The sequence below is a fragment of the Variovorax sp. CF313 genome (assembly GCF_000282635.1).
Classification (GTDB): Bacteria; Pseudomonadota; Gammaproteobacteria; order Burkholderiales; family Burkholderiaceae_C; genus Variovorax.
In genome coordinates this window covers 1-56,825 of the sequence record NZ_AKIW01000007.1, presented here as the reverse complement: position 1 = coordinate 56,825, position 56,825 = coordinate 1, and the positions used below count along the sequence as shown (strand labels likewise).

General features: G+C 67.6%; 48 protein-coding genes (1 of these 48 running past the window's edge). 13 read left to right on the top strand and 35 right to left on the bottom strand.

Going from position 1 to position 56,825, the window contains the following annotated elements; all coding sequences use genetic code 11:
* The 19 genes from PMI12_RS02240 to PMI12_RS02150 form a co-directional block, all read right to left on the bottom strand.
* Window positions 1–602, bottom strand: the 5' portion of a protein-coding gene (locus PMI12_RS02240; protein ID WP_007828625.1) for a glycine zipper 2TM domain-containing protein. Its footprint begins 130 nt before the window's first position; 602 of the gene's 732 nt are visible here — the first part of the coding sequence; it begins with the start codon at window positions 600–602; its stop codon lies beyond the left edge, outside the window.
* 90 nt (window positions 603–692) lie between these two features.
* On the bottom strand, window positions 693–1,997 hold the full coding sequence (locus PMI12_RS02235; RefSeq protein WP_007828623.1) for a type II toxin-antitoxin system HipA family toxin: 1,305 nt from the start codon (window positions 1,995–1,997) through the stop codon (window positions 693–695).
* A 16-nt stretch (window positions 1,998–2,013) separates the two neighbouring features.
* The gene (locus PMI12_RS02230) at window positions 2,014–2,487 is read right to left on the bottom strand and encodes a helix-turn-helix domain-containing protein (RefSeq protein ID WP_007828622.1); all 474 of its coding nucleotides are present in this window, start codon (window positions 2,485–2,487) and stop codon (window positions 2,014–2,016) included.
* A 124-nt stretch (window positions 2,488–2,611) separates the two neighbouring features.
* Window positions 2,612–3,610, bottom strand: a complete 999-nt coding sequence (locus tag PMI12_RS02225; protein ID WP_007828620.1) for a tripartite tricarboxylate transporter substrate-binding protein — start codon at window positions 3,608–3,610, stop codon at window positions 2,612–2,614.
* 22 nt (window positions 3,611–3,632) lie between these two features.
* Complete coding sequence (locus PMI12_RS02220; RefSeq protein ID WP_007828617.1) at window positions 3,633–4,838, bottom strand: M20 aminoacylase family protein; 1,206 nt, start codon at window positions 4,836–4,838, stop codon at window positions 3,633–3,635.
* A gap of 71 nt (window positions 4,839–4,909) precedes the next feature.
* Window positions 4,910–6,181, bottom strand: coding sequence for an aspartate aminotransferase family protein (locus tag PMI12_RS02215; protein ID WP_007828615.1), 1,272 nt, complete (start codon window positions 6,179–6,181; stop codon window positions 4,910–4,912).
* Window positions 6,174–7,253, bottom strand: coding sequence for a phosphotransferase (locus PMI12_RS02210; protein ID WP_007828614.1), 1,080 nt, complete (start codon window positions 7,251–7,253; stop codon window positions 6,174–6,176). The genes PMI12_RS02215 and PMI12_RS02210 overlap by 8 nt, the downstream gene beginning before the upstream one ends.
* Window positions 7,250–8,278, bottom strand: a complete 1,029-nt coding sequence (locus PMI12_RS02205; RefSeq protein WP_007828612.1) for a histone deacetylase family protein — start codon at window positions 8,276–8,278, stop codon at window positions 7,250–7,252. The genes PMI12_RS02210 and PMI12_RS02205 overlap by 4 nt, the downstream gene beginning before the upstream one ends.
* Entirely contained in the window at window positions 8,275–9,009 is a 735-nt protein-coding gene (locus PMI12_RS02200) for a GntR family transcriptional regulator (RefSeq protein WP_007828610.1), read from the bottom strand. The genes PMI12_RS02205 and PMI12_RS02200 overlap by 4 nt, the downstream gene beginning before the upstream one ends.
* A gap of 13 nt (window positions 9,010–9,022) precedes the next feature.
* Entirely contained in the window at window positions 9,023–9,940 is a 918-nt protein-coding gene (locus tag PMI12_RS02195) for a DMT family transporter (RefSeq protein WP_007828600.1), read from the bottom strand.
* Window positions 9,937–11,331 carry an aspartate aminotransferase family protein gene (locus tag PMI12_RS02190; protein ID WP_007828597.1) on the bottom strand — a complete coding sequence of 465 codons (1,395 nt, stop codon included), beginning with the start codon at window positions 11,329–11,331 and terminating at the stop codon, window positions 9,937–9,939. Before PMI12_RS02190 ends, PMI12_RS02195 begins: the two co-directional genes overlap by 4 nt.
* Window positions 11,332–11,367: 36 nt before the next feature.
* Window positions 11,368–12,306 (bottom strand): 2-hydroxyacid dehydrogenase, encoded by a 939-nt coding sequence (locus tag PMI12_RS27970; protein ID WP_007828596.1) that lies wholly within the window; start codon window positions 12,304–12,306, stop codon window positions 11,368–11,370.
* On the bottom strand, window positions 12,306–13,958 hold the full coding sequence (locus PMI12_RS02180; RefSeq protein WP_007828594.1) for an ABC transporter ATP-binding protein: 1,653 nt from the start codon (window positions 13,956–13,958) through the stop codon (window positions 12,306–12,308). Before PMI12_RS02180 ends, PMI12_RS27970 begins: the two co-directional genes overlap by 1 nt.
* Window positions 13,955–14,809 (bottom strand): ABC transporter permease, encoded by an 855-nt coding sequence (locus PMI12_RS02175; RefSeq protein WP_007828592.1) that lies wholly within the window; start codon window positions 14,807–14,809, stop codon window positions 13,955–13,957. Before PMI12_RS02175 ends, PMI12_RS02180 begins: the two co-directional genes overlap by 4 nt.
* Entirely contained in the window at window positions 14,806–15,780 is a 975-nt protein-coding gene (locus PMI12_RS02170) for an ABC transporter permease (protein ID WP_007828590.1), read from the bottom strand. The genes PMI12_RS02175 and PMI12_RS02170 overlap by 4 nt, the downstream gene beginning before the upstream one ends.
* Before the next feature lie 19 nt (window positions 15,781–15,799).
* Entirely contained in the window at window positions 15,800–17,368 is a 1,569-nt protein-coding gene (locus PMI12_RS02165) for an ABC transporter substrate-binding protein (RefSeq protein WP_007828588.1), read from the bottom strand.
* Between the two features lie 70 nt (window positions 17,369–17,438).
* On the bottom strand, window positions 17,439–18,230 hold the full coding sequence (locus PMI12_RS02160; RefSeq protein WP_007828586.1) for a class II aldolase/adducin family protein: 792 nt from the start codon (window positions 18,228–18,230) through the stop codon (window positions 17,439–17,441).
* Window positions 18,231–18,505: 275 nt separating this feature from the next.
* Window positions 18,506–19,360 (bottom strand): pirin family protein, encoded by an 855-nt coding sequence (locus tag PMI12_RS02155; protein ID WP_007828584.1) that lies wholly within the window; start codon window positions 19,358–19,360, stop codon window positions 18,506–18,508.
* A gap of 54 nt (window positions 19,361–19,414) precedes the next feature.
* The gene (locus tag PMI12_RS02150; RefSeq protein WP_007828582.1) at window positions 19,415–19,813 is read right to left on the bottom strand and encodes a DoxX family protein; all 399 of its coding nucleotides are present in this window, start codon (window positions 19,811–19,813) and stop codon (window positions 19,415–19,417) included.
* Window positions 19,814–19,900: 87 nt separating this feature from the next.
* On the opposite strand from PMI12_RS02150, the gene PMI12_RS02145 reads away from it, so the two are divergent.
* The gene (locus tag PMI12_RS02145; RefSeq protein WP_007828580.1) at window positions 19,901–20,827 is read left to right on the top strand and encodes a LysR family transcriptional regulator; all 927 of its coding nucleotides are present in this window, start codon (window positions 19,901–19,903) and stop codon (window positions 20,825–20,827) included.
* Window positions 20,828–20,867: 40 nt separating this feature from the next.
* Window positions 20,868–21,344: an FKBP-type peptidyl-prolyl cis-trans isomerase gene (locus PMI12_RS02140; protein WP_007828578.1), complete on the top strand. Its 477-nt coding sequence runs from the start codon at window positions 20,868–20,870 to the stop codon at window positions 21,342–21,344.
* A gap of 21 nt (window positions 21,345–21,365) precedes the next feature.
* On the opposite strand, the gene PMI12_RS02135 is transcribed toward PMI12_RS02140, so the two are convergent.
* Window positions 21,366–22,910 (bottom strand): CYTH and CHAD domain-containing protein, encoded by a 1,545-nt coding sequence (locus PMI12_RS02135; RefSeq protein ID WP_007828573.1) that lies wholly within the window; start codon window positions 22,908–22,910, stop codon window positions 21,366–21,368.
* Between the two features lie 175 nt (window positions 22,911–23,085).
* On the opposite strand from PMI12_RS02135, the gene PMI12_RS02130 reads away from it, so the two are divergent.
* Entirely contained in the window at window positions 23,086–23,508 is a 423-nt protein-coding gene (locus PMI12_RS02130; protein ID WP_007828571.1) for a VOC family protein, read from the top strand.
* Between the two features lie 128 nt (window positions 23,509–23,636).
* The gene (locus tag PMI12_RS02125; protein WP_007828569.1) at window positions 23,637–24,707 is read left to right on the top strand and encodes a pirin family protein; all 1,071 of its coding nucleotides are present in this window, start codon (window positions 23,637–23,639) and stop codon (window positions 24,705–24,707) included.
* Between the two features lie 14 nt (window positions 24,708–24,721).
* On the opposite strand, the gene PMI12_RS02120 is transcribed toward PMI12_RS02125, so the two are convergent.
* The 3 genes from PMI12_RS02120 to PMI12_RS02110 form a co-directional block, all read right to left on the bottom strand.
* On the bottom strand, window positions 24,722–25,012 hold the full coding sequence (locus PMI12_RS02120; RefSeq protein ID WP_007828567.1) for a YciI family protein: 291 nt from the start codon (window positions 25,010–25,012) through the stop codon (window positions 24,722–24,724).
* Window positions 25,013–25,131: 119 nt separating this feature from the next.
* Window positions 25,132–26,139, bottom strand: coding sequence for a Bug family tripartite tricarboxylate transporter substrate binding protein (locus tag PMI12_RS02115; protein WP_007828565.1), 1,008 nt, complete (start codon window positions 26,137–26,139; stop codon window positions 25,132–25,134).
* A 68-nt stretch (window positions 26,140–26,207) separates the two neighbouring features.
* Window positions 26,208–27,299: a tartrate dehydrogenase gene (locus PMI12_RS02110; RefSeq protein ID WP_007828563.1), complete on the bottom strand. Its 1,092-nt coding sequence runs from the start codon at window positions 27,297–27,299 to the stop codon at window positions 26,208–26,210.
* A gap of 260 nt (window positions 27,300–27,559) precedes the next feature.
* On the opposite strand from PMI12_RS02110, the gene PMI12_RS02105 reads away from it, so the two are divergent.
* A complete protein-coding gene (locus tag PMI12_RS02105) occupies window positions 27,560–27,868 on the top strand; it encodes a putative quinol monooxygenase (RefSeq protein ID WP_007828561.1) in 309 nt (102 codons plus the stop codon).
* A gap of 294 nt (window positions 27,869–28,162) precedes the next feature.
* Here the strand turns inward: PMI12_RS02105 and gap are convergent, their stop codons facing one another.
* Entirely contained in the window at window positions 28,163–29,164 is a 1,002-nt protein-coding gene (gene gap, locus PMI12_RS02100) for a type I glyceraldehyde-3-phosphate dehydrogenase (protein ID WP_007828559.1), read from the bottom strand.
* Window positions 29,165–29,223: 59 nt separating this feature from the next.
* The gene (locus tag PMI12_RS02095) at window positions 29,224–31,329 is read right to left on the bottom strand and encodes a transketolase family protein (protein ID WP_007828558.1); all 2,106 of its coding nucleotides are present in this window, start codon (window positions 31,327–31,329) and stop codon (window positions 29,224–29,226) included.
* A gap of 146 nt (window positions 31,330–31,475) precedes the next feature.
* Here PMI12_RS02095 and speD point away from each other — a divergent pair, with 146 nt between their 5' ends.
* The 3 genes from speD to PMI12_RS02080 all read left to right on the top strand — a co-directional run bounded on the left by speD (window position 31,476) and on the right by PMI12_RS02080 (window position 34,103).
* The gene (gene speD / locus PMI12_RS02090) at window positions 31,476–31,850 is read left to right on the top strand and encodes an adenosylmethionine decarboxylase (protein WP_007828556.1); all 375 of its coding nucleotides are present in this window, start codon (window positions 31,476–31,478) and stop codon (window positions 31,848–31,850) included.
* Window positions 31,851–31,995: 145 nt separating this feature from the next.
* Window positions 31,996–32,709: a nucleotidyltransferase family protein gene (locus PMI12_RS02085; RefSeq protein ID WP_007828554.1), complete on the top strand. Its 714-nt coding sequence runs from the start codon at window positions 31,996–31,998 to the stop codon at window positions 32,707–32,709.
* On the top strand, window positions 32,706–34,103 hold the full coding sequence (locus tag PMI12_RS02080; RefSeq protein WP_007828552.1) for an aminopeptidase P N-terminal domain-containing protein: 1,398 nt from the start codon (window positions 32,706–32,708) through the stop codon (window positions 34,101–34,103). Before PMI12_RS02085 ends, PMI12_RS02080 begins: the two co-directional genes overlap by 4 nt.
* Here the strand turns inward: PMI12_RS02080 and PMI12_RS02075 are convergent.
* A complete protein-coding gene (locus PMI12_RS02075; protein ID WP_042672657.1) occupies window positions 34,045–35,010 on the bottom strand; it encodes a LysR substrate-binding domain-containing protein in 966 nt (321 codons plus the stop codon). The two genes, PMI12_RS02080 and PMI12_RS02075, sit on opposite strands and share 59 nt — an antisense overlap.
* Window positions 35,011–35,144: 134 nt before the next feature.
* On the opposite strand from PMI12_RS02075, the gene PMI12_RS02070 reads away from it, so the two are divergent.
* Window positions 35,145–35,552, top strand: coding sequence for a tautomerase family protein (locus PMI12_RS02070; RefSeq protein WP_007828549.1), 408 nt, complete (start codon window positions 35,145–35,147; stop codon window positions 35,550–35,552).
* A 42-nt stretch (window positions 35,553–35,594) separates the two neighbouring features.
* Here PMI12_RS02070 and PMI12_RS02065 read toward each other — a convergent pair whose 3' ends face one another.
* From PMI12_RS02065 to PMI12_RS02030, 8 genes are all read right to left on the bottom strand, one after another.
* Window positions 35,595–36,947: an esterase-like activity of phytase family protein gene (locus PMI12_RS02065; RefSeq protein ID WP_007828548.1), complete on the bottom strand. Its 1,353-nt coding sequence runs from the start codon at window positions 36,945–36,947 to the stop codon at window positions 35,595–35,597.
* Window positions 36,948–37,017: 70 nt separating this feature from the next.
* The gene (gene pbpC / locus PMI12_RS02060; RefSeq protein WP_007828547.1) at window positions 37,018–39,306 is read right to left on the bottom strand and encodes a penicillin-binding protein 1C; all 2,289 of its coding nucleotides are present in this window, start codon (window positions 39,304–39,306) and stop codon (window positions 37,018–37,020) included.
* A gap of 140 nt (window positions 39,307–39,446) precedes the next feature.
* Window positions 39,447–45,449 (bottom strand): alpha-2-macroglobulin family protein, encoded by a 6,003-nt coding sequence (locus PMI12_RS02055; RefSeq protein ID WP_007828546.1) that lies wholly within the window; start codon window positions 45,447–45,449, stop codon window positions 39,447–39,449.
* A 268-nt stretch (window positions 45,450–45,717) separates the two neighbouring features.
* Window positions 45,718–47,352 (bottom strand): FAD-dependent oxidoreductase, encoded by a 1,635-nt coding sequence (locus tag PMI12_RS02050; RefSeq protein WP_042672656.1) that lies wholly within the window; start codon window positions 47,350–47,352, stop codon window positions 45,718–45,720.
* A gap of 7 nt (window positions 47,353–47,359) precedes the next feature.
* The gene (locus PMI12_RS02045; RefSeq protein WP_007828542.1) at window positions 47,360–48,916 is read right to left on the bottom strand and encodes a polyamine aminopropyltransferase; all 1,557 of its coding nucleotides are present in this window, start codon (window positions 48,914–48,916) and stop codon (window positions 47,360–47,362) included.
* Complete coding sequence (locus PMI12_RS02040) at window positions 48,913–49,131, bottom strand: DUF350 domain-containing protein (protein ID WP_007828540.1); 219 nt, start codon at window positions 49,129–49,131, stop codon at window positions 48,913–48,915. Before PMI12_RS02040 ends, PMI12_RS02045 begins: the two co-directional genes overlap by 4 nt.
* Before the next feature lie 178 nt (window positions 49,132–49,309).
* Entirely contained in the window at window positions 49,310–50,797 is a 1,488-nt protein-coding gene (locus PMI12_RS02035; protein WP_007828538.1) for a DUF4178 domain-containing protein, read from the bottom strand.
* Window positions 50,798–50,950: 153 nt separating this feature from the next.
* Complete coding sequence (locus tag PMI12_RS02030; RefSeq protein ID WP_007828536.1) at window positions 50,951–52,000, bottom strand: SPFH domain-containing protein; 1,050 nt, start codon at window positions 51,998–52,000, stop codon at window positions 50,951–50,953.
* Window positions 52,001–52,172: 172 nt separating this feature from the next.
* Here PMI12_RS02030 and PMI12_RS02025 point away from each other — a divergent pair, with 172 nt between their 5' ends.
* The 4 genes from PMI12_RS02025 (at window position 52,173) to PMI12_RS29310 (ending at window position 55,816) form a co-directional block, all read left to right on the top strand.
* A complete protein-coding gene (locus PMI12_RS02025; RefSeq protein ID WP_007828534.1) occupies window positions 52,173–54,521 on the top strand; it encodes an NADP-dependent malic enzyme in 2,349 nt (782 codons plus the stop codon).
* Between the two features lie 181 nt (window positions 54,522–54,702).
* Window positions 54,703–55,116, top strand: a complete 414-nt coding sequence (locus tag PMI12_RS02020) for a ribonuclease domain-containing protein (protein WP_007828532.1) — start codon at window positions 54,703–54,705, stop codon at window positions 55,114–55,116.
* 50 nt (window positions 55,117–55,166) lie between these two features.
* On the top strand, window positions 55,167–55,592 hold the full coding sequence (locus PMI12_RS02015; RefSeq protein ID WP_086012087.1) for a barstar family protein: 426 nt from the start codon (window positions 55,167–55,169) through the stop codon (window positions 55,590–55,592).
* Window positions 55,593–55,669: 77 nt separating this feature from the next.
* Window positions 55,670–55,816, top strand: a complete 147-nt coding sequence (locus tag PMI12_RS29310; protein WP_162130814.1) for a hypothetical protein — start codon at window positions 55,670–55,672, stop codon at window positions 55,814–55,816.
* A gap of 133 nt (window positions 55,817–55,949) precedes the next feature.
* Here PMI12_RS29310 and rsmA read toward each other — a convergent pair whose 3' ends face one another.
* Window positions 55,950–56,714 (bottom strand): 16S rRNA (adenine(1518)-N(6)/adenine(1519)-N(6))-dimethyltransferase RsmA, encoded by a 765-nt coding sequence (gene rsmA / locus PMI12_RS02010; protein WP_007828527.1) that lies wholly within the window; start codon window positions 56,712–56,714, stop codon window positions 55,950–55,952.
* Window positions 56,715–56,825: the final 111 nt, after the last annotated feature.

The window sequence follows — 56,825 nt, the reverse complement described above, 5'->3', positions numbered from 1 at the left end:
GTGACCGTGCGCACGTGCTTCTCGATCTCGTTGCCCGCGAAGCCGCCGCCCACCGCACCCAGCACGGTGGTCGCGACACGCCCATTGCCATGACCGAACTGGTTGCCCACGAGGCCACCCACCACGCCGCCAGCCACGGCCCCCACGCCCGAGGTGTTCTGGATGCGCTTCTGAACCGGGCGAACCGATTCGACATGGCCGCAGACCGCGCAGGGCGGCGGGGCGGGAGGAGCGGCAGCGACGGGTGGCGCGTTCATCACGCCTGGCGCCGGTCCGGGCTGGATCGCCTGAGCTGGCATGGGAGCGGGCATCGGCGCAGCCGCCATTGCTTGCGGCGCAGGGCCCGTCGCCGTGGGCGGCACGGCGAGCGCCGGTGGCATGGCTTCAGGCTTGAAATCGTCCGGTGCGGCGGGTGATGCTGCGGCAACGACTGGCGGCGGAGCACTCGCACTCGCACTCGCGACCGGCTCCTGCCGGTGAAGCAACACGCCGCCAAGCGCCACCACGGCCACGCTCAATGCGCCGATCACGGCCCACAGCGCCTTGGGCGACTTGCCCGCCGGCTGGCCCGGAGGCGGGTTGAATGGCGACGTCGGATCCATGAAAAGCCCCTTTTACGGTCCGAAGCGGAATGCCCCGAAACCCATCAGGAAGCATGAACGCGGGCGGCGCGTTGTCAATTGACCGGCGTCCTACACAGCGATGTCGGTCACACCTGAGAGGAACCGCTCGGCCTCGCTTCGCATGCCCCGCGAGATGGACTCCCAGGTCCATGCAGGGAAATCCGACGGCAACAGGGCCTCGACCTCGCTCAGTGCGTCATCCACCGACGCCGCCATGTCCAGCATGGCGTTCCAGACGTCGATGCCACCGTTCTTCATGGCCAACCCATGCCAATGGCGAGCCTGGATGGTGTGAAAGACATAGTGCGCATTCTTGGATCGGATGGCCATGGCCAGACCTGCCTTGCGCGGCTGGAACTGATTGGGCCCGTTGCCGAAGTACGGCCACATCGAAATGATGTCGTAGAGCGGCGTCATCTCGTAGGCGTCGCCGCGCAGGAGGTGAATCGAAAAGTTCTTGGCATGGCCGTCGGTGGCGGCGAGCAGAAAGAAGGCCAATTGCGCGAGCAGGAACCGGGCGCCATCCTCCGCACTCCCGCTGCCTTGCAGAAGCTGCAGGCACTTGCTCATGCCGGGGCCGCCGTGCTGCTCGTACTTCCTGTCGGACGGCAGGCCCATGGCCTGGCAACAGTCCTCCTGCGGCAGGCGCGCGATCCAGGCGCCACCATCCATCCACTCGCGGTCGAACCGCTCCACGACCAGGACCGTCTGCCCGCCGAAGGTGGCCATGGATGTCGGCGCCACTTGCAGGCCGAGTGCCTCGACGATCTGTGCGCACAGCCATTCGTTCTGCACCGAGTCCGAGGCGTCCACGCGCTTGGAGCCGCCGATCAATCCCAGCGGCAGCTTGATGATGTGCGTGGTGGGCGTGGCGCCATGCGGCCGGCACCATTCGCCGTTCCAGAAAGTCAGGGCGGTCTTCTCCTGCGCACCGGCAAGGGAAATGCGAAACAGGTCTTCGTCGCGCATGCCTTCCGGGGTGTCTTCGGACGGAACGGCTTGCAGCAGCGCGGCGATCTGCTCTTCGTCCAGGGGCTCGCAGTTCACGGCATTCCAGCCCTGCGGCGCGGCGCCTTCGGGCAGCAATTGCACGGCCCCGACACAGTCGCGGCCGATGGCTTCGAGCAGGTCGAAAGTCTTGGCGTCCTTGAGCTTGAAGCGATTGCGCAGACGCGCGCGAACCCTGTCGTTGTCGGGCAGCAGATTGTCGAAGTAGTTGCGGACCACCTCGCCGCGGACTTCGAGCGTGCCGGTGAGCGGAATCGACAACGACAGCGAGCGCCGCCGGGGCGATTCGAGCCATCGGGGGTCGTACCGGAAGGTGTGGACACCGTGGTCGACGGACCAGGTGCCAACGGGCCCCCGTTCATCCACGCGCCGAGCGCCTGCGTCACCAGGACTCCTTCTTCGGCCGGACGACGAAGCTCCGGCGAGACGTCGGCTTGATGTCCTTGCCGGGATTCAGCGCCTGAAGCGCACGAAGCGATGCGCCTGGAGCGCTCGATTGCCCGGAAGGCAGGCGGACCAGCACCGATTGATCGCTCATCCTCCTGGCGATCCATCCCTCCGGGAGGTTCACGGCATCGTCCGGCAGCGAGTCGCGCTCCCCGGGATGCTGCTGCGCGGCGTCCGCGATGGGACTTGGGGACGTCCCGTCCTGCAGGGAAAAGGATGCCCCCAACGCCGCCATCAACTTCATCAGTTGCTCGAAGCTGACCGCCCCGGGATTCGCTTCGATCTCCGCGATCCGGGCCTGGCTGACACCGACCAACGCACCTGCCTGCGCCTGCGTCAGGCCGCGCTTCTTCCGCAGTGCCTTGAGGTGCGGCCGCAGCTGGTCGACGAAACGAAGGGGATAGTCCATCGCCGACCAGAATATCGGCTGTAGCTTATTTTGTCAAAATATCAGCTTTGGGATATTTTCGTAAATTACAAGCCCTGTCTTGTTTTTCCCCGAAACAAGGCCTGGCCGTTATTCGATCACCGCCTCAGTCGATCTTCGCCCCGGAAGCCTTCACCACAACCCCCATCGCATCCCAATCCGAACGCAGCAGCTTCTGGAATTCCTCCGCACTCTGGCTGCGCGGCTCCACACCCAGCCGCTTGAAGCGCTCCTGGATCGCCGGGTCGGCCAGCACCTTGTTGGCCGCGACGTTGATGCGCTCGACTTCCGCCTTGGGCGTGCCGGCCGGCGCGAGCAAGCCGATCCACGAATCGAAGGCGTAGCCCGGCAGGCCGCTCTCGGCCACCGTCGGCAGCTTCGGCAGGAAGGGGCTGCGCGACTGGCCGGTGGACGCGAGCAGCTTGATGCGCGCATCGTCCTGGAAGCCGATCACGCCGATGCTCGACGAGATCACCGCCTGCACGCGACCCGCGAGCACCTCATTGACGGCCTCGCCGGTCGACTTGGTCGGGATGTGCGTCATCTGCAGCCCCGCCTTCGCGAGAAACGACGCCATCGCGAGGTGCGTCGCGCTGCCGTTGCCGGCCGAGGCGTAGTTGTACTTGCCGGGGTTGGCCCTGACCTCCTTGATGAAGTCGGCCGTGCTCGACACATTCATGCCGCTGGCCACCGCCAGAACATAGCCCGCATTGCCGACGTTGGCCACGCCGACGAAATCCTTCAGCGGGTCGTAGCTCAGCTTGTTGTAGAGAAAGCCCGCGATGTTGTGGCTCGCCGCCGCGAGGACCAGCGTGTTGCCGTCGGCCGGCGCGCGCGCCACCAGGGCCGCGCCCACGGTGCCACCCGCGCCCGCGCGGTTCTCGACGATGGCGCTGGCATTCAGCGCCGCGCCCAACTCATTGTTGAAGGCGCGCGCCACCGTGTCCTGCACCGCGCCGGTGGCGAAGGGCACGACGATGTGGATCACGCGCTGCTGTGCATGGGCCGGTGCGATGGCACCAAGCACCGCCGCAGCAGCAAGCGCGGTCAACGAACGTCGGGTGAGCGGGGTGGAGGTCATCTGTGCGGCCACTTTCTTGGTCATCGTCAACAGGAAGGGAACAACTTCAACCGCCCGGCGACAGCCAGCGCTGCACCAGCTTCACGAAGTAGCTGGCACCGATCGGGATGATCTCGTCGTTGAAGTCGAACGAGGTGTTGTGAATGATGCAGGGGCCGGGCCCGTGGCCGTCGAGCCGGTGGTCGCCGTCGCCGTTGCCCAGGAAGGCGTAGCAGCCGGGCCGCGCGAGCAGCATGTGGGCGAAGTCCTCGGCGCCCATCACGGCGGGGAAGTTGTCGGTGACCATGTCGTCGCCAACCACCTCGCGCATCACGCCGGCGGCAAAGCGCGCCTCGGCCGGATGGTTCACGGTCGGCGGCGAGGAGCGGTTGAAGTACACCTCGGCCGTGCAGCCATGCGCCGCCGCCACGCCGGCCGCCACTTCGCGCAGCCGCGCCTCGAGCTTGTCGATGGCTTCGATGGAAAAGGTGCGGATCGTGCCGCCCACCGTCGCCACATCGGGAATCACGTTCGGCGCATCCGAGCCCTGCAGCTGCGTGACTGCAAGCAGTGCGCGCTCGGTGCTGGGAATGGTGCGCGCCACGATGGTCTGCAGTTGCTGCGCCAGCGTGACCACCGCGGCCACCGGGTCGATGCCGGTGTGCGGCATCGAGGCATGCGTGCCGCGTCCACGCAGCGTGATTTTGTACGTGTTGCTCGACGCCATCAGCGCGCCTTCGTTGAGCGCAAAGCGGCCCACGTCGCCGACGGGGAAGTTGTGCAGCCCGAAGACCGCGTCGCACGGAAAGCGCTCGAACAGGCCTTCGTCGATCATCTTCTTCGCGCCGGCCTTGCCCATCTCCTCGGCGGGCTGGAAGATGAAATGCACCGTGCCGTCGAAGTCGCCGGGGCCCTGCTGCGACAGGTGCCACGCGGCGGCCAGCAGCATGGTGGTGTGGCCGTCGTGGCCGCAGGCGTGCATGCGGCCGGGGTTGGTCGACTTGTGGGCGAACTCGTTGGCTTCGTGCAATGGCAGCGCGTCCATGTCGGCGCGCAGGCCGATGGTGCGCGAGCCCGTGCCCTTGCGCAGCACGCCGACGAGTCCCGTGCCGGCGATGCCTCGGTGCACCTCGATGCCCCATCCGGTCAGCAGGCTCGCGACCTTCTCGGAAGTGCGGTGCTCCTCGAAACCGAGTTCGGGATGGGCGTGGATGTCGCGCCGGATCTCGACGAAACGGGCGGCGTTGGCAAGGAAGGAATCGGCGATGTTCATGGCGGCGAGGGCACTGTCGTGGGAGGCGGACGATTCTGGCGCAAGGCGGCGTTTGCCGCCATGACAGCGGGTCAAAGCCTGGCCAGCACTTCGTCCAGCGTGCCGATCAGCAGATCGGCATTGGCTTCGGAGAACACCAGCGGCGGACGGATCTTCAGCGTGTTGGCGTGTTCGCCGGTGGCGCTCAGCAGCACCTGCCGCTCGCGCAGGCCGTTGACGACGCGCACGGTCTCGGCCGTGGCAGGCGTGCGCGCGCGACGGTCTGTCACGAGCTCCAGGCCCACGAACAGACCCGCGCCGCGCACGTCGCCGATCAACTCGTGGCGCTCGGCAAGCTTCGAGAGTCCGGCGCGCAGATGGCGGCCCACGCGCTGCGCATTGGCCATCAATCCTTCGCGCTCGATCACGTCGAGCACCGCCATGCCGGCCGCCATCGACACCGGGTTGCCGCCGAAGGTGTTGAAGTAGCGGCACTCGCGGCCGAACGCGGCCAGCACCTCCGGCTGCACCGCCAGCCCAGCCAATGGATGGCCGTTGCCCAGCGGCTTGCCCATGGTCACGATGTCGGGCACCAGACTCTCGTGGCGCATGAAGCCCCAGAAGGCATCGCCGGTGCGGCCCAGGCCGGGCTGCACTTCGTCGGCGATGAAGATCCCGCCGGCCTCGCGGATCGCGGCAACCGCTTCGTTCAGGAAGCCCGCCGGGTCGGTGAAGATGCCGTCGCTCGAGAACACGGTGTCGACCATCAGCGCGGCCGGCCGCATGCCATGCGCCTGCAGGTCGGCGATGGCGGCGCGCACGCCGGCGGCGAAAGCCCTTCCCTGGTCTTCGGGCGGCACGCGGTAGCTGTCGGGCGGCGGCACGGTGCGCACCGTCTTGCCGAGCTGCACGAAGCGCCCGAGCGAAGGCGAGGCCTGCGCGATCGACTCCGTCACGCCGTGGTACGCGAAGCGCGTGACGATCAGCCCTTCGGCCTTCGTGTGGGCCTTGGCGATGCGCATCGCAAGGTCGTTGGCCTCGCTGCCGGTGCAGGTGAACATCGCATGGCCGAGCGCGGGCGGCATGGTGGCCAGCAGACGCTCGGCGTAGTCGAGCACGCCTTCGTGCAGGTAGCGCGTGTGGGTGTTGAGCACGCTGGCCTGCCGCGCGATGGCCTCCACCACGTGTGGATGGCAATGCCCCACCGACGCGACGTTGTTGTACGCATCGAGATAGCGCTTGCCGTCGGCGTCGTCGAGCCACACGCCTTCGCCGCGCACCGGGTGCAGCGGTGCTTCGTAGAACAGGCGGTAGGCCGGGCCGAGCAGCCGCGCGCGGCGCTCCAGGAGCGATTCTTCAGGCATTTGCGTGACTCTGGTTCATGCCGCAGGCGCGCCGGAAGGCGGTGCTTGCGGCTTCGTTGCCGATGCGGTCGCAGGCCTGCAGGCGGGCCCACGACAGCGCGTTGTTGCGCAGCAGGTAGGCCGCGTTGTCGGGGTGGCGCGCAGCGCGCCAGCCGCTGATGGCCACCACCATCACGAGCCGCGCGGTGATCAGCGTGAACAGCACGTCGACCTCCTCGCGCGTCAGCGGAAGCACGGCGTGGTACGCGGCAATGAAGGGCACGATGCCGGCCAGCGCATCGCCCGCCGGATCGAGCTGGTAGGCCGCGGCCACTGCGAGGTCGTCGATCAGCGGCGCGCGCACCATGTCGCCGAAATCGAGGATGCCGGCAATGCGGTCGGTGTCGGCGGGATCGACCAGCACGTTGTAGATGTTGAAGTCGTTGTGAATGGGCTGCGTGCGCAGGCCCGCCAGCACCGGCTTCGCATCGCGCTCGAAGCGGTCGAGCGAGCGCCCGGCCAGCGCGCGCCGCTGCGGATCGCCGATGTGCGCGAGCAGGCCGCGCACGCTGTCGGCGCGCTGGATGTCCCAGGGCAGCGCGAGCGCGCCGGCCGGATGGTCGAAGTCGCGCAGCGCGAGGTCGAGCCGGGCCAGCGTGCGCGCCAGGTTCAGTTGCTGCGCGGCTGTGCGCGGCGCTTCGGGCAAGGGCAGGCCCGGCAGGTAGCTGAAGAGCCGAGCCACGCGCGGCAGGCCGTCGCCCGGATCGCACAGCAGCGAAGGCTGGCCCTCGCGCGTGGGCACGATGCGCTGCACCGGCAGCCCCGCGTCGGCAGCCGCGATGTGCAGCAGCGCCTGGGTCTGGAAGTCCGCCACCAGCGGTGTTTCGCTCGGGTGGGAGATCTTCAGCATGAAGTGCTCGCCGGTCAGCGCCGATTCGAGGCGGTAGTTGCGGTCGCGCTCGCCGGTCAGCGGCCGCATCTCGCCTTCGATGCCGTAGTGGCGCAGCGCGAACGCGCGCACCCAGTCGGGGTCGAGTTCGGGCGAGCCTTCGCTCAAGACTTCCGCATCGTCGAACCCGTCCGCTGCCGTCATGCGGCGCCCGCGAAGCCGCGCAGCGCGCTGGCGAGGTTGGGGCCCAGGTCGTCGGAGAGATAGCCGCCCTCCTGCACCAGCACGGTCGGCAAGCCGAGGCGCGCGATCTCGGCGAGCAGCTGCGCGAAGCCGGGCGTCGTGATCTTCATGCCCTTGTAGGGATCGCGCTCATGCGTGTCGAGGCCCAGCGCCACCACCAGCGCGCCGGGCGCGAAGGCGCGGATGCTCTCGCAGGCATCGCGCAACGCAGGCAGGTAGCCGTCGATGTCGGTGCCCAGCGCGAGCGGCTTGTTGATGTTGTAGCCCAGGCCCGCGCCCTCGCCGCGCTCGTGCGCATAGCCGGTGAAGAAGGGCGTGAAGTTGCGCGGATCGCCGTGCAGCGAGATCGTCAGCACGTCGGCGCGGCGGTAGAAGATGCCCTGCGTGCCGTTGCCGTGGTGCACGTCGATGTCGAGGATCGCCACGCGGTCGTGCGCCGCGCGCAAGTGCTGCGCCGCGATGGCCGTGTTGTTCAGGTAGCAGAAGCCGTTGGCCCGGTCGGCATAGGCGTGGTGGCCCGGCGGACGGCACAGCGCATAGGCCGCGCGCTCGCCCTGCAGCACGAGCTGCGCCGCGTGGGTGGCCACGTGGGCCGAGCCCACGGCCGCGGCCCAGGTGTGCGGGCCGATGGAACACGCGTTGTCGCCCATGTGGAAGCCGGCCTGCCCGACCACGCTCTCCGGATACGTGCAGGGCTCGCCCGGAAAGGGATGGATGTTGGGCATGACCTCGTCGGACGGGTCGTCCAGCAGCCGCCAGCGCGCGTAGGCCGTCTCCAGGAAGCGCAGGTACTCCGGCGTGTGGATCGCGGCGCGCGGGCCGGCGCCGAAGTCTTCGCCCGCGACAACCTCGTGGCCATCGTGCTCGACCGCCGACAGCAGGCGGAAGGCCCGCTCGGGCTGCTCGTTGCTGCGCTTCAGGCGGCCGCGCACCATGAAGAGCTGCGGGTCGTGGTCCTTGTGGGCGTCGCTGTAGACGATCTTCATCTCGCGGGTCCTTGCGTGGAAGTGGTGAGGGCGACGTCGCCGTGCTGCTTCACGAACAGTGCGCGCACCTGCTGCCAGGCGTCGTCGAGATGTTCGCGCATGGCCAGGCGTGACGCCTCGACGTCGCGGCTCATCAGCGCATCGACGATGGGGTAGTGCGTGTTGGCCATGGTCTCGGGGTCGTGGTAGACCGCGTCGATCAGCGCGATGATCATCTGCATCTCGGTCTGGGTGTTCGAGAAGATGCGGTGCAGGTGCGCGTTGCCCGAGAGCTCGCTGATCAGCGTGTGGAAGGCCAGGTCGGTCGCGATGCGCACGTGCTGCGGCTGCGTGGGCGCCTCGCGCACCATGTCGTCCACCAGCGTGCGCAGGCGCTGCAGCCCCGCGTCGTCGGCCTTGCGGCAGGCCAGCTCGACCGAGGTCATCTCCAGGCTCAGGCGCACTTCGAACAGGTCGTCGATTTCCTGGACGCTGATGGTGCGCACCGCGAAGCCGTGGCGCGGGCGCGCCACCAGCACGCCCTGGCGCTCGAGCCGGCGCGCGGCCTCGCGCACGGGGGCGCGGCTCACGCCCATGCGGCGCGCGATCTCGGCCTCGACGATACGGCTGCCGGGCGCGAGGCGCCCTTCGACGATGGCGCGCGTCAGCTGCGCTTCGACCAGCCCGACCAGGTCGGGCGCCTCGACGGACTCGAAGCCGGTGCTGTCGGCGATGGAAGAAGAAAAAGCCATGGTGTTTGTCTCGTCATGTGAGGGGTAGCGGGGCCTTATTCTTGATTGGCCGCCGTGCCAGGTAGACCCCCGCGGCCATGATCAGCGCAATGCCCGCCATCGCCAGCCCATCGGGCGGCCTGTGGAACCAGAAAGTGCTGAAGACCACCGCGAGCAGCAGCTGGAAGTAGTTGAGCGGTGCCAGCGTCGCGGCCTCGACGCGCTCGAAGGCGGCCAGCAGCAGCCACTGCGCCAGCCCGCTGCAGGCACCGCCCGCGAGCAGCAACAGCACCGCACCGGCAGCGGGCCGCTCGGCCGGCAGGAAGAAGGGCGCGGGCAGGGCGGTGACGACCAGGCACACCAGCGCCGTGTACGCATACTGCACCGGGCTCGCGACCAACCCCGCAAGGCGGCGCGTGAGCAGCTGGAAAATCGCATAGCAGACGGCCGACACCGCCATCAGCATCGTGCCCACCCATGGCAGGTTGCCGCCGGGCCGCACGATCAGCAGCATGCCCGCGAAGCCCACGCTCACCGCCACCCAGCGGCTGCGCTGCACCGCCTCGCCCACCAGCCAGGGCGACAGCGCCACCATGAGCAGCGGTGCGGTGAAGTAGATGGCGGTGGCTTCGGCCAGCGGCATCCAGATCAGCGCCGTCATGAAGCAGGTAGCCACGGTCGCGAGCATCACGCCGCGCAACAGCAGCAGCCTCTTCTGCGGCGCGCGCCAGATGCGCAAGTCGCCGTGGCGCAGCAGCATCGCGAAGGCAATGCAGATCACCGACAGGTAGCGCATCAGGTTGACGAAAGGCGCGGGGTAGAACTGCAGCATGTGCTTGCAGAAGGCGTCGTAGCTCGCGAAGGCCACCAGCGCGCAGAAGAACAGCGCAACGCCGGTGCTCCTGGAGCCCGGCGGGCGCAGCAGCACTGCGGCGCTCGCGGTGGTGTTCACGCCAGCGAAGCCTCGAAGCGCACCATCGCGCGATCGAAGCGTTCGAACATCTCGTCGATCTGCGCGGGCGTGATGATGAGCGGCGGACAGAAGGCCACGGCATCGCCCATGGCGCGCACGATCAGGCCCTCCTGCAGCGCGAGTTCGGCCAGCCGTGCGCCGGCCTTCATCGCCGCATCGAAGGGCATGCGCTTCGCCGGGTCGGCCGCAAGTTCGAGCGCGCCGATCAACCCCACGCCGCGCACCTCGCCCACATGCGAATGGCCGGCGTAGCGGCGCAGGCCGGCCTGGAACTGCGGCGCCACCGCCTGCACATGCGCGAGCACCTGCTCGTCCTCGTAGATGCGCAGCGTTTCGAGCGCGACCGCGGCAGTCACCGGATGGCCCGAGTAGGTGAAGCCGTGGCCGAAGGTGCCGATCTTTCCGCTGTTGGCGGCCACGGCCGCATGCACCTGCTCGGACACCATGACGGCCGAAATCGGCACATAGCCCGACGACAGGGCCTTGGCCGCGGTAAGGATGTCGGGCCGCAGGCCGAAGGTGGTGGAGCCGAACATCTCGCCGGTACGGCAGAAGCCGCAGATCACCTCGTCGGCGATCAACAGCACCTCGTACTTGCGCAGCACCGCCTGCACCTTTTCGAAATAGGTGGCCGGCGGCACCAGCACGCCGCCCGCGCCCATCACCGGTTCCGCGATGAAGGCACCCACGGTGTCGGGCCCTTCGGCAAGGATGCGCTGCTCGAGCGCATCGGCCAGCCGCGTGGCGAAGGCCTCTTCGGTTTCGCCGGGCTCGGCGTAGCGGTAGTGATGCGGGCAATCGACGTGCAGCACGCGGTCGATCGGCAGGTCGAAATCGCGGTGGTTGGGCACCAGCCCGCTCAAGCTGGCCGCCGCCACGGTGACGCCGTGGTACGCGTTGCGGCGCGCGATGATCTTCTTCTTGCCGGGCTTGCCGATGGCGTTGTGGTAGTACCAGACCAGCTTGACGGCGGTGTCGTTGGCCTCCGAACCCGAGTTGGCGAAGAACACCTTGGACATCGGCACCGGCGCCATCGACAACAGCTTCTCGGCCAGCGCAATGGCCGCCGCATTCGAGCGGTGGTTGAAGGTGTGATAGCAGGGTAGCGTGTGCAGCGCGTCGCTGCCGGCCTTGGCAAGGCGCGCATTGCTGAAGCCCAGCGAAACACACCACAGACCCGACATGGCCTCCAGATAGCGCCGGCCCTGGTCGTCCTCCACGTAGATGCCGTCGCCGCGCTCGATCACGAGCGGGTCGACCTGCGGATGCGCCGCGAGGTTGGTGAAGGGGTGCAGGTGGGCCGCGATGTCGTTTGCGGCGCGCTCTGCATGTGCTGCTTGCAACGCGGCGGTAGGGATGGATGCGTTCATGTGGCCTGCTCCGTTGTCTTGAAATGCGAGGGCGGCTCAGTAGCCCCGGTCGAGGTCGACAGCCGTGCCCGGCCGCTCGCCGCGCCGTACGAGCGCGAGGTTGTGCAGTGTCTGCTGCGCGATCACCGACGTGTCGGTCCGGGTGGCGATGTGCGGCGTGACCAGGATGCGCGGGTCGCTCCAGAAAGGGTGGTCGGCCGGCAGCGGCTCCTGCGTGAAGGCATCGAGCGTGGCGGCGGACAACTGGCCGTTGTCGAGCGCGCGCAGCAGGTCGGCCTCGACAAGGTGTGCACCGCGTCCGACATTGACCAGGTGCGCGCCGCGCGGCAGCCGCGCGAACAGGTCTGCGCTCAGAAAGCCCTGCGTCTGCGGCGTGAGCGGCAGCAGGCACACCAGCGTGTCGCAGCCCGCGAGGAATTCATCGAGCTGCGCATCGCCATGGAAGCCCGCGACACCGGCCGGCAGGCCGGCCTTCGCACTGCGGCTCCAGCCGCGCACCGCATAGCCGATTGCGGCCAATGCCTCGGCACAGGCCAGCCCCAGGGTGCCGAGCCCCGCGATGCCGACGCGGTGGCGCCCCGGCGGGCTCATCGGCTGCTCCTGCCATGCCCCCATGGCCGCGCTCGCAAGGTACGCAGGCATCTGCCGCTGATGCTGGATCACGGCCCAGCACACGTAGGCCTTCATGCCCGTGGCCATCTCCGGATCGACGATGCGGCAAAGCGGCAGCGCGCGCGGCAGTTGCCGGTCGGCCGTGATGTGGTCGACGCCCGCGGCCAGCGACTGCACCAGCTGCAGCCGCGGCAAGCTCGCCAGCAGGCCGTGCGGCGGATACCAGCAGACGGCCGCATCGATCTGTTCGAGCGGGCCGAGGTCGGCGCCCAGCCGCAGGTCGATATCGGGGCAGTGCTGGCGAAAGGCGGGCGCAAGGTAGTGCATGTCGAGCACATCGCTCAAGAGCGCAATGCAAGGCATCAGGCCACCTTCGCAGACACATCGGCCTGCCCCGCGAGGCGTGGCACCGCGTCGATCAGCTTGCGCGTGTAGGCGTGCTGCGGATCGTTGAGCACCTTGTGCGTCTCGCCGTATTCCACCACCTCGCCGCGCTGCATCACCGCGATGCGGTCGCACATCTGGCCGGCCACGCGCAGGTCGTGCGTGATGAAGACCATCGCGAGCTGGAACTGCGCACGCACCTGCGCGAAGAGCTCCAGCACCTGCGCCTGCACCGAGACGTCGAGCGCCGACACCGGCTCGTCGGCCACCAGCAGCTCGGGCTGCATCGCGAGTGCGCGGGCGATGCCGATGCGCTGGCGCTGCCCGCCCGAGAACTCGTGCGGATAGCGCTGCGCCGCATCGGCGCCCAGGCCCACGAGCAGCAGCAGTTCCATGGCACGCGCCATCGCCTCGGCCTTGCCCACGCCTTGTGCGATCGGCCCGCCCGCGATGGCCGCGCCGACGCGGTGGCGCGGGTTGAGCGAGGCATACGGGTCCTGGAACACCATCTGGATCTTGCCGGCCGCCGCGCTGCGGAAGTTGCGGCCCTGCGCGAGATTACGGCCCTTGAAGATGATGCGGCCGCTGTCGAAAGGCGCGAGCCCCACCAGGCAGCGCCCCACGCTCGACTTGCCCGAACCCGATTCACCTACCAGCCCCAGCGTCTCGCCGCGGTGCAGCTCGAAGCTGATGTCCTTCGCCGCCTGCACCGCGCGGCCGCGCTTGAACAGGCCTCCGCTCGAACGATAGGTCTTGCACAGGTCCTGCACCTGCAGCACGCGCGTCAGGTCGTCGTGCGGCACGGTCTGCGCCTGGCCGTCAGGAATGGCGGCGATGAGCTTGCGCGTGTAGGGATGCTGCGGCGCACTGAGCACCTGCGCGGCCGGCCCGGACTCGACCACATGGCCGGTCTGCATGACCACCACGTGGTCGGCGATTTCGGAAACGACGCCGAAGTCGTGCGTGATGAAGAGCACGGCCGTGCCCCTGCGCTGCTGCAGCTCGCGGATGAGCTTGAGGATCTGCGCCTGCGTGGTGACGTCGAGCGCGGTGGTGGGCTCGTCGGCGATCAGCAGCACGGGCTCCAGCACCAGCGCGCAGGCGATCATCACGCGCTGGCGCTGGCCGCCCGAGAGGCGGAAGGGGTAGGCGTCGATCAGCAGCTCGGGGTCGGGCAGGCCCACGTCGGCCAGCGCCGCGAGGATGCGGCGTCTCTTCTCGGCCGCGGGCACGCTGCCGTGCGCGTCGAACACCTCGCCGATCTGCTCGCCGATGCGCATCACAGGGTTCAGCGCGGTCATCGGCTCCTGGAACACCATGCCGATGCGCCGGCCGCGCAGCTCGCGCATCTGCGGCTCGGTGAGCTGCAGCAGGTCGTGGCCCTCGAACATGATGCGGCCCGCCACCGGCGCCACGTGCGGGCGCGGCAGAAGGCCCATGACGGCGTTGGCGATCATCGACTTGCCCGAGCCCGACTCGCCGACCGCGCACAGCGTCTGGCCCGGCATTACCGAGAGCGTGGCGCCTTCGACGGCCAGCGCGCGGTCGGCGCCCGGGGGCAGCGAGATGCTGAGGTCTGCGATGTCGAGAACGGGGTGCAAGGGCTTCATAGGCGTCACGGTGGCGTTCATTTGCCTCTCCCGTCGAGCCGCGTGTTGAGCCCGTCGCTCAGGCCTTCGCCCACGAGGTTGAGCGCGAGCACCGTCAGTACGATGGCCAAGCCGGGGAACAGCGCCATCCACCAGGCCTGGCGCAGCACGGTGCGCGCCGCGCCGACCATGTAGCCCCAGCTCATCTGGTTCGGGTCGCCGAGGCCCAGGAAGCTGAGGCTGCTTTCGAGCAGGATCGCCGTGGCCACCATCAGCGAGGCCATCACGATGATGGGCGACATGGCGTTGGGCAGGATCTGCGTGAGGATGATGCGCGGCGTCGACTGCCCCGCGAGCAGCGCGGCCTGCACGAAGTCGCGCTGGCGCAGCGTGAGGAACTCGCTGCGCACCAGCCGCGCCACCGGCGGCCACGAGACGATCGCAATGGCCACGACGATCGACTTGATCGAGGGCTCGAAGATCGCGACCAGCACGATGGCCAGCGCAAAGCTCGGCACCGCCTGGAACAGCTCGGTGAAGCGCATCAGCGCCGCATCGATCCAGCCGCAGAAGTAGCCGGCCACAGCACCGAAGGTGACGCCGATCAGCAGCGCCACGAAGGTGGACACCACGCCTATCAGCAAGGAGATGCGCGCGCCGTAGACCAGGCCCGCGAGGATGTCGCGCCCGAGCGTGTCGGTGCCCAGCAGGAAGCCGGGCTCGGTCCAGGGGCGCACGAAGGGCTGCTCGACCATGGCCCACGGGTCGTTGGTGGCGAGCCACGGCCCGAGCAGTGCAACGGCTGCCACGATCAGCAGCACCACCATGCCGGCCACGGCGCCTTTGTTGCGGCGAAAGCGCCTCCAGAAATCGCTTTGCATCGTCGTCGTCATGTCAGCTCGATCCGCGGATCGACCAGGGTGTAGACCAGGTCGGTGATGAGGTTGAAGAGCACGGCCATCGCGGCCGTCACCAGGAAGGCGCCGAGCAGCAGGCTGTAGTCGCGCTGTAGCAGCGCGTCGAACATCAGGCGGCCGATGCCGGGCCAGGCGAACACGGTCTCGGTGAGCACGGCGCCGCCGATCATTCCGCCGGCCTGGATGCCCGCCAGCGTGACCACCGGCAGCAGCGCGTTGCGCAGTACATGCGCGCGCAGGATGCGGCCGGGCTTCACACCCTTGGCGCGCGCGGTCTTCACGAAGTCCATCTGCGCCACCTCGAGCATCGCAGCGCGCGTCATGCGTGCGTAGACGGCCATGTAGAACAGTGCGAGCGTGAGCGCCGGCAGCACCAGGTGCTTGGCGACGTCGAGCGCCAGCGCGAAGCCGGTGTGACCCGAACCCACGGTCATGAGGCCGAAGCCCGGCAGCCATTCGAGCTGCACCGTGAACACGAGCACGGCCATCAACGCGAGCCAGTACAGCGGCGTGGCATAGAACAGCAGCGCCACCACGGTGATGGCGCTGTCGACCCACGTGCCCGCGCGCCGCGCCGAGAGCGCCCCCAGCGTGATGCCGAAGAGCAGCGAGAGCGCGAAGGCACTGCCGGTGAGCAGCAGCGTTGCGGGCAGCCGGTCCATGATGAGCTTCAGCACCGGCTGCTGCTGGCGGTACGAGTAGCCGAGGTCGAGCCGCACCACCTTGCCGACATAAGTGGCGAGCTGCGTCGACAGCGGCTGGTCGAGCCCGAACTGCGCGCGCAGCTGCGCGACGAACTGCGGATCGGACGCGCCGGCCTCGCCCGCCAGCACCGACACCGGATCGCCCGGCGCGGCGCGCACCAGCATGAAGTTGACCGTGGCGATCAGCAGGATCGCCACCAGGCCCTGCAGCACGCGGGTCAACATGAACTGCGTACGTTTCATTCGGTCGTCACTCCGCGCGTCAGCCGACGCTTGCGTTGCCGAGGCTGTCGTTGAGGCCGATGCCCGAGCTCACGATGTTGCTGAGCTTGGTGCGGTAGAGCGTGGGGAAGTTGAGCTCCAGCAGCCAGGCCACGGGCACCTCGTCGAGCAGGATTTTTTGCGCCTGCAGGTAGATGGCCTTGCGCTTTTCGGGGTCGGTCTCGCGCGCGCCGGCATCGAACAGCTCATCGATCTTCGGGTTGGAGTAGCCCTCGACATTGTTGAACGGCGAGCCCTTGGCGATGTTGGCGGTGGTGTAGTTGCGCGCCACGCCCAGTGCCGGGTCGCCGTACTGGTAGACGTAGGTGAAGGCGAGGTCGTAGTCCCAGTCGTTCAGGCGCTGGTTCCAGCCGGCCACGTCGGTGGCGGTCATCTCGACCTTGATGCCGGCCTGGGCCAGGTTCTGCTTCAGGATCTCGGCCTGCCGCGACCAGGTCTCGCCGTAGGGCAGCGGCAGCAGCCGCAGCGTCTCGCCCTTGTAGCCCGATTCGGCCAGCAGCTTCTTGGCCGTTTCCACGTTGCGCGGGTACTTGGCGACGTCGGTGCTGTAGAACTTGATGTTGCTGTTGAACGGCCCGGTCGCCGGCTTGGCAAAGCCCTGCCATGCGATCTTGGCCATGGCCTCGCGGTCGATGGCGAACATCACGGCCTGGCGGAACTTGACGTTGTCCATCGGCGCCTTGCGGTTGTTCAGCCACAGCCACGAATGCGGCGCGAAGAACTCCCAGCCCTTGGTGGTGACCGCGACGCCCGGCAGCTTGGACAGGCGCTGCACGTCGAAGTACTCGACCGCGCCGCCGGGCACCAGGTCGACCTTGCCCGATTCGAAGGCCGCGGCGCGCGAGGCCGCGTCGGGAATGACGTGGAAGTAGACGCTGTCGACCAGCGGCACGTCTTTCACGTGGTACTTGTCGTTGGCCACGAGCTGGATGTACGAGCCCTTGACCCACTCCTTGAACTTGAACGGCCCGGTGCCGATGGGCGTGGCGTTGGCGGGGTTGGTCGCGAAGTCGGTGCCTTCGTAGATGTGCTTCGGGATCATCGGCATGCTGCCGACCTCGAAGATGCCGATGAACGGGCCGAAGGGGTACTTGAGCTTGAACTCGACGGTGAGCGGATCGACCGCGCGGATGCTTTCCACCGCCGCCAGGTTGGCGCGCAGGCGCGCATGCGTCTTGCGCAGGAACACGTCGGCCGAGAACACCACGTCGGCCGAGGTGAAGGGCTTGCCGTCGTGCCAGGTGACGCCGGGCTTGAGCTTGAAGGTGTAGAGCGTGCCTTCCTTGTTGACGGTCCACGAAGTGGCCAGCGAGGGCAGCGGGGTGATCTTCTCGTCGTAGCGCAGCAGGCCTTCGTAGATGTTGCCGGAAATCATCTGCGTGGGGCCGTTCTGCGTGATGCCCAGCATCAGCCCCGGCGGCTCGGGCTGGACGACGGCGTTGATCACGCCGCCCTTCCTGCCCGCGGCCAGAAGATGCAGGGGAACGCCGGCCAGCGTCAGGCCGGCGGTGGCAGCGGCACCCATCTGGATGAGGTTGCGACGTTTCATGGGGCGAACTCCTTCTGGCTCTTTCGAGGTGGTGGACAGGGTCAGGGAACGGGAGGGGAAAGCGGGGCGATCAGTCGCGGAACGAGGTGGCCGGCGCGGGCTCGATGCGCTGCAGCAGCGCGCGCCATTCGCGCGCGTTCGGGTCGGCCTGGCCGGGCAGATGGCTGCCGCCGCCAGCTTCGTATTGCTGCGCGGTCTTTTCGCAGACCTCGGCCGGCACCGGGTAGACCGGCAGGCCGCTCGACTGGATGGCCACCTGCACGCGGCAGGCGCGCTCCAGGTTCAGCATCAGGATGAAGGCTTCCGACACCGTGCGGCCCAGCGTCACCAGGCCGTGGTTGCGCAGGATGAGCGCGCGCGCCGTCGGGCCGAGGTCGGCCACGAGGCGCTCGCGCTCCTCGGGGTCGAGCGCGATGCCCTCGAAGTCGTGATAGACCACGCGCTGGTAGAACTGCAGCGCCCACTGGTTGCAGGGCTGCAGCCCGCCGGCCAGCGACGACACCGCCACGCCGGCCACCGTGTGCGTGTGCAGCACGCAGGCCGCGTCGTGGCGCGCCGCGTGCACCGCGCTGTGGATGGTGAAGCCGGCCGGGTTCACGTCGTAGGGCGAGTCGTCGAGGATGCGGCCCGCAAGGTCGATCTTGACCAGCGACGAGGCCGTGATGTCGCGAAACAGCATCCCGAAGGGGTTGATCAGGAACTGGTCTTCGGTGCCCGGCACACGCGCGGAGATGTGCGTGTAGATGCTGTCGTCCATGCCGTAGTGCGCCACCAGCCGGTAGGCCGCGGCCAGGTCCTGTCGGACCTGGCGCTCGGCGTCGGAGACCGGCGGGGCCTTGCGGTCCACTGCGTGCAGTTGCATATCGCGTTCCTTTTCACCGGCCTGGCTGGCAGGCCAAGCCCTTGTTTGGGGTCTATCGGGGTGACTGCAAACTGTCGACAGTCAACCGACGACAGTCTTAAGCAATATGCGGGCCCGAGTTATGGGGTAAGCCCTCGGTCGTCGTCCTTGGAGGCGGGAAAAGCGGCGCCACGAGGGAAGCGGAGCGCCAAAACGCCGGCCGCGCGCACCCGAAGATGCGCGCGGCCGGCGTGGCTGGATATGTCAGTGGTGCGCCCAGGCGCACCGATGAAGTGCTAGGGCAGGCGGCCTTCTGCGCGCAGCCGCGCGCCGATGCGCCGGATCTCGGCCTCGCCCTGGTCGAGCGCCGCCTTGCTGGTATGCACCGAGTAGTGGCCCATCACCAGCTCGTGCGGATGCTTCACGGCCGAGCCCAGCACGAAGGCCGTATCGCCACGGGCCACGAAGTCGATGGCCTCGCCGGACTCTTCGAGGACCGCGAGTTCGCCAGCGCCGATCGGGCCGCCCGTGTCGTCGCCCGCTTCGAGCCCGCCGGCGTTGACCGCGACCCAGCCCACCGTATGGCCCGCGGGCGGCGTGTAGCGCCAACGCTCGCCGTCCTTCAGCTCCACGGCCAGGTAGTTCATCGACGCCGGCGCGGCAATCGCGCTCTGCGCCGCGCCGTAGCGCCCGAGCAGCACGCGCGCCGGGCCTTCCTTCGGCACCTGCGAGGGCGCGAGGTACATGCTCTGCGCCGGTGCGTTCTCTTCCGAGGCCGGCAGCGCCACCCACAGCTGGAAGCCGCGCACGCGCTCCACGCCCGGCGCGGGTGCGCCGGTGTGCCATACGCCGTTGCCGGCGCGCATCCACTCGACGCCGCCGCCGAGCAGCGTGCCTCGCTCGCCGGTCGTGTCTTCATACAGCGTGTCGCCCTCCATCAGCCAGGTCAGCGTGGCGATGCCCGAGTGCGGGTGCAGGCCGAAGCCCTTGTGGCCGCCCGTGACGTCGAAGCCGAAGAGATCGAGGAACACGAAGGGCTTGAGGAATTCGCCCAGGTCGCCGGGGCTCATCAGCCGCGTGATGCCGCCATGGCGCGAGCCGCGCGTGCGGTAGACGATGGCGCGGGCCGGGGTGTCGATGGCGGCGCTCATTGGAAATGCCTCTGTGTGCATGGGGTGCTCCAAAACCATATGGAAGAAAGGGGGTCAGGCGACCGCGGCAGCCGGCCGGGACACGGGCCACGTGCGCCAGGCGACGAAGCCCGACAGCAGCCCCAACACCACCGCCGGCGCGGGGTTGCCGCCGATCAGCCCCAGGTGCGTGGCCACGGCGCAGACTATGGTCGCGGCCAACAGCAGGCCGCCGAGAAAGCCGGTCGCGGGTACGAGCAGCAGCAATGCCCCGCCGACCTCGACCAGTCCGGTCAGGTAGCGGAACCACTGGCCGAAGCCGATCGCCTCGAACACCTGGACCATCTGCGGCACTCCGGCCAGCTTGGCGGCGCCCGCGGCGCCGAAAGCCAGCGCTAGAAGGATGCGGACGCCCCAGACGATGCGGCGCTGCACCGGGGTGGAGGAGGGAGAAGGAAGTGATGTGGAAGTCATGGGCACAAGGTTAGGCACCCACCCATTGATCGACTAGACGGTAGAGTCGGATTGCACTCATCCACAGATCGAAGGAATCAGCCCATCATGCTCGACCTCAACGACATCGCCTTGTTCGTGCAGGTGGTGCGCCACGGCAGCTTCGCCGAAGCGGCCCGGCGGCAGGGCCTGCCGCCGAACACCGTGAGCCGGCGCATCCAGCAGCTCGAATCGCAGCTCGGCACGCGGCTGATGCAGCGCTCGACCCGCAAGCTGACGCTGACCAGCGCCGGGCGGGAGTTTCATGACCAGTGCGCGGGGTCGATCGACGGGCTGGTGGCGGCCGGGCAGGCGCTGGTTGCCGGAGGGCAGGAGCCCAGCGGCCTCGTGCGCGTGGCCGCGCCGGCGGATTTCTTCGATTTCTTCCCGATGGAATGGGTCTCGGACTTTCTGGCGGCGCATCCGCTGGTCAAGCTCGACTTCGTGCTCAGCGATGCGAGCGCAGACCTCATCGCAGAGCAGATCGACGTGGCCTTCCGGGGCGGCGTGCTGCGCGATTCGGGCTACATCGGCCGGCGGCTGGCAACGCGCAGCGGCGGCCTGCTGGCAAGTCCCGACTACATCGCGCGGCGCGGCGAGCCCCGGAACCTGCAGGACCTCGCGAACCACGACTGCGTGACACCGCCGCACGCTGCCGGCACCACCACCTGGCGCCTGGCAGGACCCGATGGGGTCGAGGAAGAAGTGCAGGTCACCGGGCGATTCACCGGCAATACGGCGCAGGCGCTGCGCAAGGCGGCGCTGGCCGGGCTGGGCATCGCGCAGCTGCCGCCGGCGATGGCGACGCGCGACGAACAGGAGGGACGGCTGGTGCGCGTGCTGCCGCAGTACCGGTACACCGGGCGAGGGCTCAGTGTGGTGTATCCGAGCCGCAAGCACCTGCCGCTGGCGGTGTCGGCGTTCATCGACCTGGTGATCGGCAAGCTCGACCAGATCGACGTGCTGCAGGAGCCACTGCCTCCACGGAAGGCCTGAGCGCTGGCGCCTTTTTCGTTTCCACTGAAAATGCCACCCCATGAAAATCGAAAAAGACACCGTCGTCACCATCAAGTACAAGGTCTCCGACGCCCAGGGCAAGCTCATCGAAGCCAGCCCCGAGCCCATGGCCTACCTGCATGGCGGGTACGAGAACACGCTGCCGAAGATCGAGGAAGCGCTCGATGGCAAGGAAAAGGGCTACCAGACCGTGCTGAACCTCGCGCCCGAAGACGCCTTCGGCCAGCGCGACGAAACGCTGGTGCGCAGCATTCCCAAGACCGACTTTCCGCCGGGCGTGAAGGTGGGCGGGCAGCTGCAGGGCCGGCTCGACGATGGGCGCGAGCATGTCTTCACGGTCACCAAGATCAAGGGCCCGGTCGTGCTGCTCGACGGCAACCATCCGTGGGCCGGCAAGGCACTGAAGTTCAGCCTGCAGGTGACGGACGTGCGCACGGCGCTGCCGGTGGAAATCGAGCACCGGCATGTGCATGGGGCGCACGGGCACCATCACTGAACCCGAGAGGCGCCCGGCCGTTCAGCTCTTCTTCCAGAACCGCGGCGCATCCCCGATCTTCTCCAGCGCCTTGCGGCAAGCGCTCGCGCCGGCCGCGCGCCTTGAACTGAACCAGCCCACCGCAAACCACGCACGCGCATCGCGCGCGGCGGCTTCGCGGTACAGCGCGAGCGCCACGGCCTCGTCGTTGAACTCGCCCAGCGCGTCCTGCGCGGGGCGCAGTGCTTTCAGGTAGCGCCCGGCGGCGTTGCCGTCTCCCTTCTCGAACAGCGGCGCCACGAACTCGGCGAGGTAGCGCAGGCGCTTGAGCCGCTTGCGCACGCGGTGCTGGCTTTCGGCGTCGAGCGACTCGAAGCGCTTGCCGTCGCGCCGCACCTGTTTGTGCAGATGCCGCAGGTGTTCACGCAGCAGGCGGTGGGCTGCATCGGCGTCGATCGGCGCGGATTCCGATGAGGCTTCCGCGGGCTTCGCGGCAGTAAAGCCGATCAGCGAAACGAGCACGTTCTGGAATGCCGGGGCGCGCACGACGTCGCCGGGCGAGGGGGTGTGGGCTGCCGTGTCGTCGCCGGCCAGCGGGTCGAAATCCGGCGCGCCCGCCTTGCTCAACCGGGGCTGCGCGAGCTTCACGACCTGTTCTCGGTCGCGCAATGCCCCGAGCGCGCGGAAGGCCTCGACCAGCGGCGGCTCCCAATTGGCCGCGTCGAACAGGCCCGATGCCGTGTCGAGCTCCGCCAGTTCGCGCAGCGCCGTGCGCAGCCGGCGAATGCCGATGCGCAACTGGTGGATCTGCTCTTCGTCCGTGCTGCCCGCCGCGATCTCGCTGGCATTGGGCAGCATCTGCGCCAGGCACGACGCCACCACGGCCTGCTGAACGCTCCGCCCGTCGGGGTGCTGCGCGCCGAAGCGCGGCGCTTCGGCCTTCACCGCCTCCACGGTCTCCTGCGCCGCCAGCAAGCGCGCCCCGCGCTCCGCCTTGGACACGGTGCTGAACCACAGCCCATGCTGCTGCGACCAACGCCGTGCGAGCGACACGAGGCCCTGCACGTCGCCGCGCTTCAGCTCGAGCTCCAATTCGCACACCGGCGATTCGCGTTGCCCGGCCGTGCCCGCATGCGCGGCGACCTTGCCGACGTCGAGTGCCATTTCCACCACCGCGCCATCGGGCCCCGCAACGCGCACGTCGCGCGTGAGCCGCACGATGTCGGTCGATTGCCGTTCGACCAGCGGCGCGCCGCTGCCGTCGGCCAGCAGCTTCGCGAGCCGATCGCCCACGGGCGTGCCCTGGTGGCGCTGCGGATCGATCTGCGGCGCCGCGCCCGCCGTGCCCAGGTCGACGTTGTGCTCCAAGCGGTGCAGGGCGTTGTCGCCGGTGGCCTTCACCGTCTGCACCCAGCGCGGTCCCTCCTTGCGCAGCCGCAGCACCATGCCATGGGCGGCCAGCCGCTGGTCGGCGGTGTCGAAATAGCGGGCCTGCAGGCGGGTGCGCACGACAGCGCCGCGCTTCAGGGCGGCTTCGACGGCTTTCAGGCGGCCGGCGGGAATGCAGAACTTGAACTCGATTTCCATGCGGCCATGATGCTCCGTCTTTTTCGCTCCCCGCAACGGCTCCGTTGTGCGCCCGATCCGCTCGATCGAAAGAAGATGTGGACGCCGTCCATTTTCTTTGATATCTTTTGTGGACGGCGTACACAAACATGCCGGCAAGCAGTTGATCCACCCCTTCATAGACACAGGAAACACCATGGCCAACAAGCAGATCTTCGTGAACCTCCCCGTCAAGAACCTGGAGAAGTCCAAGGCTTTCTTCGCCGCGCTGGGCTACACCTTCAACGAACAGTTCACCGATGCGAATGCGGCGTGCATGGTGATCCAGAAAGACAGCATCCACGCCATGCTGCTGGTCGAGGACTTCTTCAAGACCTTCACGACCAAGAGCCTCACCGACACCAGCAAGAGCACCGAAGTGCTGCTGTGCCTGTCGTGCGAGAGCCGCGCCGAAGTCGATGCCATGGTCGCCAAGGCGGTGGCCGCCGGCGGCACGGTGCCGCGCGAGCCGCAGGACTATGGCTTCATGTACGGCCACGGCTTCCAAGACATCGACGGCCACCTCTGGGAGTTGATGTACATGGACCCCAACGCCGCGGTGACGCATCAGAACCCCTGATGCCGATCGTTCCATACGCGCTCTTCACTGTTGCAGGGAAGGCGTCTACCGGAAGGCGGCGGCGGCCCGATATTTCAGGCACCGGCAAGGCATCATCGGCCGAGCCTCACCTGGAAAGGAACAACCGCATGTCCGACAACAACAACAACGAGCGCAACAGCCCCATCGTGAAGATCGCACCCCTCGGTTTCCCGTGGCAGACGATCGACCCGTTCCTGTTCTGCGTGTACCACGACGACGCCTACCCGAAGGCCAACGGCCGCATGGGCCCCGAGGCGTCGCTGGCCGGCCGCCAGATCGGCCAGGACTTCAGCCGCAAGGATGGCTGGAGCATGTACCACGGCGATACGGTGCCGGGCTTTCCCTCGCATCCGCACCGCGGCTTCGAGACCGTGACCATCGTGCGCAAGGGGCTGGTCGACCATTCCGATTCGCTGGGCGCCACCGCGCGCTTCGGCGGCGGCGACGTGCAATGGCTCACGGCCGGCAAGGGCATCGTGCATTCGGAGATGTTCCCGCTGCTCGACAACGGCGCGGCCAATCCGCTCGAGCTGTTCCAGATCTGGCTCAACCTGCCCGCGAAGAACAAGATGGCCGAGCCGCACTTCACGATGTTCTGGTCGGAGGCCATTCCGCGCTTCGCATCCGATGACGCGAAGGGCGGGCGCACCGAGGTCGCGGTGATCGCCGGCCGCCTCGGCGATGCAGCGGCCGGCCAGGAGCCGATCCACCCGCTCTCGCCGCCACCCGATTCATGGGCCGCGCAGGCCGGTGCCGACGTGGCGATCTGGACGCTGAAGATGACGCCCGGCGCGCAATGGACGCTGCCGGCCGCCACGGGCGAGGGCACGCGACGGATGCTCTATTTCTTCAAGGGTGCGATGGCGTACCTCGCCGGCCAGCGCATCGAAGGCCCGGCCGCCGTCGAGCTGCGCGCGGATGCCGCGGTCGAGCTGGTCAACGGCGACGACGAAGCCAGCGAATTCCTCGTGCTGCAGGGCCGCCCGATCGCCGAGCCGGTGGCGCAGTACGGCCCCTTCGTGATGAACACGCAGGCCGAGATCAGCCAGACCATGGCCGACTACCGCCGCACGCAGTTCGGCGGCTGGCCGTGGAACGACCCGGCGCCGGTGCACGGCCGCGAGGCTGCGCGCTTCGCGCTCCATCCGGACGGCCGCAAGGAAACCCCCGAAGGCTGACCGGGGGCGGGCAATCAGAATTTTTTCAGGGCTTCCATGCCGGGAGCGGTCATGCTCGGCACGAACTCGGTCACGTCCACCCGCGCGACACCACCCTGCACGAACGGGTCGCGCGCCAACACCGATTCGAGCCCTTCACGGTCGCCCGAGCGCGCGAGGATCACGCCGCCCGTGCGCGGCACCTGCCGCCCCGACGCCACGAACAACCCGCTTTCGTAGTGCTTCTTGAGCCAGGTCATGTGCGCGTCCATCAGCGCATCGACCTCTTCGAGGGGGCGGGTGTAGGTGAGGGTGACGATGAACATGGGCAGGACGGCAACGATGAATTCGAAGGCCCCGATCCTATGGCCTCCGCACGGTGCCGGCGCCCCCGAGGTGTGTCTTCCGCGTAACGAACTGCTCCGTACGGCGCCGGCCCATCGGCCTACTCGATCGCCACGCCGCCTTCCTTCACGAGCTTCCCGAATTTGGCGGTTTCTTCGCGGATCTGCCGCGCCATCTCTTCCTGCGTGCCGCCCAGCGGCTCGGCGCCGATGGCCTGCATGCGCTGCGCGAAGTCGGGCGATCTGATGATCTTCACCATCTCGGTGTTGAGCCGCGCAACGATCTCCTTCGGCGTGGCCGCCGGCGCGAGCACGCCGAACCAGGTGCCGATGTCGAAACCCTTGAGACCCGCCTCTTCCAGCGTCGGCACGTCGGGCAGCACCGACGAGCGGCGCGCGGTGGTCACGGCCAGCGCGCGCAGCTTGCCGCCCTTGATGTGCTGCAGCACCGGCGTGATGGTGTCGAAGGACATGGCCACCTGCCCGCCGAGCAGGTCGGTGGTGAGCGGGCCGCTGCCCTTGTACGGCACGTGCAGCAGCGTGGTGCCGGTGCTGGCCTGGAACTGCGTGCCGATCAGGTGCTGCGCCGTGCCGTTGCCGTTGGAGCCATAGGCCAGCTTGCCGGGTGCGGCCTTGGCGAGCGCAACCAGCTCGGCCACGTTCTTCGCGGGCGTGCTGGCCGCGTTGATGACCAGCACGTTGGGCACCATGGCCACGACGGTGATCGGCGCCAGGTCTTTCTGGAAATCGTAGGGCAGCTTCTTGTAGACGCTGGTGGCGATGGTGTGGTGCACCGCGCCCATCAGCAGCGTGTAGCCATCGGGCTTGGCCTTGGCGACGTAATCGGCGCCGAGCGTGGCGCCCGCGCCGGGCCTGCTCTCGACCACGACAGGCTGGCCGAGGGACTGCGACAGCTTTTCGGCCAGCGCACGGGCCAACACGTCGGTGGTGCCGCCGGCCGGGAAGGGCACGACGAGGCTGAGGGGCCGCGTGGGCCAGGCAGCCGGCTGCGCGAAGGCCAGTGCGGCAGTGCCCAGGCCCAGCGCCAGGGCGCCGGCCCGCAGCACGGTGCGCCTGCCCTGGATGAAAGGGAAAGAAGAAGCGGTCATGGTCTTGTCTCTGGCTCGTTGTTGTCGTGCCCGGCTGCATCGAGGCGCGCCGCGGCCGGGGCCTGGGTTCAGGCCGGGAGGCCTTGCCGCGCACTGGCAATGTGCTCGCACACGGCACGCGTCACCTGCGCAGTGGTGGCGTTGCCGCCGAGGTCGCGCGTGTGCAGCGACCGGTTCGCGGTGACGTGCTCCACGGCCTCCATCACGCGGCGCGCGGCCTGGACTTCGCCCAGGTGCTCGAGCAGCATCACGACCGACCAGAAGGTGCCGACCGGATTGGCCAGCCCCTTGCCCATGATGTCGAAGGCCGAGCCGTGGATCGGCTCGAACATCGAGGGATAGCGCCGCTCGGGATCAATGTTGCCGGTGGGCGCAATGCCCAGGCTGCCCGCCAGCGCGGCAGCGAGGTCGCTGAGGATGTCGGCATGCAGGTTGGTCGCGACGATGGTGTCCAGCGATGCCGGCCGGTTGATCATGCGCGCGGTCGAGGCGTCGACCAGCTCCTTGTCCCAGGTGACGTCCGGGAACTCCCTGGAGATCTGCAGCGCGATCTCGTCCCACATCACCATCGCATGGCGCTGGGCGTTGCTCTTGGTGATGACGGTCAGCAGTTTGCGGGGGCGTGACTGGGCCAGCTTGAAGGCGAAGCGCATGATCCGCTCGACGCCGGCGCGGGTCATCATGCTCACGTCGGTGGCGGCTTCGATCGGGTGGCCCTGGTGCACGCGGCCGCCGACGCCGGCGTACTCGCCTTCGGAGTTCTCGCGCACGATGACCCAGTTCAGGTCGTCCGGGCCGCAGCGCTTGAGCGGGCCGTCGATGCCCGGCAGGATGCGCGTCGGGCGCACGTTGGCGTACTGGTCGAAGCCCTGGCAGATCTTCAGGCGCAGGCCCCAGAGGGTGATGTGGTCGGGAATGTGCGGGTCGCCGGCGGAGCCGAAGAGGATGGCGTCCTTCTTGCGCAGCGCGTCGAGGCCATCAGCCGGCATCATCACGCCGTGCTCGCGGAAGTAATCGCCGCCCCAGCCGAAATCCTCGAAGGTGAAATTCAGCGCGCCGTTGGAGGCTGCGGCCAGCGCCTCCATCACTTCGCGTCCGGCCGGGATCACTTCCTTGCCGATGCCGTCGCCGGGAATGGTGGCAATGCTGTAGCTGCTCATCGATGTCCTTCATGGAATGCTGCTGGGGAGCTGCCACTTTAGGAGCGGGTGCACCCAACGATTCGCGCTCGAAGTCAATCCATCGTTAACCTGCATTCAACAATCGGACAGACACATGGCGAGACCGCGCGGCCAGCGGGAAGAACATGCAGGCGATGCCAGGAACGAGGCCGTGGTGTTGTCGCGGACCGGACCTGCACGGCGGCACCGTTTCTCTTAGATTCGACCGTCGCATCTTTTACCCACTGGAGACTCTTTCAATGATTCACGTCGTCGCCGTCATCACCGCCAAGCCCGGCCAGCGCGCCAGACTGCTCGAAGCCTTCGCCGGGAACCGCGCGGCCGTGCTGGCCGAAGCGGGCTGCATCGAATACGCCGCCACGGTCGATGCGCAAGGCATTCCGACGTCCAAGGCCAGCTTCGGCTCCGACACCTTTGTCGTCGTCGAGAAGTGGGAAACGCTGGCGCACCTGCAGGCCCATGCCGTGGCCCCGCACATGAAAGCCCACGGCGAGAAGACCAAGGAATTCGTCGACAGCAAGCTGATCCACGTGCTCGAACCTGCCTGAGGCCGCAGGCGCAAGCCAGCGCCTGCGCAAGACCTACCGTGCGGAGACTGCCTTCGATTCGAGCCACGCGAACATCGTCGCCGTGCCGGCGGGGCAGGCCGCGTATCCGCGCCTCGGGCAACGGCACGGCGGAGTTCGGCGAGTTCAAGGGCGACTTCGGGCTGGCGGCGCGAAGGGCTGCGACGCGGCTGACGTCGCAATTGAGCAGCGAGGTTCGCAGGAACGAGAAACTGCGTTGAACGCACCATGAAAAAACGCGCCCCCAGGCGCGTTCTTCATTGAAGCCTCGAAGCCTTACTTCGAAACAACCTTCACCATCTCCAGGCACTTGTTCGAGTAGCCCCACTCGTTGTCGTACCAGCTCACGAGCTTCACGAAGGTGCCGTCGAGCGCAATGCCGGCTTCGGCGTCGAAGATCGAGGTGCGCGGGTCACCGCGGAAGTCGGTGGCCACCACCTTGTCTTCCGTGTAGCCCAGCACGCCCTTGAGCGCGCCTTCGCTCTGTGCCTTCATTTCGGCGCAGATTTCCTTGTACGTGGCTTCCTTCACCAGCTCCACGGTCAGGTCGACCACCGACACGTCGGAGGTCGGCACGCGGAAGCTCATGCCCGTGAGCTTCTTGTTGAGCTCGGGGATCACCACGCCCACGGCCTTGGCGGCGCCGGTGCTCGAGGGAATGATGTTTTCCAGGATGCCGCGGCCGCCGCGCCAGTCCTTGTTGCTCGGGCCGTCCACGGTCTTCTGCGTGGCGGTGGCGGCGTGCACGGTGGTCATCAGGCCGCGCTTGATGCCCCACTTGTCGTTCAGCACCTTGGCCAGCGGAGCCAGGCAGTTGGTGGTGCAGCTGGCGTTGCTGATGATGGCTTCGCCGGCGTACTTCTTGTCGTTCACGCCGTAGACGAACATGGGGGTGTCATCCTTCGACGGTGCCGACAGAATGACCTTCTTCGCGCCCGCGTCGATGTGCTTCTGCGCCGTTTCCTTCGTGAGGAACAGGCCGGTCGATTCGAGCACGATGTCGGCGCCGACCTCGTTCCACTTGAGCTGCGACGGGTCGCGCTCCTGCGTGAGGCGGATCTTCTTGCCGTTGACGATCAGCGTGTTGCCTTCGACCGTGACTTCGCCCTTGAAGCGGCCATGCACCGAGTCGTACTGGAGCATGTAGGCGAGGTAGTCCGGCTCGAGCAGGTCGTTGATGGCAACGATCTCGATGTCGTTCTTGAAGTTCTGCACCGCTGCGCGCAGCACGTTGCGACCGATGCGGCCGAAGCCGTTGATACCGAGTTTGATAGCCATCTGACTTGCTCCTAAAGGTTGAAAAATCGTGATCGGACGGGAAAGCGGGCTGTGCGACGTCAGTCGCGCAGCGCCGCTTCCACGGTGGCGGCAACGTTCTCCGCCGTGAAACCGAAGTGCTTGAACAGCGCGGGCGCCGGTGCCGACTCGCCGTACGTGTCGATGCCGACGACGGCCGCGCAGCCGTACTTCCACCAGCCGCCGGTGCAGCCCATCTCGACGGCGATGCGCGGAATCTTCTTCGGCAGCACGCTCTTCTTGTAGGCCACGTCCTGGCGGTCGAAGGTGGTGGTCGAGGGCATCGACACCACGCGCACGGCGATCTTCTTCTCGGCCAGCAGCTTCTGCGCTGCCAGTGCGAGCGGCACCTCGGAGCCGGTGGCGATGATGACGGCGGCCGTCTTCTTGCTCTTGAGGCCGACGACTTCGGGCTCGGACAGCACGTAGGCGCCGCGGCTGATGTCGCCGAGCTCGCTCTTCGGTGCGTAGGCGATGTTCTGGCGGCTCAGCAGCAGCGCGGTCGGGCGCGACTGGTTCTGCAGCGCCACGGCCCAGGCCACGGCCGTTTCGGCCGTGTCGCCCGGACGCCAGACGTCGAGGTTCGGAATCAGGCGCAGCGACGCGGCGTGCTCGATCGACTGGTGCGTCGGGCCGTCTTCGCCGAGGCCGATGGAGTCATGCGTGAACACGTGGATCACGCGGCGCTTCATCAGCGCGGCCATGCGGATGGCGTTGCGGCTGTAGTCGCTGAAGGTGAGGAAGGTACCGCCGTAGGGGATGTAGCCGCCGTGCAGCGCCACACCGTTCATGATGCCGGCCATGCCGAACTCGCGCACGCCGTAGTTGATGTGGCGGCCGATCTCGCCGTGCGGCGGCTCGACGGCAGCGCCTTGTGCGGCTTCGTCTTCGGCGCCCTGGAGCACCACCGGCGCGGGGGGCGCGTTCAGCACGACGGCGCCGGTCTTGGCGTCGAAGCGCAGCGCGGCGGTGCTCTTGGTGTTGGTGAGGTTCGAGCCGGTCAGGTCGGCACTGCCGCCGAGCATTTCGGGCAGCGCAGCGGTGAAGGCTTCCAGCGCGAGCTGGCTGGCCTTGCGGCTGGCGACGGTCTCGCCCCTGGTGTGGGCGGCGACCACGGTGTCGAACGCGACCTGGTGGAAGTCCCTGGGCAGCTCGCCCTTCATGCGGCGGGTGAACTCGGCGGCCAGTTCGGGGTACGCGGCGGCATAGGCGGTGAACTTGTCGTTCCAGGCGGCTTCGGTCTTCGCGCCTTCGGCCTTGTGGTCCCAGTCGGCGTACACCTCGGCCGGGACCTCGAAGGGCGGGTAGTGCCAGTCGATCGCGTCGCGGGTGAGCTTGATTTCTTCGGCGCCCAGCGCCTCGCCGTGCGCCTTGGCGGTACCGGCGCGGTTCGGGCTGCCCTTGCCGATGGTCGTCTTGCAGATGATCAGCGTGGGCTTCGATTCTTCCTTCTTGGCCTTGGCGATGGCCTTGGACACGTCCTTGGCGTCGTTGCCGTCGATCGGACCGATGACGTTCCAGCCATAAGCCTTGAAGCGCTCTTCGGTGTTGTCGATGAACCAGGGCTTGACCTGGCCGTCGATGCTGATGCCGTTGTCGTCGTACAGCGCGATCAGCTTGTTCAGGTGCCAGGCGCCAGCGAGGGCGCAGGCTTCGTGGCTGATGCCTTCCATCATGCAACCGTCGCCCAGGAAGGCGTAGGTGTGGTGGTCGACGACGTTGTGGCTATTGCGGTTGAACTCGGCGGCGAGCAGCTTCTCGGCCAGCGCGAAGCCGACGGCGTTGGTGATGCCCTGGCCCAGCGGGCCGGTGGTGGTTTCAACGCCCGGCGTCACGTCGACTTCGGGGTGGCCGGCGGTCTTGCTGTGCAGCTGGCGGAAGTGCTTGATTTCCTCCATCGGCAGGTCGTAGCCCGTGAGGTGCAGCACCGAGTACAGCAGCATCGAGGCATGGCCGTTCGACAGCACGAAGCGGTCGCGGTCGAACCAGTGCGGGTTGGCGGGGTTGTAGCGCAGGTGTTCGCCCCAGAGTGCGACGGCCATGTCGGCCATGCCCATCGGTGCGCCCGGATGTCCGGAATTTGCTTGTTGGACGGCATCCATGGCCAGAGCGCGGATTGCGTTGGCCATCAGGGCGTGGTTTGCCATTTGCGGTGGACTTTCGGGGGAAAAGGGTGGGAGGAGATAGGGGGAACCCGCGATTTTACCGGGCGAGCCCGGACACCCGCCGATACAGGGCAAACGCCCGCCCGATGCTCTCTTGTGCAGCGGCCGGACTGCTAGAGTTGCGCCCCATGCACGGGCTGCACCTCACCGCCGACCTTCACGACTGCCAATGCGGCCTTCAATGGCTGACCGACCAGGAGGCCCTGGGCGCCGTTTGCCTCAAGGCGGTGGACGCCGCCGGGCTGCAGGCGGTGGGCAGGCTGGTCCATGGTTTTCCGGCCACGCCGCAGGGCCCGGGCGGGGTCACGGCCACGGTGCTGCTGGCCGAATCGCATCTGTGCATCCACACCTGGCCCGAGCAGCGCGGCGTGACGCTCGACGTGTACGTCTGCAATTTCAGCGGCGACCACTCGGCCAAGGCGCATGCGCTGATGGAATGCCTGGTGGCGCTGTTCCAGCCCCTCCACAGCGAACGCAACGAGCTGCAGCGCGGGCGGAAATGACACTCGCCCCCAGGCTTCGCGCACTTCGTGTCGCTTCTCCCATCCCCTACCGGGGGCAACACCAGAGGCCCGGCCAAGCCGGCTCCTCGGTGTTTCCCGAAAGAATCAGCCGATGACGAACGTAGCTTCGATTTCCGTGCGGGCCATGATCCTGGCCGCGGGGCGCGGCGAACGCATGCGGCCGCTGACCGACATCACTCCCAAGCCCCTGCTCGAAGTGCGCGGCAAGCCGCTGATGCAGTGGCCGATGGAGGCGCTGGCCGCGGGCGGGTTCACCGAGCTGGTGATCAACACGGACTGGCTGGGCACGCAGATCTCCGAGCGGTTCGGCGCCAAGCCCTTGTTGCAGGGGCCATCGGCACTGTCGATTTCATATTCCGACGAGGGCCGCGACTTCGGCGGCGCGCTGGAGACGGCCGGCGGCATCGTGCGTGCGCTGCCTTTGCTCGGCGAGGTGTTCTGGGTCGCGGCCGGCGACGTGTTCGCGCCGGACTTCGCCTTCACGCAAGACTCGGTCGACCGCTTCGTCGCCAGCGGCAAGCTCGCGCACCTGTGGCTGGTGCCGAACCCCGCGCACAACCTCAAGGGCGATTTCGGCTTGTCCGCCGGGGGCCTCGCGCTCAACACGGCCGACCGGAAGTTCACCTTCTCGACCATCGGCCTGTACCGCGCCGAGCTCTTCGCGCCACCGTACAGCGACATCCCGAGCGGCAACCCGGCCGGCCGCAAAGCCCCGCTGGCACCGATCCTGCGCGCCGCGATGGACAATGAACTCGTGAGCGCCGAGCTCTACACCGGCCCCTGGACCGATGTGGGCACCCCCGAACGACTCGCCCAACTGAACACGCCAAGCAGATGACTTCAGCAGCCACCACCACGATCTACGCCGAGCGCCGCGCGCGCCTCGCCTCGCAGCTGGGCAAGGACGGCATCGCGATCATCCCGACCGCGCCCGAACGCCCGCGCAACCGCGACACCGATTTCCTCTACCGCCACGACAGCTACTTCTATTACCTGACCGGCTTCACAGAGCCCAATGCCTGGCTGGTGCTGGCGGGCGATGGCCGCGCCACGCTGTTCTGCGCGCCGAAGGACCTGGAGCGCGAAATCTGGGACGGCTACCGCCTCGGCCCCGACGCGGCACCCGCGGCACTCGGTGTCGACGAAGCCTTCTCGGTCGCCGACCTCGATGCCAGGCTGCCGAAGCTGCTCGAGAACCGCTCGACCGTGTGGTTCCCGTTCGCCATCCACAAGGGCCTCGAGACCCGCATCGACGGCTGGCTGCAGTCGGTTCGCGCCCGCGTGCGCTACGGCGCGCTGTGCCCCGAGGAACAGCGCGACCTGTGTGGCCCGCTCGACGAGATGCGCCTGATCAAGGACGCGCACGAGCAGGACATCATGCGCCGCGCCGCGCAGATCAGCGCCCGCGGCCACGTGCGCGCGATGCAGCTCTCGGCCCGCATGCTGCGCGAGGGCAAGGACGCGCGCGAGTACCACCTCGACGCCGAGCTGCTGCACGAATTCCGCCTTGGCGGCTCGCAGTACCCGGCCTACTACTCCATCGTCGCGGCCGGCGCCAACGCCTGCGTGCTGCACTACCGCGCCGATGCGGCACCGCTGCGCAAGGGCGAGCTGGTGCTGATCGACGCCGGCTGCGAACTCGACGGCTATGCGAGCGACATCACCCGCACCTTCCCGGCCGACGGCAAGTTCACCGGCCCGCAGCGCGCGCTGTACGACCTCGTGCTGGCCAGCCAGGACGCCGCGGCCGCCGTCACCAAGGCCGGCAACCGCTTCACCGATCCGCACGACGCCGCGGTGAAGGTGCTGGCGCAGGGCATGCTCGACTTCGGCCTGCTCGACGCCAACAAGGTGGGCGGCGTGGACGACGTGATCGACTCGCGCGCCTACTTCCAGTTCTACATGCACCGCACAGGCCACTGGCTCGGCATGGACGTGCACGATTGCGGCAGCTACGTCGAGCCCACGCAGGTTGGCGAGGTGAGCGAGCGCAAGGATCCGCTGTCGAACGAGGTCATCAAGAACCGCCCGAGCCGCATCCTGCATCCGGGCATGGTGCTGACGCTGGAGCCCGGCATCTACGTGCGGCCCGCCGACGGCGTACCGGAGCAGTTCCACGGCATCGGCATCCGCATCGAGGACGACGCGATCGTCACGGCCACCGGCTGCGAGCTCATCTCGCGCGGCGTGCCCGTGAAGGCGGACGAGATCGAGGCGCTGATGCGGGCCTGACGGCCCGCGCGCCGAGCGGCCCGGGCTGTGGCATCGCCATGGCCTGGGCCTGAAGCCAGTCGCAAAACAGTCGCGCCGCCTCGTCCCGGGTGCCGTTGCGCCTGGCGACATAGCGGTAGCCGCTGGCATGAAAGCCCAAGGGCGCGGTCAATCGTCCCGCCCGCACGTCGTCCATCACGAGATGCCAGGGCGCGATGCAGATGCCCAGGCCGCCGATCGCAGCCTCCAGCGTGAAGTAGTAGTGCTCGAACTCCGTGCCGGGCAAAACCCGCACCGCGCTGCCGACCGATGCGCTCCACATCGACCAGGCATTGCGCCGCGTGCGCGTCTGCAGGATCTCCCGATTCTCGAGATCGGCCGGCTCGCCGAGCCGCAACCGGTCGGCCAGGCCGGGAGCCAGCACGGGGCCGAGCAGTTCGTCGAACAGGAACACATCGGCAGGCGTCGCCTCCTCGTCTTCGTCCTGCACCACCGAGATCGCGACGTCGCTGCGCGACACCGGCGTTGCCGCACTCTGGTCCGTGGCCTTGAGCCGCACGCCGATGTCCGGCTGGCTCGCATGAAAATCGTAGAGCCGCGGAATGAGCCAGCGCATCGTGAAGGTGCTGAGGCAGGAGACGTCCAATGTCGTGTGCTGCCGCTCAAGCATGGCATCCACCGCCTGTTCGATCTGCATGAAGGCCGCCGACAGGGTCGGCTGCAAGTACTTGCCGGCAACGGTCAGCACGGGCCGGTTCTTCGGCCCTTCGAACAACACGACGCCGAGCGCATCCTCGAGTTGCCGCACCTGCCGGCTGATCGCACCAGGCGTGACATGCAACTCGTCGGCGGCCAGGGTCATGCGGCCCAGACGGCCGGCCGCTTCGAAGGCGCGCAGCGCGTTCATGTGGCGAAGATGCTGTTTCATGGTGAAGTGACTTTATTGCACATAGCACCGGCAAATTCATCGGTTCGTTTTTTGCTTTGCGGCGCCTACAAACGGCGCATGACCTGTCCGGAATCGTCCGGCGGCATGCATCGCTTTTGCTGGAGTCCGTCACCATGCCTTTCATTCGCACCGCCGTCCCTGAAGACACGCCTCCCGCCCAATGCCAGGCCATCGTGCGAGGCATCCACGACGCACTGGTCGGCAGTATCGGGATGCCGGAGGACGAGCTGTTCAACCTGGTGAACCCGTACAGGGCCGACCATTTCTTTTTCGATCGCAGGTTCAATGGCGTGGCACGTTCCGATCGCGTGATCGTGGTCGAGATCACCATGCGCCGGGGGCGCAGCGATGCGATGAAACGGACACTTTATGGCCAGATCGCGCACAACCTGGAACACCAGGCTGGCATCGCACCAGCCGACGTTTTCATCTTCACTCACGAAAATGATTACTCGGACTGGTCGGTCGGCAACGGCCAGTTCGCGATGACCTTGGTGCAGCAGCGCGGCACGGACACCTGAAAGACAGCAAGGCGGTGCCGATGCCCTCGCGGCAGGCGCCGCTTACTTCGCCTGCAGCAACGCGCCCGCTTCCAGCAGCACCAGCTCGTTGTCGTCCGCCTTGTTCGGCTCGCGGCTGCTCGAGAACGGCAGGTTGTTGTCGTTGCCGACCACGATGTGCGTGGCGTCCACCACGTCGACGTTCTCGATGGTGAAGAAGGGAAACTTCAGCACGCCGTCGTTCAGCGGCTTGCGTGCGAGCTTGTCGGGGTCGGCGATGTTCAGCAGGTCGATGTAGCCGATCTTGCGCACCGGGCCACCCGCGTTCGCGTCGTTCAGCTCGACCTTGTAGACGCGCTTGAACTTCGCGATGTCGTGGAAGCAGTCGGTGCGCTTCTGGCCTTCGGGGCAAGCCTTGTCGCTCGTGCCTTCGCCGTTGTCTCGTTCGATGATCAAGCCGGTGGTTGCGTCGATCATGTTGAAGTCGCCGATGGCGTTGCCATTGGCTTCGAGCACGTATTTCCAGTGGCGGCCCGTCCACTTCTCGGCGGCCACATCGAACTCCAGCACGCGCAGCGCTTCCTTGCCGTCGACGCGTTCGTAGTCCTTGGCCTCGGCGTTCCACACCGGGCCTTCGAGCAGCGCGTAGAGCTTGCTTGCGTCCTTCGACGAGGCCATGCCCTCGAAGCCCTTGGAGCGCTTGATCTGGAAATCGACCGCGCCGCCGGGCATGCCTGGCGTGGTCACTGCGGGGTGATCGGGCGAGCGCACGGCCTTGCCGTCGACCAGCGTGTCGTGCACGGCGAGCACCTTGCCCTTGAGGTCGGCCTTGATCAGGAAGGGTCCGAACTCCTCGCCGATCCACAGCGCGCCGCCGGCGAACTGGAAGCTCTCGGGGTCGAAGTCGGCGCCCGTCAGGTAGCGCTGCTTGGTGCCTTCGTGGACGATGCGGAAGGGCACCTTCTTGTCCGGGTCATGCAGGAAGATGGTGTTCAGGCGGTTGAACTTGCCGCTCTTGAAGTCCACCTTGTAGTGGTTCAGGTAGAGCATGAAGTCGGGCGAGTTGGCCTTGGTACCGGCACCGTTGTCGGTGAGGATCCAGAAGCTGCCGTCGTCCATCTTCTTGATGCCCGAGTGGCCCTGCAGCGGCTGGCCCTTGAAGGGCAGCGACACGCCGGTGCCGCGGCCGGCCGACAGGCCTTCGACCGAGCCGATCGCCTCGACGCGCTTGCCGGTCGTGAACTTGCCGCTGGCCTGCAGGTCGGCCGGCGCGTCCTTGGGCGCAGCGACGAAGCTCTGCGCGGGCAGGACGGCGTGGCCGGCGAGCGTGGAAGGGAAGGCGGTCTGGGCCGTCGCGCCGCCGCACGCGAGTGCAGCGGCAAGAGCGATGAAAGACAGGGAGGCGATGCGCGTCATGGAAAGGAAGGCGTTCGAGTTCAAAACGCGTGACCATGCCGAGGCGGCATGACGCGGCCATGACATCCTTTCAAGGAGCGACGTCCACCGTCACTTCGCGCGACTCCGCGCGGCCCTGGTCGTCGACCGCGCGCAGCACATAGCGCCGCCCCGATACGGAGAGATCGGGCATCCAGGTGATGCCTTCGCCGGGCGCGGCGCGGCCGATGAGCGCGTCGTCGGCAAACCAGTAGATGGCCTGCGTGCCCGCGGCAGCCTCGGCGCGCAGCACCAGCGGCTCGGGCTTTTTCACGCGCAGCGTGTGGCGCACGCCGCGCAAGGGCGACGTGATGAGCGGCGCGCTTTCCGGCGCATCGCCATCCTTCTCGCAGCCGTCCGCCGGCGCGCTCGCGCGTGGCAGTCCGGCCTGGCGGAACAGGCGGCGCATGTCGCTTCCCCATTGCTCCACCACCTGCTGGCGCGCATTGGGCTGCGGGCCGCAGACCACCTTGCCGGTCGTTTCATCGACCCACACTGCGCGGTGCAGGTTGCTGACCTGGATCGGCGACTTGCCGGCGATGAACCATGTCATGGTGCGCACCGGGCACATCGCATCGGGCAGGCCGCCCGTCGCGGCGCAGACCTCGATCTGGCGCAGGTCGGCCGGCTGGCGCGATGCGATCTCGCCCGGGTCGAGCCGCTCGGCGCGCAGCGCATCGACCATGCGCAGGAACAGCGGCGCGGCGGCGTCGACGCCCACCAGCGCGGGATTGCTGGTGCCGTCGAAATTGCCGACCCACACCACCAGCACGTGACGGCCGAACACGCCGGCCGTCCACGCGTCGCGAAAGCCCCAGGACGTGCCCGTCTTCCACGCGATGGCCGGGCGTGCGGGCAACGTGGTGTCGGGGCGCGGCGTGTGGCGCAGCATGTCGAGCGTGATGAACGACGCTTCCTCGCTCAGCAAGCGCAGCGGCTGCACGGGCCGCTCGCCGGGCGCGGGCTGCGTGTAGCGGATCGGCTGCGAGATGCCGCCGTTGGCCAGCGTCGCATACATGCCAGCCAGCTCCTCGGGCGTGACCTCGCCGCCGCCGAGCACCAGCGCGAGGCCGTAGTGCGATTCGCCCTGCAGCTTCTGCACGCCGGCCAGGCGCATGAAGTCGTAGAGCCCCGGCTTCGAGAGCTTCGCTGCCACGGCCACCGCGGGCACGTTGCGGCTGCGGATCAGTGCCTCCTGCGCGGGCAGCGGCCCGGCGAAGCGGTGGTCGAAGTTCTCCGGCGTGTACGGGCCGAAGGAAGTCGGCGCGTCCTTCAGCATGGTCTTCGGATGCAGCAGCCCCTGGTCGAGCGCCAGCGCGTAGATGAAGGGTTTGAGGGTGGAGCCCGGCGAGCGCTTGGCCAGAACGCCGTTGACTTGCCCCGAGATGGCGTCGTTGCGGAAGTCGGCCGAGCCGATCATCGCGCGCACCTGCATCGTCGACGCATCGAGCAGCAGCGCGCTCGCGTTGTTCATGCCCACGTCGGCGTGCGCGCGCAGGTACTGGCCCATCACGCGTTCGAGCGTGGCCTGCATGCGCAGGTCGATGGTGGTGCGCACCTCCTGCACGCCACGCTCCTGCGCGAGCAGCATGTCGGTGGCGTGCGGTGCCAGAAAGGGCAGGCTGCCGCGCGACTGTGCCGAGAGCGCCAGTTGCGCATCGGGCGCATGCTGCTTCGCCGCCGGATCGCGCTCGGCCCACAGCGCCCACAGGCGTTCGCGCGCCGATTGCAGCTCGGCGTTGCGGCCGCGCTCGGCGATGCGCTTGACGGGGTTCTGCGGAATCACCGCGAGCGTCAGCGCCTCGGGCAGGCTGAGCTTGGCGGCGTCCTTGCGGAAGTAGATGAGGCTCGCGGCCTGCACGCCTTCGATGTTGCCGCCATAGGGGGCGGTGTTGAGGTAGGCCTCGAGGATGTCGTGCTTGCTGAAGCGCGCCTCCAGCCACAGCGCGGCGAAGATCTGCGCGACCTTGCCGGTGGGCGTGCGGCTGTCGATACCGTACACGCGCCGCGCGAGCTGCATGGTGAGCGTGGAGCCGCCCTGGCGGCGCTCGCCGCTGGCAATGCGCCAGGCGCTGCGCGCCAGCGCGGCGGGATTGACGCCGGGGTGCGTGTAGAAGCGCCGGTCTTCGTACAGCAGCACCGCATCGACCAGCGTGGGCGAGATGCGTTCGAGCGGCACCCAGAGACGGTATTGCTCATCGCCTGCGAGCGTGAGGCGCAGGAGCTGGCCACCTTGTGCGTAGACGGCGCGGGAGCTGCCGACGGTTTCGCTGAGCGCTGCGTGCGGCCACAGGCGAAGCAGTGCGAGCACGAAGACGACGAACGCGAAAGCGATGCCCATCTTTCTCCCTCTCCCTCCGGGAGAGGGTTGGGGTGAGGGCATCGGCGACGGATCGAGCACGGTGTTCATGTTGGTGCCGCACCCTCACCCTAACCCTCTCCCGCAAGCGGGAGAGGGAACCAGGCGCGAGCGCGTCATGATCAATTCGCCACCACCTGGAAGCGCGCGCCGGCCGAGCGCGAGAACACGCGCCGGTCGTACATCGCCTCGCCGTAAGCGGCCGGCACCACGTAGTCGCCCACGTTGGTGGCGCGCGCCTTGTAGGTCACTTCGAGCAGGTCCTTGTTGACGCTGCCGTAGAACACGACGCGGTCTTCGCGGATGTCCGCGTACTGCACCTTCCACGAGCCGCCGCCACCGAGGCGCTTCTTCCAGATCGGCGCGTCGGCATTCGCATCGTCGTCGTCGCCCACGGCCTGCAGCACCGGCTCCAGCCCGCCGGGCAGCACGTCGACCAGCGCCACGTCGTTGATGTTCGCCCGCTCCAGGCTGCGCACGCGCACCCGCACCGTGACCTCCTCGCCGAGCTTCGCCTTGGTGACCGGGTTGCCCTTGGCATCGAGCACTTCGTGGAAGATCTCGAGGCCCTTGTTCACCGCGGTGGCAGGCACATTGCGCTCGAAGCCCTGTTCGGCCCAGCTGTAGTACAGGTTGAAGTCGCTGTCGTTCGACAGCTTCAGCTTCGCCGTGCCGGCCGGCACCGCGGCGCGCGTGATCGGGTTGACCACGCCCAGCGCGAGTGCGGCGGCCTGGCCCTGTGCATTGACGGTGCTCGCCGTGAGCTTGCCTTCCACGTTCTGTCCCACGGCCTCGAAGTACGAGTCGACCGCGAGCAGCATCGAGGCCGACGACAGGCTGTTGTACCAGCCGTCGCGCACCATCGCGCCCATGCCTTCCCATACTGCGGGCTTCAGCATCTTCAGGCGCGACGGGAAGTGGCGGCCCACGAGGTGCAGCGTCATGCTGTCGTGCACCAGCGGGTCGTAGTAGGTGCCCCAGACGTTGCGGCGCTGCTTCTTCTCGGTGCGCGCGAGCAGGTCGGCCCACACCGGGTTGAGCAGCTCGTTGGCCACCTGCTCCTGCTTCACGAGCTGGTAGCTCGCGGCAAGGTAGACGGCGCCGAGGTCGTCGCTCCAGCCCTGCGTCTGCTTGCCGCGCCATGCTTCGCGCAGGTTGGCCAGTGCGGCCGGCGCGATGATGCCCTGGCGCGTCAGCAGGTAGGCCGCCTGCGTGCGCTGGCGCCAGCCGTCGAGCGATGCGTCGCCGCTGCCGAGCCAGCCCTGCAAGTAGGCGTTGGCCTTCTGCAGCAGGTCTTGCGGCACGGGCAGCTTGTGGTCCTTGGCCTCGACCAGCAGGTGCACGGCGTACAGCGTGGCGAAGGCGTCGGTGCCCGCACCGGGCCACAGCGAGAAGCCGCCGTCGGCCGTCTGCCGTGCGCGCAGCTGCACGAGGTAGCGCTCGAAGGTCTTGCGCGCCTCGGGCAGCGGGCCCTGCTCGGCCGTGCGCCCGCGCGCCATTTCCTTCACCAGCTCGGGACGGCCCGAGAGCAGCACTGCCGGGAAGGTCTGGCTCGTGATCTGCTCGGTGCAGCCGTGCGGGTAGGCCTCCAGGTACTGCATGAGGCCGGTGGCAAAGGACCACGGCGCGGCCGACACGGCCACGTCGCTCTGGCGGAAGTTCGGGTACAGGTCGGCCTGGCTCGAGATTTCTCCCGCGCGCTGGAAGCTGCCGGCCTGCACCAGCGTGACGAAGGGCGATGCAGGCCGCACGCTCACTTCGGTCGACAGGCGCGCGTTGAAGTTCTTGTGCGTCGACGTGAACACCAGCGCCGAAGAACCCAGCACGGCCTGCTCGCCCGGCTTGGCGCGCACGCTGAACTTCGTGCTCGCCTCGCCGCGCTCGTTGACCTTGAGCGTCTGTGTGGCATCGCCCACCACTTCGAGCCCGCCGGAGGCGGTGAGCGTGAGCGCAATGGGCACTTCCTTGCCCGAGCCCACGATGTTGTTCGCGAGGCCCACGCCCACTTCGACCGTGTCACCGGGCGCCATTGCGAGCGGTGCGTTGGGCAGGATCACCATGTCGCCGCGCACCACGGTGCGGGTGCTCTTGGCGGCGGTGGTCTCGTCGTTCACCGCGACGGCCATCACGCGCAGGCTGCCGTTGAAGCTCTCGGGCACGGCGTAGCTGAACTCGCGGCTGCCGTTCACATCCACCAGCCCCGACCAGAAGGCCACCGGCTTGTCGCGCTTGCGCTTGAACGGGTTCAGGTGCTTGCCGAGTTCGCCTTCGCCGTCACCGCCGGGCGCGGCGCCCTGCATGAGCTTCTTGAACTCCGGCAGGATCAGATCGAGCGTCTGCAGCGTGCCGACTTCGAGCGCGCGCTTCTGGAAGAAGTGCTTGAGCGGATCGGGCGTCTTGTAGCGCGCCACCTGCAGGATGCCCTCGTCCACCGCGAAGACCACGGCGCGCGTGGGCTTGTCGCTGGTGAGCTTCATCTTCACGGTCTGGCCCGGCTTCACCAGTTCGCTGCTGGTGAGCTGCAGGTTGGCGGTGCGCTTGGTCAGCGCGGTGGCGAAGGGCACGACGCCGTACGACAGCGGGCTCATGTAGACCTCGTCCGAGGCCGGGTCGCGCACGAAGTGCACGTTGATGTAGCCGGTGCCCTCGAAGTCCTTGGGCAGCACGATCTTCTGCACCGAGGCGGTCTTGTCGGTCTTGAACCATGCATGGGCGTAAACCTTGTCGCGCTCGATGGTGATGAGGCCGGCGCCCACGTAGGGCGCGCGGATGCTCACCGCCATCTCCTGCCCGGGCTCGTAGTCCTTGCGGTCGAGCGTGAGCTGCAGTTCGGCATTGCGGTCGAGCGAGCGCGAGACGTTGGCGTTGCCGGCCACGCTGTATTCCACGCGGTTGAGCTCCAGCCCGTCGGCGTTGCGCACCACGTAGGCGAAGTTGCCGGGGGCGCCGGTGTCCAGCGCCACGGTGTTGCCGGCGGCAACGATGGCGAAGGGCTTCTCGTCGAGCACGATCTCCTTGCGGCGCGACTCGTAGCGGTACAGGCCGCTGTCCTGCTTGATGAGCACCGACAGCACCTTGCGTTCGACGCGTTCGATCTTCAGGCCGGGCACGGCTGTCTTCCTGGCCTGCGGGTCGATCGCGATCACGGTGGCACTGCGAGCGGCGCCCTTGCTCACGTAGCCGACGTCGCCGTCGACCTTCACGCCGACAAGGTAGGGCATGTCGCTCACCAGCGTCTGCGCCTCGGCCGACACGCTGCGCCCACCCTCGGGCTCGAAGGCCTTGGCCAGCACGTGCACCTGGTAGGTGGCGGCGTCGAAGCGCGACAGGCGCAGGTCGAACTCGGCCTTGCCGTCGGCGCTGGTCTGCACGCTGCCCAGATCGTCGGCCTGCCTGTCGGCAGCGCGCTGCGGATCGAAGAAGGCGTAGTCGGTGAACGCGCGGAACACCGGGAAGCCGGGGCTCAGCGTGAGCGTGCCTTCCACCTTGCGGTCGGGCGCGGGCGTGCCGAAGAGGTTCTGCACGTCGATCAGCGCCTTCAGGTCCTTGGGCTTGACCCAGCCTTCGGCCACTTCGCTGCTGAGCTTGGCCGTGACCTTGGTGCGGTCGGGCAGGAACTCCTGCACCTTCACGGTGGTGCTGCCGATCAGCAGGCCTTCGACCTCGGGCGTGCCGGGCGACGATTCGCGCGGCAGGTAGAGGTTGACGGTGTAGTTGCCGGTCGGCGAGCTGTCCTGCGTGGTGTGGGCGATTTCCGCGGCGCCGCCGGGGCCGAGCTTGAGCTTCTCGCGGCGCACGCTGAGGCCGCGCGCGTCGATGATCTCGGCTTCGAGCGGCAGGTCGCGCAGCGAGGTGGCCCAGTTGCCGGCCTTCACCATCATCGCGATGTGCATCGTGTCGCCCGGGCGGTAGATGCCGCGATCGCTGAAGACGTAGGCCGTCATCTGGTTCGGCACGCCGGCCGCGCGCAGGCCGCCGACGTCGAAGCGCGAGATGTCCAGCGTGCGGTCGCTGCGGTTGAAGGGCAGGAAGCTCAGGTCGCCGTCCTTGCGCACGACCAGCACCACCGGTGCCTTCTCGCGCTGGTAGCCGGCGAGGTTGGGCAGCTTGGCCGCGCCCGTCGCGTCGGTGGCCTGCGACGCCACGATCATGCCGTTGCGGCCCCACACTTCGACCAGTGCACCGGCCACGGGCTGTCCGTTGGCAATGCTCTGCACGAACACGTCGCGCGTACCGTCGAGCGACTTCTTGGCGACGATGCCCAGGTCGGTGACGAGCACGAGGCGCTGGTCGAGCTGCTGCTCGGGGTTGCCGCCCTCGCCGTTGCCTTCTTCCTCGTCCGGGGACTGCTGCTGTTCGTCCTCGGGTTGGGCTTGCGCATCGCCTTCGGGCTTCTTCTTGGCCTTGGGGTCGTAGCCCTGTACCTTGAGCAGGAACACGCCGCGCCGGTCGGACGCGTCGCTGCGCAGGTACTCGGCGAAGTCGACGGTCTCGTAGTGCGCCTTGCCGGCGGGGATGCTGAGCGGGATCTCCTTCTGGAAGCGGTCGACGAGGTTGTCCGACTGCAGGCCGCCGTAGAACTGCGGATGCGCGAAATCACCATTGGTCTGCGTCACCAGGTGCTGCAGCTGCTGCGGCAGCAGGCGGCCGATTTCGAGGCGGATGCCGGGCAGGTCGCGCACCAGGATCGGCAGCTTGCGCTCGCCCGACAGCGCGAGCAGCGAGCCCTGGCTCATGATGGTGAGCTCGGGCGCGAAGGTCTTGAGCAGCAGCACGTCCTGGCGCGCCGCGCCGAGCTGGTAGCCGCCGGGCGTCTTCAGGCCCTTGGCCACGCGCACCAGCAGGTAGCGCCCGCCCTCGGCCTGCGGCATGCGGAAGCTGACCATCTCGGTCACTTCGCGCTCGCTGGCGATGGGCTGCAGGCTGATCTTCTTCGCGCGGCGCAGCACGGCGTCGGTGATCTTCGCGGGCTCGGCCGACCAGTCGAACTTGTCGTCGGGATCGCCCTTGGCTTCTTCCGTGGCCGGCAGCAGCCAAGCCTGCAGCACGCGCGCCATTTCGCGTTCGTGCACCGGCATCGAGGCGGTGACGTGCATCACGTGCTCGGGTTCGCCGTTCTCGCCGGTGACGATGGTGGGCTCGATGCCGGCGATGGCCAGGCTGAAGAGGCCGGGGATGTCGACCGCGCGGGACTGGTCGTTGCGCAGCGCGGGACCGCCCTTCTGCGCGACCGTGCCAGCCGTGAGGCTGAGAATCGCTGGACGCGTCTTCTCGGGAATCGGCAGCGGCTCCGACTGCAGGGTGGCATTGAGGCGCAGCTTGTCGTAGCTGACCGTGAACTTCTCGCTCGCGCACTTGCCGACGCTGAAGATCGAGCTGCTGCAGGGCTGGTCGTAGGTCAGCACCAGGCGCTTTTCGAACTCGGCCGTGTTGACGGGGTGCGAGAAGCGCACCTGGAAAAGCGCGCGGCGTACGTTGGCCTGCACCGGGTCCTGGTAGAACTCGGCGCTGGCGATCTGGGCTGTGAATTCGGGCGAGGTGAACTCGTACTTGCGCTGCGCCATCTCGATGTGCGGCGCGAGCGCGTTGCCGGCGATCTGCACCTTGTAGGGCTGGCCGATGGGCCAGTCCTGCACGGGCAGGAATTCGAGGCGGTTCTGTTTGGTCCAGCTCCAGCGGCCGGCAATGGCGGGCTCGATGGTGACGCCGGTGGCCTCCTGGCCGATGCGCGCAATGGGCGCGACCGAGGCGGAGAAGTTCATGACGAAGGGGTTCGGCCCCTTGTCGAGCTCGATCTGCGTACGTTGCGGCGGCTCGGTCTTCGCGGTGGCGACGACGGGCTCGACGCGGTCGGGCGTGAGGCCGTGCCACCACTTCAGCACATGGGGGCTCGCCATCCAACCGGCCAGCACCAATAGGAGGAGCAGCACCAGCCACGCCAACCGCTGCTGCAGCCACTGCAATCCGAGCAGCACGAAGGCGCCGGCAATGCGCAGCCAGCCCGGCGGCCGCCAGGAACCGATGAGCCCGCGGGCCAGCGGACGCAGGAAGCCGAGCACGCGGCCCAGCCCGGTGAAGAGCACGTCGCTGAGCGACGCGAGTTTTCTGTTGGCGACTTGAAGCATGGAAGCTCCCCCGATGTTCTTGTTGGCGTTCGCGAGTTTGCCGACCGTCTGTGAAGCAATGGCGCCGTATGTGAAGTCCGCGTGAAAACTGCACGGGGCTGCGCCGGGGCCATTTCAAGGATTCATGGTGCGTTTGCTTTGCTGGGTGTTTTTTCAGGGTGAGTGCGAAGGACACCGGGTGCCCCCTCCGCGAATGTCCACCGGCCTGCGGCCTCCTCCTTTATTTCGCTGCGCAGCACCCCGTCGGCGTGACTGCACCTCGGACGCCTCATGCCGCCGCCACGCGCATTCCCGTGAGGTGCCCACGCGTGAACGCCTCCTCGAAGATCGAGTAGCCCGACCAGTCGGCATGCGCGAACGACAGGCGTCCCGCGACGACGCTGCCGCGGTGCGCCGCGTCCTGTGCCGTGCGCTGCGAGCCGATCTGCGCCAGCAGCCCCGGTTTGGGGATGGACATGGCGTGCCCATAGCGCGTGACGTCGATGCGCGTGGCGAGCGAAGGCAGGTCGGGGTGCGGCACCGACAGCTCTGCGAGCAGGTCGTCGCGCCAGCCGCTCCACGGTCGATCGAGCAGCAGCTTGCGACCGTCCGTCGCGTCGTAGCCGCTCGGCCCCAGGGGGCGGTACCAGCTGAGGACGGTGCCGCGCGGCGTGGGGTCGAGCGACTGGTGCCGCGCGTCGACGTAGCCGAGGCCGCGCGTGCCGTGGATCACGTTGTCCCAGCTCGGCGCTGCGCCATGGCGGTCGGCCAGCGGGCCGCGCAGGTGAATGTTGGCCACGAGCCAGGGCGCGTAGCGCACGTGGGCCGCGGCGTTCTTCAGCACGGCCGGCGGGTTCTCGACCACGCGCGCGGCGATGAACACGGGCAGCGCGACGATGCAGCGCTGGGCCTGCCAGCGCACGAGCGATTTCGTGGCCGCATCCCACGCGTCGACCTCGACGCCATCGCGCACCTCGGCGATGCGCGTGACGACCTGACCGGTGCGCAGCCGGTCGCCGAGCGGCCTGGCCAGCTGCTTCGTGAGCCAGCCGTTGCCTTCGGGCCAGGTGAGGATGCCGTCGCGCTCGGGGCTCGAATCGTTGACGCTGCCGGTGGGATCGCCGGGCGCATGGAAGCCGTGGCGGCTCGCGAAGTAATGGATGCCGGCCCAGGCCGAGACGTGTTCGATGCCTGCGCCGTAGTCGTCGCGGCAGCAGTAGTCGAGATACCAGCGCAGCTGCGCGTCGCTGAATCCTTCGCTCTCGAGCCAGCCCGCGAAGGTGATGGCGTCGAGCGCCAGCAGCTCGGGCGTGACGGCGACCTTGAGCGTGGGAATCGCAAAATGCGCCGCGTGCTGCAGCGCATCGATGCGCTGCGCGAACTTGCGGTACTGCGCGAGCGAGCCTTCGCCCACGCCGTGCATGGGCAACAGGCCGTCCTGCCACTCGCCGCGGAAGAACAGGCGCTCCTGCGGGCTGTGGCAGAGCGTGGCCTCGTCGTATTCCCAGCGGCCCGCCACGCGGCGGCGCAGGCCGAGTTCCTCGAGCAGGTCCTGCACTTCGCGCGCGTCGTCGCCCGGCACGGGCAGGTAGTGCGCACCGAGCGGGCAGGCGATGCCGTTGACCACGCCGCCGCGTGCGTTGCCGCCGGCGGTGTCCTCGAGCTCGAGCAGCGTGAAGTCGTCGATGCCCGAGAGCCGCAGGGCGCGTGCAGCCGCAAGGCCCGCGACGCCGCCGCCTGCGATCACCACGCGCGTGCGCTTCACGACGGCGGGCGCCTGGCTCTTGAGCGCGCCATCGCGCATCGCGTGGCCGCGCGCCATGTCGATGCCGGTGAAGCCACCTTCGACGGGCGTTGGCGGCGCCTCGCAGCCGGCAAGCGCCAGCGCGCCTGCCGCCATTCCGAGAAATTCGCGCCGTTGCATGACTCAGCTAGTGCGCCATCACCTTGCCCCACTCCTGCTCGTAGGTGGTGACAAGGGTCTGGTTCGACAGCCGGTTCACTTCGGCCGGCACGCGCGCCATGTCGAGCGGAAAGTCGAACATCAGCGGCAAGGTGGAAGGCGAGAGGAAGCGCAGGCCCGAAGGCAGCGCATCGGGCATGCGGTAGGGCCGCCGGCTCGCGATGATGTAGCCCCATTCGCCGAAGCTCGGCACATGCGCGTGGTACGGCGTGGCACGCAGGCCCACCGATTCGACGGTGGTGGCCACGGTCCAGTAGCTCTTGCGCGCCACCAGCGGCGAGGTGGTCTGGATCACCGCATAGCCGCTGGCCGAAAGGCGCCTCTCGAGCAGCGCGTAGAAGCTGTTGGTGTAGAGCTTGCCGATGGCGAAGTTGGTCGGATCGGGAAAGTCCACCACGATGACGTCGAAGGTGTCCCCGGGCTGCTGCAGCCACTGGAAGGCGTCGGTGTTGACGATCTTCACCTTGGGCGACGAGAGCGAGTGGCCGTTGAGCGCGGCCAGGGTCTCGTGCTCGGTGAAGAGTTGGGTCATGTTCGGGTCGAGCTCCACGAGCGTGACCGACTCGACCGAGGGGTACTTGAGAATCTCGCGCACCGCCATGCCATCGCCGCCGCCCAGCACCGCGACCTTCTTCGGCGCGCCCTGCGCGGCCATCACCGGATGCACGAGCGCCTCGTGATAGCGGTACTCGTCGCGCTCGGCGAACTGCAGGTTGCCGTTGAGGAACAGCCGGTGCCCGAGCAGCCCCCGCGTGACGACGATGCGCTGGTAGGGCGAGGTGGCACTGAAGACGATGCGGTCCTGGTAGAACTTGTCCTCGGCCAGCGTGGTGATGTGATCGGCCCAGGCGAAGGCCGCGACCAGCGCGGCCAGCGCGAGAAAGCACGCGACCGCATGCGCGCCGACGCGGCGCAGTTCATGCCGGAACAACCACAGCGCCCACACCGCCACGGCCGCGTTCATGAAGCCGAACAGCAGGCCGGTGCGGATCATGCCGAGCTGCGGCACGAGGACGAGCGGGAACGCCACCGACACCGCGAGCGCGCCGAGGTAGTCGAAGGTGAGCACCTGCGACACGAGGTTCTTGAGCACGATGTTGCGCTTCAGGATGCGCATCACCAGCGGAATCTCGAGCCCCACCAGCGTGCCCACGACCGTCACGAGGCCGTACAGCAGCAGCCGGAAGGCGCTCGGCACGTACGCATTCGCGAGGAACAGGATCGCCGGCAGCGCACCGCCGATCAGCGCCACCATCAGTTCGATGCGAAGGAAGTGCGCCGGCAGCTGCCGCTCGAAATAGCGTGAGAGCCATGAGCCCACACCCATCGCGAACAGGTAGGTGCCGATGATGGTGCTGAACTGCAGCACCGAGTCGCCGAGCAGGTAGCTGCTCAGCGCGGCCGCGCTCAATTCGTAGACAAGCCCGCAGGCGGCGACCACGAACACGCTGGCGAGCAGCGCGATCTCCACGGGTTGCGGCCCCCGCGCATCCGGGGTGCGCGCGGGCAGGGCCGCGTCGCTCAATGGATTGCTGCGGCGACGATGATGCTGATGCCGAGGCTCATCGCGGCAACCACCAGCCCCAGCGCCACGTTCTGCTTCTCGACGATCTCGCCCCACAGGTCATACGGCGTGATCTTGTCGATGATCAGGAAGCAGAGCCAGAAGACCAGGACGCCGATCAGCGCATACACGAGCGATCCAAGGACCACGCCCGGTTTCAGCCATTCAAATCCCATGATGAGGACCTCCAGTCAAAGTTGATTCAGTTTGCACCCAGTCACCGCACAACGCGCGCCAGAACTGGCGCCCCCCAAGTCGGGGAACACCGCAGAACCGGCTTCGCCGGGCTGCAGGTGTTGCCCCCGGTGAGGGGGAAGGCGAAGCGACACGAAGTGCGCGAAGCCTGGGGGGCGGTCATTTGTGCCCGCCGCCACTCGAATAGCCGCCGTATGACCCGCCCGAGCTGCGGTAACCGCCCGTGGAGCCGCTGGTACTGCTGCAGGTGCTCATGATGATCAGCACGATGATGATCACGACGACGATGAGGACGATGGTGCCGCAGCCCATGCCGGATGCGGCACTCACGGGCAGCGCGTCGGTGCGCTTGAACATGTCCTTGCGCGCGTCGAGCTTGAAGGCGGTGGCCACCAGGCCGCTGTCGAGCTTGCTGCCCGACGACCACGTGAGTTCGTTGGCCGAGCGCTCCATCGACAGCAGTGCGCCGCCGCTGGCGAAGTCGCGGTTGAAGGTTTTCTGCCCGCGCTCGACCTGCCAGTAGAACTCGCCCGCCACGTAGGTGGTCTCGGCGTTGTAGGCGTACTGCTGCTGGTAGCGCTTGTTGAGGTAGGTGGCGGTGTTGCCGCTCTCGGCCATCACGGGCGCGCCGGTGGTCGGCTTGACCATGCTCCAGCCGTCCTCGGCGTCCACCAGGAAGCTGAAGCCGCGCTTCTTGTTGTAGAGCAGGTACTCGTCCCAGCCGAACAACTCGTCGTCGCCGGGCGCGCTGCCCATGCGGTGCTGGAAGCCGACCACCTGCCACTGCGCGCCCTGCAGCTGGCCCATGCTGCCAAGCGCGATGAGCGGGCGCACGGGCTCGTCCTGCGTGGCGTGCTTGAGCTCGCCGCCGATGCCTTGCGACAGGTCGATGATGCTGTTGCACGAGCGGCAGGTGATGCTCTTGCTGTCGGCGAGGTTGACGGTGACGGGCGAGCCGCAGTTGGGGCAGTTGAAGCTGCGGCCCTTTTCGTCCTTTGCGGATTCCTCGCGCAGGCCGGTGAGCTGCAGGTCTTCGAGCTGCACCGATCGGCCGAGGTAGCTCGCGGGCGGCTGCGTGCCGTAGTCGATGCTGAGGACCAGGCCCTTGTCGTTGCGCAGCTCGACCATCGCGAAGGAACGGCCGAGCTCGGGCAGGTGCGGCAGTTCGCCCTGCGCGGAGGTCAGCGCCACCTGCTCGTTCGAGGTGACGGCGTAGCTCTGGCCCGCGAAGGCGGTGGTGGCGCCCACGCGCAGTTCGTTCCAGGGCGGTGCGGTGCGCTGCAGGTCGAAGGGCAGCGCGAAGACGTAGGCACCGTTGTCCTCGCTGAGCACGCCGGTGCGGTCGCCGTCGAGCGCGGCGATCCACTCGGTCCAGCGGCCGCCGGGGTAGGTGTACTGCAACCGGCCGATCAGCGTGAAGGGCTTGTCCTGGATGCGGCCGGCGGCGAACAGCTGCAGCGGGCTGAAGTCGTCGAACAGCTCGGCCATCTTGCCGGTGCGCGCGAGCGTGTCGCCCTGTCGCACGACGGTGCTCTGGCAGTAGGGGCAGACCGCGTGCGTCGACTGCGCCGAGCGGAATTCGACGGGCGCGCCGCAGCCAGGGCAGGGCGCGCGGTAGTAGCGTTGGTTGCCGGTTTCCTCAGCCATGGCGGCTCAGGAGATCGACGGCTGTAACCACGGATGCAGTTGCGGGAAACACCACGGAACCGGCTTTGCCGGGCCGTCGGTGTTGCCCCCTGCAAGGGGGGAGGAGAAGCGACACGAAGTGCGCGAAGCCTGGAGGTTAGACCAATACTGGGGTCAGACGAGCTTTTTGAGGAGTTCCACCTTCTTGGCGTCGAACTCTTCCTGCGTGAGGATGCCCTTGGCCTTGAGTTCGCCGAGCTTCTCGAGCGTGGTCATCACGTCGGTGGGGCTCACCACGGCCACGGCCGGCTGCTGCTGCGTCGCCGCAGCTTGGGCGGCCGCATTCGGGCTCAGGCCCTGCGCGAGGTTCTGCGCCAGCACCTGGCCGAGCGCCACGCCGGCACCCAGGCCCATCGCGTCGCCCGCGATGCCGCTGCCGCCAGCGGCGCCTTCTGCGAATTTGGGAATGGCCTGCGCGGTCTGGTACTGCATGAACTTGCCCATGTCGTTGCCGACCATGCCCATGCCGATCTTCTGGTCGAGGATCTTCTGCAGCTCTTCGGGCAGCGAGACGTTCTGCACCGTGATGTTCTCGAGCTTGATGCCGATCTTCCCGAACTCGGGCACCAGCTGCGCGGCGAGCGCCTGCGCAAACTGGATCTGGTTGGCCGCGAGGTCGAGGAAGGGCACGCCGCTCGAAGCGATGGCGTTGCTGATGTTCTGCAGTACCAGCCCACGCAACTGGCCGTCGAGGTCGGCCACCGAATAGATGTCGCGCGTGCCGGAGATCTCGGTGTGGAAGGCCTTGGCGTCGCCGATGCGGAAGCTGTAGTTGCCAAAGGCGCGCAGGCGCACGGCGCCGAAGTCCTTGTCGCGGATGGTGATCGGCTGGGGCGTGCCCCACTTCTGGTCGACCTGCTGGCGGGTGCTGAAGAAATAGACGTCGCTCTTGAAGGGGGACTCGAAGAGCTTGTCCCAGTTCTTCAGGTACGTGAGCACGGGCAGCGTCTGCGTCGTGAGCTTGTACATGCCGGGGCCGAACACGTCGGCCACCTTGCCTTCGTTGACGAAGACGGCAACCTGCGATTCGCGAACGGTGAGCGAGGCGCCGTTCTGGATTTCCATCTCGGCCATCGGGAAGCGCCAGGCCAGCGTGCCGTCGCCGGTCTCGGTCCACTGGATGATGTCGATGAACTGCTTCTTGATGAAATCCATCAGTGCCATGGTCGCTCCTCGTTTTTTCAGGTTTTGTCCGAACCGTGCATATTGCCACACCGGTTTGACGGCGCACCCGGCTTTTCGCCATGGCTACCACCGGCCATGCGACGTATGGCCGGTGCGCAGCGAGGTCTACAATCGGCGCCCCCAGAAGAAGCGCCACCAGGAGCTACGGCACATGTCAGATTCGACCCCCTCGACCTCATCGACTCCCACGCCCGAAGACAAACGCGCCGAGTTGCGACGTGCAGCCCTCGAGTACCACGAGTTTCCCGTGCCCGGCAAGATCGCCATCGCGGCGACCAAGCAGATGATCAACCAGCGCGACCTGTCGCTGGCCTATTCGCCCGGCGTTGCCGCGCCCTGCGAGGAAATCGTCAAGGACCCGGCCAACGCGTTCAAGTACACCTCGCGCGGCAACCTCGTGGCCGTCATCAGCAACGGCACCGCCGTGCTGGGCCTGGGCGACATCGGCCCGCTGGCGTCCAAGCCGGTGATGGAAGGCAAGGGCGTTCTCTTCAAGAAATTTGCCGGCGTGGACGTGTTCGACATCGAGATCGACGAGAAGGACCCGGCCAAGCTGGTCGACATCATCGCGTCGCTGGAGCCGACCTTCGGCGCCATCAACCTCGAAGACATCAAGGCCCCGGACTGCTTCTACGTCGAGCGCGAGCTGCGCAAGCGCATGAAGATCCCGGTGTTCCACGACGACCAGCACGGCACGGCCATCACGGTGGCTGCCGCCATGGTCAACGGACTGAAGGTGGCGGGCAAGAAGATCGAGGAAGTCAAGCTGGTCGCTTCGGGCGCGGGCGCCGCGGCGCTGGCCTGCCTGAACCTGCTGCTGAAGGTCGGCCTGAAGCGCGAGAACGTGTTTGTCACCGACCTCGCCGGCGTGGTCTACGAAGGCCGCACCGAGCTGATGGACGACGACAAGCGCCAGTACATGCAGAAGACCGACGCGCGCACGCTCGCCGAGGTGATCGAGGGCGCCGACGTGTTCCTGGGCCTGTCGGCCGGCGGCGTACTGAAGCCCGCGATGGTCGCCAGGATGGCCAAGCGCCCGGTGATCTTCGCGCTGGCGAACCCGAATCCCGAGATCGCGCCCGAAGACGCCCATGCGGTGCGCGACGACGTCATCATGGCCACCGGCCGTACCGACTACCCGAACCAGGTCAACAACGTCCTGTGCTTCCCGTACATCTTCCGCGGTGCGCTGGACTGCGGCGCGACGACGATCACCGACGAGATGGAAATCGCCGCGGTGCACGCCATTGCCGACCTGGCACAGGCCGAGCAGAGCGAGCGCGTGGCTGCGGCCTACGTCGGTGAAAAGCTGTCCTTCGGCCCCGAATACCTGATTCCGAAGCCCTTCGATCCGCGTCTCATGATGAAGATCGCGCCCGCCGTGGCCAAGGCGGCCGAGGATAGCGGCGTGGCGTCGCGTCCGATCAAGGACATGGACGCCTACCGCGACAGGCTGCAGAGCTTCGTCTATGCCTCGGGCACCACGATGAAGCCGATTTTCGACAGCGCCCGGCGCGCGTCGAAGAAGCGCGTGGCGTACTGCGAAGGCGAGGAAGAGCGCGTTCTGCGCGCCGCGCAGATCGTGGTCGACGAGGGCATTGCGCGTCCGACGCTGATCGGCCGCCCGGCCATCATCGCCCAGCGCATCGAGAAGTTCGGCCTGCGCCTGAAGGAAGAGCTCGACTACGACATCGTCAACGTCGAGCAGGACCACCGCTACCGCGATTTCTGGCAGACCTACCATCGCATGACCGAGCGCAAGGGCCAGACGGTGCAGACCGCCAAGATCGAGATGCGCCGCCGCCTCACGCTGATCGGCGCGATGCTGCTGCACAAGGACGAGGTGGACGGCATGATCTGCGGCACCTGGGGCACCACGCTGATCCACCTGCACTACATCGACCAGGTGATCGGCAAGCGTCCTGGCGGCTGCGAAAGCACGCCGCAGGACGTGCCGGTGTACGCCTGCATGAACGGCCTGCTCCTGCCGGACCGCCAGGTGTTCCTGGTCGACACGCACGTCAACTACGACCCCTCGCCCGAGGAACTGGCCGAGATCACGACGATGGCGGCCGAGGAAATGATGCGCTTCGGCCTGAAGCCGAAGGCGGCGCTGCTGTCGCACTCCAACTTCGGCACCAGCAACGAGCCCAGCGCCATCAAGATGCGCAAGACGCTCGAACTGCTGCGCGTGCAGGCCCCCTGGCTCGAGGTGGATGGCGAAATGCACGGCGACGTGGCGCTCGACAGCAAGCAGCGCGCGATCGTCATGCCGCACAGCGCACTGGCCGGCGACGCCAACCTGTTGGTATTTCCGAACATCGATGCCGCCAATATTTCGTACAACCTGCTCAAGACGGCGGCTGGCGGCAATATCGCGATCGGCCCGGTTCTGCTTGGCGCGGCCAAACCTGTGCACATTCTCACGGCCAGCGCGACTGTTCGACGCATCGTGAACATGACAGCCTTGACAGTGGCTGACGCAAACGCCGAAAGATAGGCCCTTTGGCGAGAGTGGTCGCCAACTTAAAGTACCACTCACTCCCCTTGCGACTGCTCAAACTTTGAGCAGTCGCTTGCTATTTTCGCCAGCGTGGTGCACACTCGCGGGCTTGAATTTGCGGGTTAACCCCGACGTTGATCGCCGATTCGAACCCCCCGCTCTTTTCTTGTGGTGCCCCATGGCGGCTTACGCCTCGATCACGTCCTCGTTCACAAAGTTTGCGCTCACCAGCCTGATGCTGGCAGCGTTGACGACGGGGGCCGAGGCCCGCGGATGGTTCGGCGCCGGAAAAACGTCCGCCGAGGAAACAATTGCACTGTCCGACTTGCCGGTGCAAGGCCAGCGAACCTACCAGGCCATCCTCAGTGGCGGCCCCTTCCGGCATGACAAGGACGGCACCGTGTTCGGCAATCGCGAGCGTCTTTTGCCGCCGGCGCGCCGTGGCCACTACCGCGAGTACACGGTGCAGACGCCCGGTTCACGCAATCGTGGTGCACAACGGATCGTCTGCGGCGGCGAGCAGCGCACGGCGCCCGAGGCCTGCTGGTACACGGCAGATCACTATGCGAGTTTCAGACGGATTGCGCCATGAGCGATGAAAACGACCTGGGCGGCGCCCCGAAGCGCCCCGAAGAAATGATGATGACTATGGAAAGACCAGCGGAGATGACCTTATCCCTTCGTGCCATACGCCCGAACATCGTGCAATCGATCCGCGCGTTCCGCGTGAGCGACCTGCAGGACGCTGCCAACGCAGCCGGCCAGCACTTCCTGTACGCCAACCTGGGCAACGCCCAGACCAAGCAGGACGTGCTCGACCTGATCGCGCAGCAGTTCACGTTCCCGGCCCACTTCGGGAAGAACTTCGACGCGCTGTACGACTGCATGACGGACCCGTTGCATAAATCGGGCCCACAGCCTGGTTTCGTCATCGTCCTGGAGCAGATTCCGGCCAACGCCAAGTTCGACAAGGAAGCGCGCGAGCAGCTGCTCGACATCTTCCGCGACGCCTCGGACTACTGGGGCGACCGCAAGGTCCCGTTCCGGTGCTTCTATTCTTTTCTGTAGCCCGTTCTGCATCTACCAGCCAAGCAGAACGGGCGAACGAGGCTCAGCCGAACGCTGAAACCCTCGATGGCATCGAAGTGAACCCCAACGCCGCCGCAACGGCCGCCGCCGGCACCGAGCCGGCCGGTGAAAAAATGCCGACCGACAAACTGGTCGACGTGTCGCCCCTGGCGCTGCGCATGAGCAGCCCTTTCAACGCTGGCTACTGGCTCGCCGCCGCGTAATCGGTTCACCCCCCAGGCTGCGCGCACTTCGTGTCGCTTCGCCTACCCCCTTCCGGGGGCGGTGCTGGCCGACCGGCAAAGCCGGATCGGCGGCACCATGGAATTGAAAAAGCCCCGCTTCTGCGGGGCTTTTTCATGGGGGAACAGCTTGGGCCAGGGTGACGTATTCGGCTACCGGCACCTCCTCGGCGCGGCGCTGCGCATCGAATTCGCCTGTGTAGCCGTGCGTTTCCAGCCATTTGCCCAGCGTGTGCCGCAGGATCTTGCGGCGCTGACTGAAAGCCACCTGCACGATCTCGCCGAGCCGCGCCGCATCCACGGCCGGCGGTTCGGCCAGCGGCACCATGCGCACCACGGCGCTGTCCACGCGCGGCGGCGGGTCGAAGCTCTCGGGCGGCACGAACAGCACGTTTTCCATCTCGTAGCGCCACTGCAGCATCACGCTCAGGCGGCTGTAGTCCGAGGTGGCGGGTTTCGCCACCATGCGGTCGATCACTTCCTTTTGCAGCATGAAGTGCTGGTCGGCGACCAGGTGGGCATAGCCCAGCAGGTGGAACAGGATCGGCGTGGAGATGTTGTAGGGCAGGTTGCCCACCACGCGCAGGGGCTTCGACGCCCTGGCCGCGAGTTCGGCGAAGTCCACCTTCAGCACGTCGGATTCGATGACATCGAGCTGCGGGTGCTCGCGCAGGCGCTTGGCCAGGTCACGGTCGAGCTCGATGACCGTCAGTCGGCCGAGCCGCTCGACCAGCGGCTGCGTCAGCGCCGCGAGCCCCGGGCCGATCTCGACCATCGGATCGCCGGGCTGCGGTGCGATCTCGCTCACGATCGCATCGATGATCCCCCCGTCGGACAGGAAGTGCTGCCCGAACCGCTTCCTGGCGATGTGCTGAGCCATACCGTCAAGCCACCGTCAACGAGGAAAAAGGGAAGTTACGCCAGGAACACCGCGGAACCGGCTTTGCCGGGCCGCAGGTGTTGCCCCCTGCAAGGGGGTGGGCGAAGCGAC

What these genes read in the sequence shown, in the direction of transcription:
- PMI12_RS02230 (WP_007828622.1), bottom strand. Translation starts at nt 2,487, where the DNA reads ATGGACTATCCCCTTCGTTTCGTCGACCAGCTGCGGCCGCACCTCAAG.
- PMI12_RS02225 (WP_007828620.1), bottom strand. Translation starts at nt 3,610, where the DNA reads ATGACCAAGAAAGTGGCCGCACAGATGACCTCCACCCCGCTCACCCGA.
- PMI12_RS02220 (WP_007828617.1), bottom strand. Translation starts at nt 4,838, where the DNA reads ATGAACATCGCCGATTCCTTCCTTGCCAACGCCGCCCGTTTCGTCGAG.
- PMI12_RS02215 (WP_007828615.1), bottom strand. Translation starts at nt 6,181, where the DNA reads ATGCCTGAAGAATCGCTCCTGGAGCGCCGCGCGCGGCTGCTCGGCCCG.
- PMI12_RS02210 (WP_007828614.1), bottom strand. Translation starts at nt 7,253, where the DNA reads ATGACGGCAGCGGACGGGTTCGACGATGCGGAAGTCTTGAGCGAAGGC.
- PMI12_RS02205 (WP_007828612.1), bottom strand. Translation starts at nt 8,278, where the DNA reads ATGAAGATCGTCTACAGCGACGCCCACAAGGACCACGACCCGCAGCTC.
- PMI12_RS02200 (WP_007828610.1), bottom strand. Translation starts at nt 9,009, where the DNA reads ATGGCTTTTTCTTCTTCCATCGCCGACAGCACCGGCTTCGAGTCCGTC.
- PMI12_RS02190 (WP_007828597.1), bottom strand. Translation starts at nt 11,331, where the DNA reads ATGAACGCATCCATCCCTACCGCCGCGTTGCAAGCAGCACATGCAGAG.
- PMI12_RS27970 (WP_007828596.1), bottom strand. Translation starts at nt 12,306, where the DNA reads ATGCCTTGCATTGCGCTCTTGAGCGATGTGCTCGACATGCACTACCTT.
- PMI12_RS02180 (WP_007828594.1), bottom strand. Translation starts at nt 13,958, where the DNA reads ATGAACGCCACCGTGACGCCTATGAAGCCCTTGCACCCCGTTCTCGAC.
- PMI12_RS02175 (WP_007828592.1), bottom strand. Translation starts at nt 14,809, where the DNA reads ATGACGACGACGATGCAAAGCGATTTCTGGAGGCGCTTTCGCCGCAAC.
- PMI12_RS02170 (WP_007828590.1), bottom strand. Translation starts at nt 15,780, where the DNA reads ATGAAACGTACGCAGTTCATGTTGACCCGCGTGCTGCAGGGCCTGGTG.
- PMI12_RS02165 (WP_007828588.1), bottom strand. Translation starts at nt 17,368, where the DNA reads ATGAAACGTCGCAACCTCATCCAGATGGGTGCCGCTGCCACCGCCGGC.
- PMI12_RS02160 (WP_007828586.1), bottom strand. Translation starts at nt 18,230, where the DNA reads ATGCAACTGCACGCAGTGGACCGCAAGGCCCCGCCGGTCTCCGACGCC.
- PMI12_RS02155 (WP_007828584.1), bottom strand. Translation starts at nt 19,360, where the DNA reads ATGAGCGCCGCCATCGACACCCCGGCCCGCGCCATCGTCTACCGCACG.
- PMI12_RS02150 (WP_007828582.1), bottom strand. Translation starts at nt 19,813, where the DNA reads ATGACTTCCACATCACTTCCTTCTCCCTCCTCCACCCCGGTGCAGCGC.
- PMI12_RS02145 (WP_007828580.1), top strand. Translation starts at nt 19,901, where the DNA reads ATGCTCGACCTCAACGACATCGCCTTGTTCGTGCAGGTGGTGCGCCAC.
- PMI12_RS02140 (WP_007828578.1), top strand. Translation starts at nt 20,868, where the DNA reads ATGAAAATCGAAAAAGACACCGTCGTCACCATCAAGTACAAGGTCTCC.
- PMI12_RS02135 (WP_007828573.1), bottom strand. Translation starts at nt 22,910, where the DNA reads ATGGAAATCGAGTTCAAGTTCTGCATTCCCGCCGGCCGCCTGAAAGCC.
- PMI12_RS02130 (WP_007828571.1), top strand. Translation starts at nt 23,086, where the DNA reads ATGGCCAACAAGCAGATCTTCGTGAACCTCCCCGTCAAGAACCTGGAG.
- PMI12_RS02125 (WP_007828569.1), top strand. Translation starts at nt 23,637, where the DNA reads ATGTCCGACAACAACAACAACGAGCGCAACAGCCCCATCGTGAAGATC.
- PMI12_RS02120 (WP_007828567.1), bottom strand. Translation starts at nt 25,012, where the DNA reads ATGTTCATCGTCACCCTCACCTACACCCGCCCCCTCGAAGAGGTCGAT.
- PMI12_RS02115 (WP_007828565.1), bottom strand. Translation starts at nt 26,139, where the DNA reads ATGACCGCTTCTTCTTTCCCTTTCATCCAGGGCAGGCGCACCGTGCTG.
- PMI12_RS02110 (WP_007828563.1), bottom strand. Translation starts at nt 27,299, where the DNA reads ATGAGCAGCTACAGCATTGCCACCATTCCCGGCGACGGCATCGGCAAG.
- PMI12_RS02105 (WP_007828561.1), top strand. Translation starts at nt 27,560, where the DNA reads ATGATTCACGTCGTCGCCGTCATCACCGCCAAGCCCGGCCAGCGCGCC.
- gap (WP_007828559.1), bottom strand. Translation starts at nt 29,164, where the DNA reads ATGGCTATCAAACTCGGTATCAACGGCTTCGGCCGCATCGGTCGCAAC.
- PMI12_RS02095 (WP_007828558.1), bottom strand. Translation starts at nt 31,329, where the DNA reads ATGGCAAACCACGCCCTGATGGCCAACGCAATCCGCGCTCTGGCCATG.
- speD (WP_007828556.1), top strand. Translation starts at nt 31,476, where the DNA reads ATGCACGGGCTGCACCTCACCGCCGACCTTCACGACTGCCAATGCGGC.
- PMI12_RS02085 (WP_007828554.1), top strand. Translation starts at nt 31,996, where the DNA reads ATGATCCTGGCCGCGGGGCGCGGCGAACGCATGCGGCCGCTGACCGAC.
- PMI12_RS02080 (WP_007828552.1), top strand. Translation starts at nt 32,706, where the DNA reads ATGACTTCAGCAGCCACCACCACGATCTACGCCGAGCGCCGCGCGCGC.
- PMI12_RS02075 (WP_042672657.1), bottom strand. Translation starts at nt 35,010, where the DNA reads ATGAAACAGCATCTTCGCCACATGAACGCGCTGCGCGCCTTCGAAGCG.
- PMI12_RS02070 (WP_007828549.1), top strand. Translation starts at nt 35,145, where the DNA reads ATGCCTTTCATTCGCACCGCCGTCCCTGAAGACACGCCTCCCGCCCAA.
- PMI12_RS02065 (WP_007828548.1), bottom strand. Translation starts at nt 36,947, where the DNA reads ATGACGCGCATCGCCTCCCTGTCTTTCATCGCTCTTGCCGCTGCACTC.
- pbpC (WP_007828547.1), bottom strand. Translation starts at nt 39,306, where the DNA reads ATGGGCATCGCTTTCGCGTTCGTCGTCTTCGTGCTCGCACTGCTTCGC.
- PMI12_RS02055 (WP_007828546.1), bottom strand. Translation starts at nt 45,449, where the DNA reads ATGCTTCAAGTCGCCAACAGAAAACTCGCGTCGCTCAGCGACGTGCTC.
- PMI12_RS02050 (WP_042672656.1), bottom strand. Translation starts at nt 47,352, where the DNA reads ATGCAACGGCGCGAATTTCTCGGAATGGCGGCAGGCGCGCTGGCGCTT.
- PMI12_RS02040 (WP_007828540.1), bottom strand. Translation starts at nt 49,131, where the DNA reads ATGGGATTTGAATGGCTGAAACCGGGCGTGGTCCTTGGATCGCTCGTG.
- PMI12_RS02035 (WP_007828538.1), bottom strand. Translation starts at nt 50,797, where the DNA reads ATGGCTGAGGAAACCGGCAACCAACGCTACTACCGCGCGCCCTGCCCT.
- PMI12_RS02030 (WP_007828536.1), bottom strand. Translation starts at nt 52,000, where the DNA reads ATGGCACTGATGGATTTCATCAAGAAGCAGTTCATCGACATCATCCAG.
- PMI12_RS02025 (WP_007828534.1), top strand. Translation starts at nt 52,173, where the DNA reads ATGTCAGATTCGACCCCCTCGACCTCATCGACTCCCACGCCCGAAGAC.
- PMI12_RS02020 (WP_007828532.1), top strand. Translation starts at nt 54,703, where the DNA reads ATGGCGGCTTACGCCTCGATCACGTCCTCGTTCACAAAGTTTGCGCTC.
- PMI12_RS02015 (WP_086012087.1), top strand. Translation starts at nt 55,167, where the DNA reads ATGACTATGGAAAGACCAGCGGAGATGACCTTATCCCTTCGTGCCATA.
- rsmA (WP_007828527.1), bottom strand. Translation starts at nt 56,714, where the DNA reads ATGGCTCAGCACATCGCCAGGAAGCGGTTCGGGCAGCACTTCCTGTCC.